Source organism: Streptomyces sp. NPDC001914 (genome assembly GCF_042891215.1).
In the GTDB taxonomy this organism is placed as follows: domain Bacteria; phylum Actinomycetota; class Actinomycetes; order Streptomycetales; family Streptomycetaceae; genus Streptomyces.
This window is the reverse complement of record NZ_JBIASW010000019.1, coordinates 1-57,671: the sequence shown is the minus strand read 5'-3', so window position 1 is coordinate 57,671 and position 57,671 is coordinate 1. Positions and strand designations below refer to the sequence as shown.

The window sequence follows — 57,671 nt, the reverse complement described above, 5'->3', positions numbered from 1 at the left end:
GCCGGCTGCAGCCCTAGCCCCCCGCTGCTTCGGCACACCCTCCTGGCGCTCACCGCCTCGCACCGCTTCGGCGGCACCGTCGTCGTGCCCGGACACACCCGACCCATTCCTTGAGGAAGAGAGACATGCCTCGTACCGCAGAACAGATCCTGGATCTTCCGTTCGACGTCCAGCCCGATCCCGACGAGTTCATCCGCGCCGCCATGGAGTGGCACTTCAATCCCGAGACCGGCTGCAAGTTCTGGCTGGACCGGGCCGCCGGTCTCGGCTTCGATCCGCGAGCCGACGTCAAGACGCACGAGGACCTCCGGCTCTTCCCGAACGTGGCCGCGGAGCTGCGTGACGTCCGTGGTGAGGACCTGGTTCCCCGGGGCTACGGAGACCGGCCCGACGTGGTCGGGTTCTTCGAGAGCGGCGGCACCACCGGCGCCCCGAAGCGGGTCGTTCTGATGCGGGACTGGCTCGACCGCATGGTGGGCTGGAGCAACGCGAACCTCGACCGCCACGGTGTGCCGCGCGGAGGGAACTGGCTGGGAGTCATCCCGACCGGACCGCACGTCGTGGGCACCCTGTTCCGGCAGCACGCCGTGACGCACGGCCGCCACGGCTTCACGATCGACCTCGATCCGCGCTGGGTGAAGCGACTCGTCGCCGAGGGTCAGTTCGGGCAGGTCGACGCCTACGCCCAGCACCTCGTCGACCAGGCCGCCGACGTCCTGCGGACGCAGGAGATCGGCCTGCTCACCATCACGCCGCCGCTGCTGGAACGGCTGGCCAGGGACGAGAAGCTGGTAGCCCTGGTGAACGAGCGGGTGAAGTGCATCAGGTGGGGAGGCACCACGATGGACGCCGACACCCGCCACCTCTTCAAGACCGAGGTGTTCCCCGAGGTCGCGCTGTGCGGCGAGTACGGAAGCACGATGATCATCGGGGTCGCGGGCGAGCGGGCCGGGATCTCCGTCGACGACCCGTGTGTCTTCGACTCCTTCTCCCCCTACGTGACCTTCACGGTCGTCGATCAGAAGAGCCTCGACCCGGTGCCCTACGGAGAGCGCGGCCGGGTGCTGGTCAACCACGTCAGCAAGTCGTTCCTGCTGCCCAGCAACCTCGAACGCGACCTCGCCACCCGGATTCCCCAGGTGAACGGCGCGGTCGGGGACTCGGTCGCCGACATCGGCACGGTCGCGGTGTTCGAGGACGAGAACGTCATCGAGGGGGTCTACTGATGATCGACCTGCCCGCGCTCGGCGCTACGGGCGCCTACCGCTCCAGGAACATACAGACGGTCACCGACGTGGCCGGCGCGGCCGTCGCGGAACTGAGCCTCGTACCGCCGTTGTACGTCAACCGCACCATGGCGGCGCTGCGCCGGGGCGGCGGCCTGCCGGCCGACGAACGGGCCGGCGCGTTGATCCGTGCGGCCGAGCTCTTCGCGACCGCGACGATCGACGGCCTGACCGCCGAGGAGTATCAGCACGCCGTCAGCAGGGTCGGCGGCGTCCCGGTCTCCTCCGTCGTCGCGGCGACCACGTCGGTCGCCGAGCGGGTGGCGAGGGCTCATGCGAGCGTCCAGTACGCGCGCCCTGGCGGGGCGGTCGCCGACTGGCGCGATCCGCTGACCCGGACCGGGCGTTCGGTGTGGACACGGCGCGGAGACGTGTTCGCCGTGCACGCCGCGGGCAACCATCCCGGCACCCACAGCATCTGGCCGGAGGCACTGGCGCTGGGCTACCGCGTCGCCGTCCGCCCGTCGAGCCGCGATCCCTTCACCCCGCACCGGCTGGTGACGGCCCTGCGGAGCGCGGGATTCGCCGACGACCAGGTGGCGCTCCTGCCCACCGACCACGCCGGTGCCGACGCCGTTCTGCGCGGCGCCGACCTGGGGATGGTGTACGGCGGCGAGGAGGTGACCCGCAAGTACGGCGGGGCCGCGACGGTGCTGCCGCAGGGGCCGGGCCGGTCGAAGATCCTCATCACGGCGGACGTGGACTGGCGCGACCACCTGGACGTGATCGTCTCGTCCGTGAGCGGCCACGGCGGCACCGGATGCGTGAACACGACAGCCGTCTTCGTGGAGGGCGACCCGGCTCCGCTCGCCGAGGCCGTCGCCGCGCGGCTGTCCACAGCGGTGCCCCTGCCGCCCGAGGACGACAAGGCCGTACTCCCCGTACAGCCGGTCGCGGTCGCCAGGGCGATCGAGACGTACCTGCTGAAGAAGGCGGCCGGCACCCGGCCCTGGCTCGGCGGCGACGGCGTCGTGGGCGAACTCGGGGACGGGAGCGCCGCGCTGATGCCGGCCGTCTTCCAGCTCGACGATCCGGCCGCTCCGCAGGCAGGTGTGGAACTGCCGTTCCCTTGCGTATGGATCGCGCCCTGGACGCCCGAGGCCGGTACCGAGCCGCTGAAGAACACGCTCGTGCTCAACGCGATGACCCACGACGCACCGCTCATCGACCGCCTGCTCGACGAGCCGACCATCAGCAACGTGTACCTGGGAAGCCGGCCCACCCACTGGATGGACCCCTCCGTACCGCACGACGGCTATCTGGCCGACTTCCTCATGCGGAACAAGGGCGTCATCCGGAACTGATCGCGGTTCCGGCGACGCTCACGTCCTCCCACCGCAACGAGACCGAAAGGGTCCTACCTTGTCCCACTCCGTCGAACCGGCCGACGTCCTGATCGTCGGCGGCGGGTCGGCCGGCGCGGTGCTGGCCGCGCGCCTGAGCGAGAACCCCGCCCGGCGCGTCGTACTGCTCGAGGCAGGGCCGGACTACGGCCCCGCCCGGTTCCCCGACGCGCTGCTCGACGCCAACCGCATAGCGGATCTCGATCACGACTGGGGATACACCTCACGGGGCGGGCGGCTGAGCCCCGAGATCGCCGCCCTGCGCGGCAAGGTGATGGGCGGGAGTTCCGCGGTCAACGCCGGCGCCGCCCTGCGCGCACGCGCCCTCGACTTCGCCCGCTGGGCCGAGAACGGGCTCGACGACTGGAGCTTCACCGACGTCCTGCCCTACTTCCGTGCCCTGGAGAACACTCCCACGGGCGAGGACGAGTTCCACGGGCGGAGCGGGCCGATGCCCGTGCGCCAACTGACCGACTCCGAGCTGACCTCGGCGCACCGTGGCTTCATCGACGCCGCGGTCGCCCACGGCTACAAGCGGATCGCCGACTTCAACGGTGCCGAGCAGGACGGCGTCGGACCCTTCGCGGTCAACGTCCTCGACGGGATCCGGCAGAACACCGCACTGGTCTATCTCACCGCCGAGGTGCGCGCCCGCCCGAATCTCACCGTGTGCGGTGGCGTCACCGTCGACCGTGTCGTGTTCCGCGGCGGCAGCGCCACGGGAGTGGTCACGGCCGACGGGACCGTGTACGACGCCGGTGAGGTGATCCTCTCCGCCGGGACCTACGCGAGCGCGGCGATCCTGCTGCGCTCCGGCATCGGCCCCGCCGGCGAACTGGCGTCCCACGGCATCGAGCCGCTCGCCGACCTGCCCGTCGGACAGCACCTGCAGGACCACCCCTTCTGCCCCGCGGTCTACGCGCTGGCCCCGGGGCGGGGGGAGATGGCTCCGGCCCTCGGCGCGCTGCTGTGGACCGCCTCCAGCGAGGCCGCGGACGGTGAACTCGACCTGAACGTGGTCGCCGTGCATCCCGGCGGGGCTCCGTTCATGCCCGCCGGCGGCGTCATCGCCCTGTCCACGGCTCTCGTGCTCCCCGAGGCGCGCGGCACGGTGCGCCTCGCCGGCCGCGATCCTCTGGTCCAGCCCTTGATCGACCACAACTACCTCGGCACCGAGCGCGACCGCCGGCGCATGCTCGAAGGCGTGCGGATCGCACGGGATCTGGCCCGTGACCCGGCACTCGCGCCGTCGCTCGGCGGGCTTCTGATGCCGCGTGAACTGCCCGACGAGGCCGAGGAACTGACGCGGGTGATCGAATCCGGCCTCGCCATCTACGGTCACCCCACCTCCACCGCCCCGATGGGTGCCGCCGACTCGCCTCAGGCCGTCGTGGACTCCCGCGGAGCCGTGCACGGACTCGCGGCCCTGCGGGTCGTGGACGCCTCGGTCATCCCGTACGTGCCCTCCAGCGTCACCAACCTCACCACGATCATGCTCGCCGAGCGCATCGCCGACCTCGTCTACGGCCACTGACGACTCGGGCCCCCTGGCCGAACTCGGCGGGAGTTCGGCCAGGGGGCCCGGCTCGGGGACGCGGCGAGCGCCGCGCCCGATGAAAGGAGGCTGCGAACCAGCTCAGGCCGAATCGCTGCGCCTGGGGCTGCTGTGCAGGAACGGACTGCAGGTTTTCAGGGTCCGCTGGACGGGACTCGTCTCGAGCACGCGGATGGAGTCCAGCGCGCTGAGCCTGTCGGCCAGGTAGTCGTGCAGTTCACTGGGACTCTTGCACAGGACGAGGGCCACCAGGTTGGTCGGGCCGGTGGTGGAGGCCAGGAAGGCCAGTTCCTTGTGCTGGATCATGGTGCTCGCCACCTGGTTCAGATGCGCGGGGGCGACGGACATCCACAGCAGGGCCTGCGTGGTGATGCCGTACACCTCCGCACTGATCTCGACGTCGAAGGTGAGCATGCCGCTGGCCTGCAGAGCGGCGAGCCGGCGTGTGATGGTCGAGGAGGACTGGCCCGTCTCGGCGGCGAGGTCCGTGTAGCTGATACGGCCGTTGTTCTGCAGCGCGGCCAGCAACTGCCCGTCCGCCGGGGTCAGGGATGCGCGGAGCTTGGGCTCCTCGGCGTCATCCGACGAGTCGCGTGCCCGGCGCAGTTGTTCCTGCTGGTCCTTGGTGAGAGCGGTGGTGTGTCCCTGCCATGCGGTGGGACCGCCTAAGTAGGTGTGCAGCAGGCGGTGCGCCGACACCTCGGCGATGTTGGCCACGCGAGGGATCTCGCGGAACAACAGCGTATGGTGCGCCGCGGAGTTCATGACGAAGCATATTTCGGTTCCCCCGGACACGAGCCGCACCCAGGTGGTGTCGTCCCGGCGAGCCAGGCTGTACGCGACACTCTGGGCGGTGTTCGGGGTGGCCGTGAGCCTCAGAATCCACTTCCCGCCCGACGGCTGCCGCGGGTTCACCACCCCGACGACGCGAAGCGCCAGCTCGCTGCTCAGCCGTCCGTAGCGACGGGCGACTGTTTGCGTGGAGACACCCAGAACCTCGGCGATCCGGCTGAACGGCGCCCGACCGTCAATGCGCAGGGCATGAATGATACAGTGGTCCAATTCATCGACTGTGGGGACCACCGACTCGGAAAAGTCGCCCACCGGCCTTCTAGGCCCATGGACGCTCAGCAAGACTTGCTCAGCAAGGTGTGCGGCACTAGTTTCCCCCGAATGGCCTAGGACAGGACCTCGTCAATGGACTTGGCTGTCGGCGACGGCGTCTTGCATCACCAGAGCCTCGGCGAGTTCCGTTCCATGGTGATGGTCAGCCAGTTCTTGTGATCGCGCACGACCTGGTCACGGTCGAACGATTCGGCGATATCGCATACAGCCGCTGCCACTACACCAGCCCCCCGACCAGCTCCTGAACCACTACGGACCTTGACCATCACCACGAAGTGGATATCGATGGGTCAAGAGGAAATCGCCGGGGTCCTGACTCATCGCCAGGGTTTGGTCGGCGGAATCCACTAGGTCCAGTCTTCGTACGAGTGTACATGTTCCTTCCCTCGGTGGGTACGGCGACCCGCCGCCGGGACCCCTCAACAGGGGCCCGGATAAACAAGTCTTGACCATTCGTCAGCACCGGGAAGCGCCCGTCGTACCGGACTTGAGCGGCGTGTTCTCGCAGCTCAGGCATGAGCGGGGTCAGCGGGACGGGCCGGGACCGTCGGATCGCCCCGTCGATGGAGGCGCCGGGACGGGGACCTGGGCCGGGGCGGGCGCCGGGCCGACGAGGACGTCGCTGTGGGCGGAACGGATCTTGACCGGCGCGGGCCCCGCCGGCCCAGGGGTGTCCGAGGTGTCCGGGGTGTCCGGGTAGAGCAGGAGGTGGCGCCTGCGGGCCTCGGCCGCGGCCTCCGGGCGCGGCACCACGACGTGTTCGGCACGGCCGTCCGCGCCGAGGGTGGTGACCAGGCACAGGCCGTCGAGCAGGCGCGCGGTCCGTACGTACCGGGCCGTGCCCCGGGCGCCGGCCGGCACCGCCAGGCACGCCGCGTCCGCGGTGTCGAACTCGGTGACCGTCAGACCCTCGGCGCGCAGCCGCCCGCCCACCGAGCGGCGTTCGCGTCCGGACCGGAAGGACCACACGTCGCTGTCCTTGTGCACGACGACCGCGGCCGCCGCCGGCCCCGTCCCGACGGCCGTCCCGCCCTCCGGTGCCCCGCTCCAGGGAAAGGGGCGGCACAGCAGCCGCACTCCCGCGCGCTCCGCCCAGTCCACGGCTCCCTCGTGGACGACCCTGGCGCCGTGACGGGACATCCGGCGCACTCCCTCGTAGCTGATCCGGGTCAGGGTGCGCGCCTCAGGGACGAGGTAGGGGTCGGCGGTGCACACGCCCGGCACGTCGGAGAAGAGCTCGCACGTGTCCGCGCCCAGCGTCGCGGCCGTCGCCACCGCCGAGAGGTCCGAGCTGTTGCGCCCCAGCATGACGGTCCGCCCGGCCGCGTCGACGGCCTGCCCGCCGGGGACCACGGCGATGGGGCAGTCGGCCAGGGCCCCGGACAGCGTCTCGGGACTGGCCGAGACCAGTTCCGCCCGGTCACCGGGACCCTCGGCGAGGAGTCCGGTGGCCGCCGCCGGCAGCGGGCAGCCGGGCGCGCCCGCGGCGTCGAGCGCGGCGGCGAGCAGGGCGACGCTCACCGTCTCGCCGGCGGTCAGGAGCATCGCCGCGGCCCGGGCGGGCGGGTCGGCGGCCAGGGCGTCCAGGGTCCGCTGGAGTCTGTCCGTCGTACCGGACATCGCGCTCACCACGACGACCAGCGGGCGTCTCGCCTCGGCCCTGCGGCGCACCGCGTAGCGGGCGACCCGGTGGTAGCCGTCGAGGTCGGCGAAGGCGGAGCCGCCGAACTTCAGCACCAGCGGGCGGCTGTCGGGGGCGTGCCGGGCCGTCATCCCAGCCACCCGTTCTTCGCGGCGAGTTCCACGATCTGCAGCGCGTTCAGGGCGGCGCCCACCCACAGGTTGTCGGCGACCACCCAGAGCGCGAGGGCCCGTTCGTCCTCCGGCCCGACGCGGACGCGGCCGACGTGGACCAGCGCCCGGTCCTCGCGCCGGGCGAAGACGGTACGGGGCATGGGGTACGCGGGGGTGTGGGAGCGGTGGTGGACGCGCAGGCCGGGTGCCGCGGCCAGGGCCTCCTCGACCGCCGCGGCGGTGACGGGCTCACGCAGGGCTACGTGGACGGCCTCGGAGTGGCAGTCGAAGACCGGCACCCGTACCGCGGTCGCGCTCACCCGCAGGTCCGGCAGGCCGAGGATCTTGCGGGGTTCGCGGACGAGTTTGCGTTCCTCGTGCGTGAAGCCGTCCGCGTCCTGGAGCCCGATCTCGGGCACGAGGTTGAAGGCCAGCGGCTGTCCGAAGCGCCCGCCGGGAACGCCCTGCGCGCCGGGGTCGTCCAGGACGGCCCTGGACTCCTCCGTCAGTTCCCGCAGGCCCCGCACCCCACCGCCGGAGGCCGCCTGGTAGGTGGCCACCACGACGCTCTCCAGACCGGCCAGTTCGTGCACCGGGTGCAGGGCGCGTACGAGCTGGATGGTGGAGCAGTTGGGGTTGGCCACGAGGCCGGACGCCGGACGCTCGTCGAGCACGCCGGGGTTGACCTGGGGCACGGCGAGCGGCACGTCCGGCCGCATCCGGAACGCCGAGCTGTTGTCGACGACCAGCACTCCGGCCGAGGCCAGCCGCTCGGCCTCCCGGCCGCTGATCTCCGCGCCCGCGGAGAAGACGGCGACGTCCAGGCCCCGGGGGTCGAGTTCGTCGAGGGTGACCAGATCGGCCAGGGGCAGGGACAGGCCCAGTTCACGGCCCAGGTCCCGGCCGACGCTGCGCGCCGATCCGACGGGAACGACCTGTTCCACGGGCACGATCCCGCCGTCGAGCAGGGCCAGGCACTCCCGGCCCACCGCTCCGGTGGCGCCGACTACCGCGATGCGCAGCATTCCCGTCCTCCTGTCGCCCCGGGCGGGGCTCAGTACGTGGTCGTGTCCGGCGACCGGCCCCGGAAGGCCCGCCGGTACGCGTGGGGGGTGGTGCCGAGGAAGTGCACGAACTGGTAGCGCAGGGCGGCCGCGTTGGCGAAGCCCGTACGGGCGGCCACGGCCTCCATCGTCTCGTCGGTGTTCTCCAGCAGCCGCTGGGCGCTCAGCACCCGCTGGGCCAGCAGCCAGCGGTAGGGCGTGGTCCCGGTCTCCGCACGGAAGCGGCGGGCGAACGTGCGCGGTGACATGCAGGCCCGCGCGGAGAGCAGCTCGACGCTGATCTCCTGGTCCAGGTTCCGCTCGGCCCAGGTCAGCACCTCGCGCACACCGTCCTCCCCGTAGTGCGCCACCGGGCGTTCGATGTACTGGGCCTGGCCGCCCTCGCGGTGCGGGGGCACGACCATGCGCCGGGCGATGGCGTTGGCGACGTCGCTGCCCTGGAGCTTGCGCACGAGGTGGAGGCAGGCGTCGATCCCCGCGGAGGTGCCTGCCGAGGTGAGGATCGGGTCCTCGTCGACGTAGAGCACGCCCGGTTCGACCCGGGCCTTGGGGCAGCGTTCGGCGAGTGCCTCGGCGTACCGCCAGTGCGTGGTGCAGCGCCGGCCGTCGAGCAGTCCCGCCGCGCCCAGGACGAAGGCGCCGACGCAGACGCTGACCACCCGGGCCCCTCGGGCCACCGCCTGGCGCAGGGCCTCCAGCAGGGCGGGCGGAAATTCCCGGGTGTGGTAGTCGTCCCCCACCGGTATGGCGATGAGGTCGGCCTCCTCCAGCCGGTCGAGGCCGTAGGGCGTGCTGATGGTGAATCCCGGCACCGCCCGGACCGAGGGGGATTCCGCGGCGACGAGCGCGAAGTCGTAGGCGGGCAGCCCCTCTTCGCTGCGGTCGATTCCGAATACCTCACACACGACACCCAGCTCGAAGGGATGGACGTTGTCGAGCAGGACCGCGGCTACGTTCTTCAGCATGTTTTCCAATGTGGCAGTAATACATGGTGTTCTGACAGTCCCTCCGCTGTCGCATGGCCGGATCAGCCCTCATACTCACGGCATGGACCCGGAAGCGCGTCGGGATTCACCGGCCGGCGCTCATGGGTGGGACACATCGTCGACGGGCTGGCCGATGGACACGATCCCGCTGCGGATACCCATGACGACGGCTTGCGTGCGATCGGACGCGCCGACCTTCATGAAGACCGCGGACAGATGGTTCTTCACCGTCTTCTCGGATATGCCGAGCGCCTTCGCCACACGCCGATTCGAATTCCCCTGGGAGATGAGGACGAGAATCTGACGTTCGCGGGCCGTCAGCACGGCGAGCGCCTGCCGCGCCCCGGTGCCCTCCGCGGAGGGCGGCGGGGCGGGGACGGCACCGCGGCGGCCGTCGGCCCGCAGGTCCTCGATCAGCTGTTCCTGGGCCTCAAGGGCGTCCTGTGCCTCGCCCAGGGCCTTGTGCACCTTGGCGACGCCTTCGGCCAAGGCCGTCACGGGCTGCGCCGGTGCCCCGCAGACCGCGCAGCACTGGCGAGTCACCGGTTCCTCGACCGACCCGCGCACAACAGGCGACATCAGATGAACTCCCTCCACCGAGGTGAATTGACCGAACCGCTCTTCTCCGTAGGGCCGGAATCGTGCGAAGGAAACCGGGGAACCGGGTCAGGAAGGAAGCTGCGCGTGGATCGCCACCGTTTTGCACCGCGTGTATTCACGCAGCGCCTCCAGCCCCTTCTCCACTCCGATTCCCGAGCGCCGGTAGCCGCCGAACGGCAGCTCCACTCCCCCGGCCGCGCTGTAGTTGTTCACGAACACCTGCCCCACCCGGAGCCGTCCGGCGAGCCAGTGGGCACAGGTCACGTCGGACGTCCACACTCCGGCGGCCAGTCCGTACGTGGTGTGTTCCGCGAGTGCGACCGCCTCCTCCAGCGAGTCGAAGACCGATACGCACAGGACGGGACCGAATATCTCCTCGTTGAACACCCGGTGTTCCGGGGTGACGTGATCGAGGATGGCGGGCTCCACGAAGAAGCCGTCGGCGTACGCCTTCCCCGGGGGGACACCGCCGCCCGTGCGCAGGACGGCGTCGCGCCGGCCCTCGGCCAGGTGGCCGAGCACCCGCTCGCGCTGTCTCGCGGAGATCAGCGGTCCCATGTCGGGATCGGCCGCTCCGGGCCCGATGGTCAGGGCACGGAACCGTTCGACGAGGGCGTCCACCAGCTCGCGGTGGACGGACCGGTGGACGAGCAGCCGGCTGCCGGCCGAGCAGTTCTGCCCGGCGTGCTCGGTGATCGACTCCACGATCTGCGGCACCGCGCGGGCGGCGTCGAAGTCGGGGAGCACGAGGTGCGGGGACTTCCCGCCGAGCTCCAGGGTGACCGGCACGATGGTGCGCGCCGCCGCCGTCATCACGGCCTCGCCGACCTCCCGCGAGCCGGTGAAGGCCAGCCGGTCCAGGCCGGGGTGCGCGGCGAGTGCGGCGCCGGCCTCCGTTCCGTGGCCCGGTACGACGTTCAGGGCGCCCGCCGGAAGTCCCGCCTCCTCGGCGATCTCCGCGAGCATCAGCGAGGTCAGCGGCGCGTCCTCGGCGGGCTTGAGGACGCAGCAGTTCCCGGCCGCGAGGGCGGGTGCCAGGGTCCTGGCGGCGATCTGCAGCGGGTAGTTCCAGGGAATGATGTGCCCGCACACGCCGTACGGTTCGCGCAGGGTGAAGGCCGGCCGGTCCGGACGGTGCTGGATGGTCTCGCCGCCGAGGCCGTCCACGGCGTTGGCGTAGAAGTCGAAGTAGCGGGCGGCGACATCGGCGTCGGCGAGCGACTGGCGCAGCGGCTTCCCGGTGTCGAGCGTCTCCAGCGCGGCGAGTTCCCCGCGCCGGGAGCGCAGGACCTCGGCGATGCGGTGGCAGATCCGGGAGCGCTCGACCGGCGTCGCGAACCGCCAGAGCGTCTCGTGGGTGTGCCGGGCCGCTTCCACGGCCGCCCCGATCTCCGCCGGGCCGCAGCGGGCCACGCGTGCGACGGTGCGGGCGTCCGAGGGGTCGAGGACGTCGATCCACCGGTCCGTTCGAACCTGCTTCCCCGCGATGACGGCCGGGTGTTCCGGTATCGATGCATCACTCACGGGTGCATCCAGCTCCTTGGCGTGGGGGGCGCACTTCTTCGGTGGATCAGTGGGTCATCGAACCGGCGAGGACCCGCTCCAGATCGCGTGCGGCGACGTCACGCGGGCAGCACACCAGCAGCCGCCGTTGTTTGAGGGCGCCCTCGACGAGGGCGGGGAGGTCCTTGGCGGAGTAGCCGAAGTCCCGCAGCCCGGTGGGTCCTCCGGTGTCGGCGACGATGCTCAGGAGCGTGGCCGGAAGCACGTCCGAACCGTTCGCCACCGTCACCCCGTCGAGGTTCGCGCCGAGCAACTCGGCCGCGCGCAGATGGCGTTCGGGAGCGGTCGGGTAGGTGAACTCGAAGGCCGCGGCCGCGGTGGAGACGACGGCCGCCCCGTGCGGCACCATCGCGTGGTCGACCTCGTACCCGTCGGGCCGGTAGTCGCGCACCAGGCCCGCCACGGGGTAGGCGCAGGCGTGCGGGACGTGCGTTCCCGCGTTGCCGAATCCCATCCCGGCGAACGTCGCGGCCCGGCTCATCCCCGTACGGGCCTCCAGGTCGTCGGGGTTGAGGACGGCACGCCGGAGGCAGCGGCCGACCAGCTCCAGGGCCTGTTCCGCCCACACGTCGCTGATGGGGTTGGCGCCGATGTACAGCGGCCGGTCCGCCGGCGTCGGGTAAGGAGGGCGCCGGTCGTAGGCGCGGGCCGTGTACGACTCGCAGGCGTGGGTCAGGACGTCGTAGCCCGAGGAGGCGGTGACGGCCGGGGGCAGCGTCAGGGTGTTGGCCGGGTCGACCAGCGCCAGCGACGGCATCAGCCGCAGGTCGCTGATGCCCGTCTTCACGTTCAGGTCCGTCACCCCGAGGGCGACCATGGCGGTGCACTCGCTGCCGCTGCCGGCTGTGGTGGGCACGGCCACCAGGGGCTTGAGCGGACCGGGGACCGGGGCTCCGGCGCCGATCGGGGCGTTCAGGTAGTCGCGTACCGTGCGGCCGGGGTGGCTGAGCAGCAGGTTCAGCATCTTGGCGGTGTCGATCGAACTGCCGCCGCCGAGACCGACGTAGCCGTCCACGTCGAGGGCTTCCAGTTCACGGGCCGCCTCGGCGACGCTCGTGTCGGTGGGTTCGACCCGGGCCCGGTCGAAGAGCGTGACCGAGATCCCCTCCTGCTCGATCCGCTTGGCGACACGGGCCGGCAGGCCGAGCCCGGCGAGGACGGGATCGGTCACCAGCAGCACCGAGGTGACGCCCGCCCTGCGCAGTTCGTGTCCGAGATCCCCGGTGGCACCGACACCGAATTTCAGTGGTGGGGCCTGCCAGGCGATTAATCGTTCATGCTCCGGCATACCGCCGCCCCGCTCGAACGATTCCACAGTCCGCCCCCGCCTTCATCGACTTGACTCGGAATTCCGGCCGGGAAAATGACATGACGAACGGTGACGCGTACCCGGACGTCTCGGCCGACCCGGCGAATCGACGTCACCTTCACTCGGAATTTCGACCAGGCGTGGGCCACAGTAGCCAGTCGGCCTGGGTCCCGCCATAGGTCCCTTGCCCTATGACAGAAACGGCTCAATCACAACCACCGGCACATATCGGAAGTCAGCGGATCAACACCCCGGTCCGCGCCCCGGCACCGGCCCCGCCGGGCGCCGGCCGCGGGGGTGCCACTGGCAGGAAATCGTGGTTGCGTGTCAGTTCCGCCACTGTCGCCGGAGGTGTCCCGGCCAGCAGAGTTGAGGTCATGAAGTCCACTGGGCGGCGGTACGTGATCGTCGTAGACGGCTACCACATCAGGGACGGCGACGACCGGGGCTTCGCCAGCGCCTTCCGGGCCCGCGGCGTGCTGCCGGTCACCGTCATGAGCACCCCGAAGCCACTGGCGAAATTCGTCAAGAAGAACATCTGGTACCCCGACGACTTCGAAGCCGTGCATTATTACGACGGCGACTTCGAGGCAATGGCAAAGCTCGTGGAATCCTATGATCCGGTGGGGATCGTCACCGGCAACGAGAGCGGTGTCGAATTTGCCGCGCGGCTCGTGGAACGCCTGATGCCGCAGTTCCAGAACGTTCCCGGCAGCGCCAAATGCCAGCGTGACAAAGGGGAGATGGCGCGCGCCCTCGAACGTGCCGGAGTGGCCGGTCCGCGCACCCTGTCGACGGCCGACCCGGCCGAGGCGGCCGCCTGGATCGAGGCGTCCGGTCTCGCCGACCGGCCGATCATCCTGAAGCCGCCGCACAGCGCCGGAACCGACAACGTGCACTTCGTGCCGGCCGGCGGCGCGTGGCGCGGCTACTTCGACCACATCCTCGGCCAGGTCAACGGGTTCGAGCTGCGCAACGACACCGTCATCGTGCAGGAGTTCCTGGAGGGACCCGAGTACATCGTCGACCTGTACTCGGTGGACGGGCGGCACGGCCTGGTCGACACCTGCGTCTACGCCAAGCACGACCGGGGCCCCCGCATCGGCATCTACGACGTCGCCGACTTCCTGGCCCCCGGCCATCCCGACGTGGCGGTCCTCGCCCCGTACGTGATGCGCGCCGCCGACGCCGTCGGCATCCGCAACGGCTCCACGCACGCCGAAGCGATCATGACGCCGGACGGTCCCCGTCTGGTGGAGCTGGCCGCCCGCTACTCGGGGAGCTGCATGATGATCTCCGGGTCGCTGGCCACCGGCGACAACCAGATCGAGCGGACCGTACGGCACGTCCTCGACGGGGAGTTCGTGCCGTCGTTCGAACTCGTCAAGGAGGTCCGCACGCTCTGGCTCTGCTCGGACCTTGCGGGACCGGTGCACAACATGGAGATCCTCCGGGCGATCGCCGACCTGCCCACCACGTACTCCATGTCGATCCCGCCCGAGGGCCGGGACATGCCGCTCACCAACGACGTGACCACCAGCCTGGGCTGGGTCATCCAGGGCGCCGACGACTGGGACGCCATCGAGAAGGACTCGGCCCGCATCCGCGAGCTGGAACGGACGTGGAACGCGGCCCGCGCCGAGGACGCGGCCGGCGAAGGGGGGACCGCCTGACATGCCGGGCCAGTCGTTCGGGGCCCCCGTACCCCACCTCCTGCTCATCTGTCCCCGCCACGACGTCCTGGGCAAGTTCGTCGGCCTGCCGGTCGCGCTCACCGTGGTCCACCGCCCCGGCGGCGACCGGGAGCTGGAGGCCTCCCTCGCCCTCGCGGTCGTCGACGCGGACTTCACCGACCCGGCGGCGCTGCTCGCCGTCGCCCGCGAGGTGCACGCCCGGCGCCCCGTGGACGCGGTGCTCGGGCTCACCGAGCTCTCGCTGCGCCCGGCGAGCATCGTGGCCGAGGCACTGGGCGCCCGCGGCAACTCGCCCACGACGCTCGCCCTGACACAGGACAAGGCGGCCATGCGCGCGCACCTGCGGGACCGCGGCCTCGGCACGGTGGCCCACCGGGTGTGCTCCACCGTCGAAGAGGCCCGCGCGCTGCTGCGCGGCGCCCCGGCCGGGGTCATCCTCAAACCCGTCGAGGGCAACGGCGGAACCGGCGTGCATCTCGTGCGCACGGAGGCCGAGCTGGACCGGGCGTGGGCCTGGACCAGCGGCGCCCGGACCGGCTTCGCCTGGCCGCAGGGCGCGGCCGCGTCCACCGTGCTGGCCGAGGAGTTCCTGACCGGCCGGGAGTTCAGCGTGGAGTCGCTGTCGGCCGCCGGGCACCACCGGGTCCTCGCGGTCACCCGCAAGCACACCTCGGGTGCCCCGCACTTCGTGGAGACCGGTCACGACCTGCCCGCGCCGCTGCCGCCCGACCGGCACCGTATCGTCGTCGACGCGGCGCTGACCGCCCTGGACGCCGTCGGCTACGCCTGGGGCCCCTGCCACACCGAGGTGATGCTCGCCGAGGACGGCGAGCGCGCCACCGTCGTCGAGATCAACGCGCGGCAGGGCGGCGACCAGATCTGGGAGCTCGTCCACCACGTCACCGGCGTCGACATGCTCCAGGGCGCCGTCCTCGCCCTCGCCCACGGCGTCCTGCCGGGACCGGCGACGGGCCACGCGGGCGGTGCCTCGATCCGCTACCTCACCCCCCGGCCCGGCCGGGTCACCGAGGTGACGGGTGTCGCGGAGGCCCTGGCGATGGACGGTGTCATCCGCGTCGGCGAACTCCCCTCGGCGGGAGACGACCTGGTGCCGCTCGGCGACTCCTGGAACCGGGCCGGGCATGTCGTCGCCGCGGGCCCCGACCCCAAGACCGCCGCCGACGCGGCCGACGCGGCGGCCGCCCGGATCGTCGTCCGCACCGACGGGGAGGGAGCCCGGTGACCTCCGAGAAGGGAGACGGGGTGACGCTCGCCGGGAACCACGGGCCGCGGGCCGAGCACACCCCGGGGACACGGGCCGGCCGTTTCCTCGCGGGCCGGGGTCCGGCGTACGTCGTCATCCTCGGCCGCTTCACCACCAACATCGGCTTCTTCATGGTCGTGCCGTTCCTCGCGGTGCACCTGACCAGGGACGAGGGGCTGAGCAGTTTTCAGACCGGTCTGCTCTTCGCGGTCATGGAGTTCACCCGGCGCGGGCTCGGCATCCCGTCCGGCTGGGTCAGCGACCGCTTCGGCTCCGCCCGGATCCTGACCCTCGGGCTCGCGGTCGAGGCGGGCGCGTACGTCGTGTTCACCGTGGCGGGCGGCAGCTTCGCCTTCTGGGGCGCCGCCGTCGCGCTGCTCGGCGTCGGCGGCTCCCTCAACAACAACGGCGCGCGCAGCGTCCTCGCCTCCAGCAGGTCCGGCGGGGTCGCGGCCAACCTCAGCCGCTACTACGTGTCCATCAACGGGGCCGCTCTGATCGGCCCGTTGATCGGCACCGCGCTGATGGCGGCCGGTGCGATGAAGGCCGGGTTCCTCATCGCGGCCGCGCTGCACCTGGGGTTCGCCGTGACCTCCGCGGTGCTGCTGCGCGGGCTGCACGCCACGAACGCCGCGCCCATCAGGCCCGCCGCCATGGCCGAGGCGCTGCGCGACCGGGCACTGATGACCTTCTGCGCGCTCGCGGTCGGCGGCTGGTTCCTCGTCACCCAGTACCGGGTCGCGCTGCCGCTGACCGTCGTCCACCAGAAGCTCTCCTCCGACCTGGTCGGCCTGCTCACCGCGGGCAACGCCGTCGTGGTGATGCTGACCGTGTGGCTGCTCGGCTCGCGCGTCGAGAAGCGCTCCACGATCGGCCGCCTGGACCTGTTCGCGGCGTCCGGGGTGCTGCTCGGCGGCGGCTGGCTGCTGTGCTCGGTCGACGGGATCAGCCCCGTCGTCGCCGCCGTGATCGTCACCTCGATCGGCGAATCGCTGTTCTGCGGGGTGGTCGACGCGGTCGTCGCGGGCCTGGCGACCGAGGGCCGTACGGGTCTCTACCTGGGCTACTCCACGATGGCCTGGGGTGTCGGCGGCATGCTGGGCGGCTTCGTCGGCGGCGGCTTCGACCTGGCCGCGGGACACGGCGCGCTGCCGGTGTTCTGGCTGGTGCTGGCACTTGTGGGTATCGGCTACGGGGCGGGTACCCGCGTGGTGCGCCGCTCGCTCGCCGACGCGGTGGACCGGCGCCGGACCCCCGGGACCGGACCGGCCGGACCGGCCGGCACCCCGTCCCCGTCCGGCTGACCGGCCCGTCCGTCCTTCGTCCGTCCGGGGTCCGGGCGCCTCGGGCGCTCGTGCACGACGACCCGGAACACATCACCAACACCGACCGAGAAGGAGGCCGCATGCCGCCCAAGGCGTTGCGCGCGCAGGTGCGCGAACTGATGGGCCGGGCCGAGGAGGACCTGCGGGACCTGGTCGCGCACCGGTCCGTCGCCGACCCCCGGCAGTATCCGGTGGAGGAGTGCGAGAGCGCCGCCGCCCTGGTCGCACGATTGTTCACCGGCGCCGGAATACCCGGGATGCGGCTGCTGGACACCCCGGACGGCAGCAAGGCGGTGTACGGCCATCTGCCGGCCTCCCCCGGCTTCCCCACCGTCCTCCTCTACAGCCACTACGACGTCCAGCCCCCGCTCGACGAGCCCGCCTGGACCACCCCGGTGTGGACCCTGACCGAGCGCGCCGACGGCCGCTGGTACGGGCGCGGGGCCGCCGACTGCAAGGGCAACATCGTCATGCAGCTCACCGCGCTGCGGGCGCTCGGCGACCTGGGCCGGCTCGGGGTGGGCGTCAAGGTCATATCCGAGGGCGCCGAGGAGCAGAGCACCGGTGGCCTCGCCACCCTGATCCGGGAGAACCCCAAGCTCCTGTACGCCGACACCGTGCTCGTGTGCGACACCGGCAACTGCGAGGCCGGGCTGCCCACCGCCACCACCGACCTGCGGGGCGTGGTGCACGCCACCGTCACCGTCCGCTCGCTGGCGGGGCCGGTCCACTCGGGGTCCTTCGGCGGCCCGGCCCCCGACCCGCTCAACGCGCTGATCGCGATGCTCGCCACCCTGCACGACGCCGACGGCAACACGACCGTCGACGGGCTCGACAACAGCGGGCGCTGGCAGGGCGCGGAGTACCCCGCCGAGCGCTACCGCCACGACATCGGGGTCCGCGAGGGCGTCCGGCTGGTGGGCGACGGCAGTGTGGCCGACATGCTGTGGGCCAGGCCCGCGCTCACCGTCGTCGGCATCGACTGCCCGCCGGTGATCGGTTCGGCCCCCGCCGTGCTCGGCGAGGTCACGGCCAAGCTCAATCTGCGCATTCCCTACGGGACCGAGCCGGACGCCGCCTGGGAGGCGCTGAGGACGCACCTGGAGCGGGCGGCACCCTGGCAGGTCGAGGTGGAGACCGTCCGGATCTCCTCCAGCCGTCCCTTCCGGGCCCGCACCGACGGTCCGGCCTACGCTCAGCTGGTCCGGGCGATGCGGGAGGCGTTCGGACGGGAGCCGACGACGGCCGGGCAGGGCGGTTCGATCCCCACCTGCGACGCGCTGCAGGAGACCTTCCCGGACGCGGAGATCGCGCTGATCGGGGTCGAGGAGCCGCGGTGCCTCATCCACGCGCCCGACGAGAGCGTGGACCCCGAGGAGATCGAACGCATGGCGCTCGCCCTCGCGCTCTTCCTGGAGTCCACGGGAGAGCGGCCGTGACCGGACCGGCGGGACGTCATGTCACTTTCGGCGAGGCGGACATGACGGATCATCTGAACCGGCTCGGCCGGACGGCTCCCGATCTGTACGCGTGCGTCGACCCGGCACGGGCCAGGGCCTGGGCCCGGCTGGCCGAAGCCGGGGACTTCAAGGACGACTTCGGCGCGGACGGGGCCGGCGGCCGGGGTTCCTCGTACATCCGCGCGCAGGGCCGCAACCTCGCCGCACGCGCGCAGGGCATCCACCATCTGCTCTCCCTGGTGCCGGCCCGGACCGACCGCCGGCCCGCCGTCGTCGTGGACGTGCTCGGCGGCGACGGCCTGGTCCGCAGGGTCGCGGACGCCCGCGGTCTGACCGGGCTGTCCGTGCTGACGTGCGACGCCTCGCCCTACATGGTGGGCGCCGCGTGGGCGGCCCACTGTCCGGCGCTGGTGCAGCGCGCCGACCGGCTGCTCCTGCGCGACGGCAGCGTCGACGCGGTCCTCGTCGCCTACGGGTCGCACCACATCGCGGCCGAGGACCGCGCCGAACTCGCCCACGAGGCCTACCGGGTGCTGCGGCCCGGCGGTGTCCTGCTGCTCCACGACTTCCTCGTGGGGTCCCCGATGGAGACCTGGTTCCAGGACGTGGTCGACCCGTACTCGCGGACGGGCCACGCCTTCGACCACTTCAGCCGGGAGGAGATGTGGGGCTACCTGACGAAGGCGGGCTTCGAGTCCGGTGAGGTGACCGAGATGGCCGACCCGTACGTGGCGACGGCGGCCACGGCCGGGGAGGCCGAACTGGAGCTGGGGCGCTACCTGCTGGACATGTACGGCCTCGCCGCGATCAAGCGGAGGCATCCGGCGGACGCGGCACGCCGCACCGTCGAGCTGGCCAAGACGATCTTCCGCGACCGGCGCGCGGACGGCTCCCTGGAGGCGTTCTCGGCCGCGTACGACCCGTCGGCCCGCACATGGACCTGCACCCTGCCGAGAACGGCCGTACTGGCGATCGGCCGGAAGACCTCCTGAGGCGGGACCGTCACGGAACCGGACCGGCGGACGGCGCCGGTCCGGCGCCGTGTGCGCGGTGATGCCGGCGAGGGGACACGGCGTCGGGGGGGCCCCCCGGGGGGGGGGGGGCCCCCGGGGGGGGGGGGGGGGGGGGGGGCCCCCCCCCCCCGGGGGGCCGGGGGGGGGGGGGCCCCCCCCCCTGGGGGGGCCCCTCCCGGCACCGGCCCGGGGGCGGGGCGGGGGGCGGGGGCGGGGGGGGGGGGGGGGCGGGGGGGGGCCCCGGGGGGGGCGCCCCCCCGGGGGGGGGGGCCCCCCGACGGTCGTGCGGGCCGGGTCGCGGACCGGTCAGCCGGGGTCTCCCGGTTTGGCGTCGGCCAGACCGGTGAGGGCCTGGCCGAAGACCTCGCGCGCCCGCTGGAGGACCTGCTCGCGCCAGCGGGCGTCCTCCGCCGGGCAGAACGCGTCGCGGATCAGCCGCTTGAGCCCCGAGCGGACCGCGTCGGCCGGCGGGCGGTCGCGGTGGAGCCAGGCGTCCGCGCACAGCGCCACCAGCACCTCGGGACCCGGCTGGGTGCCGAACTCCAGGGTGATCGCGGTCAGCCGGCCGCCCGGCCCGAGGCCGTCCGCCACCGCGGTCGCCGTGTTGCCGACGATCGGGGTGCAGGAGGACGTGCCCTCCTCCGAGGCGGTGAGCGCGTCGCCGTACCACCGGCGGGCCCGCTGGCGGGCGTCGGCGTCCCGCCCGCCGCGGAAGATGGGCTCGCCGACCCCTCGGTCGCCCAGCCCGGTGTGCAGGTCGATGTAACCGACGTGGCCGGCGCCGGCGATCTGCTCGGCGACCACCGTCTCGAACACGCGCCGGGACCAGACCGGGGCCCGTCCGCCGTAGAACAGCCCGTCGGGGTGGCGGTACTGGCCCCGGGTCACGGCCTCCTGGAGCCGCTGCGGGCCGAGCCGGCCGCGGAGCGCGGTGAGGTCCGCGACCAGGTCGCCGGGCACGAAGGCGGCGGCGTCCGCCGGCACCAGGGTGCGGTGCACGGCGTCGTAGGCGTCGTTGTGCGGCGGGGCGGCGTGGTCGACGAAGTTCCGGTTGAGGTCGACGTTGTCCTCGTTGACGCGCCGCAGGTAGGCGAAGCCGTAGGGGTTGAGGGAGTGGACGAGCAGGACGCCGGTCTCCGGTCCGGCGGCGGCCTCGGCGACGCCTTCCCGCAGCAGCACGCGGGTCTGGCAGGCCGAACCGCAGAAGCCCTCGATGCCATGGGTCCCGGAGACCGTGACCAGGAGCTTCGCCGGGCCCGGCGGCCCCAGAAAGGCGGTGTCGACGCAGAGTTCGCCGCCGTCCGGCCCGCGGTGCCCCGGCAGGGTGAAGGTCCGCAGGCGCGCGCCCGCCTCCTCGGCGGCGCCCAGGAAGGCGGCGCGGGCCCGGGAGTAGTCGAGGGGAAACATGTCTGCTGTGTCCGATGTGACCGCCATGCTGCCTCGCGTTCTGGAGTACCGACATGCCTGGACTGCCCGCGGCGGCGCCCCGGGCGGCGGGCCCGGGGCATCGCCCGGGGCGCCTGACCCGGCCCGCCGGCGGGGCTCAGCTCCGCCCGGAGGGCAACGGCACCCCGAGGGCCGTGAGGATCGCGTGCGCCCCCGCCCGCGTGGGCACGTTCAGCAGGCACAGCACCCGGTCCCCCGGCTCGGTGTGCTCGGCGAAGTACCGGTTGGCCTCGGGCACATGGCTCAGCGGCCGTTCCCGGTAGAGGTCGAGCGGACGGCCGATGCCCGGGATGACCCCGCGCGCCGGGTCGAACGCGGCCCGGGGGGCGAGCGCCGCGGCCACCTCGGCGGCCAGGGCCTCCTGGCTGTCGTCCTTGCCCGCGAGGTCCGGGTACATGGCGATGTCCGGATGGCCGCTGAACGCCGCCATCGCGCAGTGCGCCACGGGGTTGTACGTCTTGAGGGCGATCACCTCGGGGAACGGGCGGCCGTCGGCGAGCAGCCGGGCGAAGTGCAGCGCCCAGCTCTCCTTGAAGACCGTGGCGCCCCGGTACGCGTCCCCCACGAACTGGATCATGATGTGGAGGCAGGGCCGCCCCGAAGGGATCTCGGCCCAGCGGGAGGTGAGCAGCGAGACGACCCGGTCGCGTGCGCGGTCCACCCCGACGACGACGTACTCGGCGTCGGTCAGCATCTCGCGGCGGAGGGTGAAGAGCTGCCGGGTGTGGAGTCCCGGCATGGCGAGGACCAGACCGTCCACGATCCATTTCTCGGTCCGGCTCGGCAGCTCCCGGCCGGGCGGCAGGGCCAGTACCTCGACCCCGGACCGCCCGCCGGGCCGTGTGGCTCGGTCGTCGTCGGCCACCGCTGCCCCGCTCAGACCTCGGAGGCGGTGGGCAGCGGGATCTGGGCGTCACTCTTGCCCAGCACGGTGAGCTGGTGCAGTTCCACGAAGTACAGCTTCCACAGCCAGTAGACGTTGTGGAGGTGCTCGACGACCTTGCGCTCGTCGTCCTCGGAGCGGACCAGGGTGGACAGCACGCGCCACACGAAGTCGTCGTGGTCGTCGTCGAGGTCGGTGTTGACGTGCGCGCGGGCGCCCTTGACGTTCTCCTCGCCGAGGACGTCGCCGAGGTTGTCCAGCCAGTCGGGCTGGGTGCGCGTGGTGACGTACTCGACGAAGTACACGCTGGTGATCAGCGCCATCGGGCTGTCCTCGAACTCCATGCCGAACTGGAGGTATCCGGTGAGGAGTTTGGTGGAGAGCAGGGGTTCCGTGGAGTAGATCTGGTCCTTGGTGACCCCGACCTTGGCGAGGTCGGCGGCGAACAGCCGGTCGTGCAGCATCTCGTCGTCGGTGTAGTGCGCCCAGGCCTTGGCCTGCACGGGGTCCACCTTGGTGAAGTACTTGATGGCCAGCGCGTCGACCGTCCGCTTGCGGCGCAGCCGCAGGATCGTCTCGATGTTGTGCCGCTTGTAGTAGTCGAGGTTCAGCTCGGAGGCGTTCTTCTGGTGCTGGGCGTAGGGGACGGTCTCGTAGAAGTCCTTGATGAAGGTGTCGAGGACCGCGTCGACCTTCTTGCGCAGTTCGGAGTGGGTCGTCATGGCGTGCTTCCTCCTTGGGGTCAGTGGCAGCCGCAGCCCGCGCTGGAGACGCGCTGCATCCGGCCGCGGCGTACCGCCTTGCGGGCGCCGAGGACGGCGGTGCCGTCCGATGTCACCAGCGAGCTGCGGGGGCAGAGGAAGGCCAGGGCGAACCGCGTGGCCGGCGTGATCCCCAGGCCGAGGTTCACGACACCGCCGGTGGCGCCGTACACCTCGTTCGGGCCGCAGTTCGCCGGGATGATCTCCGTGCTGGTGTTGATCCCGAAGCCGAGTTCCCAGATGACGCGGTAGCGCGGATCGTCGGTGAGCAGCTTCTCCAGTTCCACGGCGGCCGGGGTCGCCCCCGGTGTCCGCGGGGTGACGCTCTCGATGCTTCCGGCGGCGACGCGCAGCGTGACGGCGTCGGTGACGAGCGGCGAGAGCGCTTCGAACAGCCGCTGCTGCTCGGCGCCGTCGGCCGGGTCCTGGTGGCGGTGGACGATGGGCCAGCCGCGCAGGGTCAGTTCGCCGTCGAGGCCGAGCAGCCGGGCCTCCGGTTCGAAGGTGGTGATCTCGGCGGCGGTGACGCTCAGTTTCCCCGAGGGGAAGATCTGCTGGTCGCCCGCCTCCAGGACACCCGCCTGCATGTTCCAGACGCAGTCACCGGCCGTGTGGTCGAACCCGGCCTCGGTGCCGGAGACGTCGTCGACGATCGTCAGCCGGTCGCTGTCGCCCACGAGGTCGAAGAACTCCTCGGCCACCCGGGTGTGCCGGGCGACGTCGGTGAGGGCTGCCGTGCGCAGGAAGTAGCGGACGTGTTCGCCGGTCAGTGGTGTGGACCCGGCCGGCAGCACGGCCAGCTTGCGGCCGCCCAGCTCCCGCTCGGTCGGCGAGTCGAGGAACCGCCCGGGGCAGACGGCCAGCACGTGCGCGTCCTCGGGGACGCTCCGCTCGATCAGCTCGCCCAGGCGGGTGCCGGGAGGAAGCGTCAGCGGGAGCACGCGGGAATATCCGCCGCCGGAATGCAGGGAGAAGAGGTCGCCGTACTGTTCGCTCGTGATCAGACAGAATGTCCCGGCCGGCGGGCCGAACTGGTCGAAGTCGCTCGTCGTGATGTCCAGCGGTTGCACGGAGCGCTCCCTGGGAGAGAAATACGGGAATCCCCGATGAGGAAAAGGGGAACCCCGCGGCGGGGCGTGGTGACTGCCCCGCCGCGGGTCGGTACTCAGCCCAGGAGCGTGCCCAGGTAGTTGCGGTTCTTCTGCACCTTGATCTTCTTCATGGGGAGTCACCTCCTGTTGGGTTGATTTCCTTGCGTTCACCCCGTCCGGGCGGTCGCGACCCGCTATGCGAGGGGCGTGACCCTCTCCACGGTGGGGTGGTCCGGGTGGCCGATCACCGCGACGCCGTTACTGGTCAGCACGCGGGTGTCGGGCGAGATGATGTCCAGGTGGTACTGGGTGTACGGGGTGAGTCCGAGGCCGAAGTGCAGGCACCCCTCCGTACCGCCGTACACCTCGTTCATGGCGTGGTTCCCGGGGAGGATGTCGTGCGAGGTGTTCAGGGCGTGGCCGATCTCCCAGACGATCCGGTACCGGGAGTCCACTGCGAACATCTGCTCCAGCATCGCCACGGCCGGCGCCGCTCCCGCGTCCAGCGCCTGGAGGCGCGTGATCCTGCCGTCCTCGACCGTGGCCTTGATCGCGTTGTCGCGCATCGCCCAGAGCTGTGCGTGGATGCGGGCCTGGTCGGTCCGGGAGAAGGAGGGGGTGCCGTTGTGCAGGATCGGGTAGCCGCGCAGCGTGATCTCGCCCTCCAGGGGCAGCTTCAGCGCCTCGTCGAACTCCCTGATCTCGACGGGCAGGACGCTGATCTCGCCGGAGGGGACGATCTGCTGGTCGCCCCAGTCCAGCGGTCCCGCCTGCTGGTTCCAGACCAGGCCCTCGCGCAGATGGTCGAGGGTGGCGCGGGTGCCGTGCACGGGGTCGGCGTACACGAGCTGCTCGGAGTCCTCGGCGAGTTCGAAGAAGGTGTCGCAGAACGCCGCCTGCTCGGCCGCCGAGGTCCGTTCCATCACGCCGAGGAAGTGCCGGATCTCGTCGAGGCCGGTCGGCGTCGAGTTGCACGCCATTCCCATGATCTTCCGCTGCCCGACCAGATCGGGGTCCGGTGATTCGAAGAACCTGTGCGGCGAGACCACGAGGACGTGCGCGGGTTCCGGGATCCTCTTGGCGAGGATTTCCTCGAACCGGTCGCCGGCGTCCAGCGTGATGGTGAGGAATTCCCGATAGGGTGCCGTCCGCACGACTTCGATCCGGTCCACCAGTTCGGAATTCGTGATCAGACAGAAGGTGCTTCCGGTGGCTTCACCGAACTGGCTGAAGCGGCCGGGATCAATTGCTATCTGCGCGGACACGATCACTCCCGTCATGACCTCTGCACGATTTCTCGCCGTGGTCTCCAATTTGACGGTTCACGGTGTCCGAGTGCTATAGGACGATGGTCCCTGCACCCTGTTTCGCGACTGGTACTTCCGCCCGTGTCGGCGACCGGCCGCGGTCCGGTATTTTCTTCGGCCGCCTTCGCGCGCCCGCGGCCCGGCGGCCCGGCCGAACAGGGTGCCGGTCGTGCGTGCGAGCGTGGAGGGGGCCAAGTGCGGGAACCCCAAAGACAGTTGTCCCTCACGGACCGCCCATGGGCAACGGCGGCCGTTCCCCGCGGCCGCCGGGCATCGGTCACCGGGCGACGCCCCGGGTGACCCGTCCCCCTCCCCCCACGCACGGAGGCACCACCCATGCTGCGAGGCATCGACGTCAGCGCCTATCAGCCGTCCGACTACGGCACCGCCGGTCTCTCCTTCGTCTTCGTCAAGGCGACGGAAGGCCGCTCGTACGTCAATCCGAAACTCACCGCGCAGACGGAGACCGCCCGCGACGCGGACTGCGTCGTGGGCTTCTACCACTTCCTGTGGCCCGGCAACATCTCCGCCCAGGCCGCGTACTTCGTGAGCAAGGCACCCGAGCGGGCCGGCGACCTGCTCGCCGTCGACTGGGAGACCACCGGGGAGGGCACGCACGCGAGCAACGCGGAGAAGGACCGCTTCATCCGCCGGTTGAAGGAACTCCGCCCGGACAACCGCGTGGTGCTCTACACGAACCGGAACTTCTGGCTGAACGTCGACACCACCTCGTACGCGGGCGACGGCCTGTGGATCGCCGACTACGTGACCGCCGGTGAACCGCGCATCCAGGCGAAGTGGCGCTTCCACCAGTACACCTCCGAGCCGATGGACCGGGACGTCGCGGACTTCGGGACCAAGGCCGCCCTGCGCGCGTGGGCGGACGGCGCCTAGCCGCCCGCCCACGCGCGTCCGGAAGTCGTCGACTCCGCGCCGTCCAGGCCGCGCCGGGTGGGCCCGCTAGCCGCGGAAGTCCGCCTGGCGCTCCGGGGACGCCTCCGCCAGTGCCTTCGCCACCGCGTCGCGGCCTTCGCGCAGACCGTAGACGGGGGTGCCCGGCTGCTGGCGCCAGGAGTCGTCCAGACCTCCGGCGTCGACGGTGTCGAAGCCGAGCTCGTCGATGAGGCCGCGGACGACCGTCTTCGCCGCCTCGTCGTCGCCCGCCACCGGGAGGGCCATGCGGTCGGGGTCGCCCGCCGGCAGGCCGCGGTCCAGGATGTCCTGGGCGTAGGTGCCGTTGAAGGCCTTGACGACGGTGTGGCCGATCTGCCGGGCGGTCCAGCGGCTCTCGGTGAGGCCGTCGTCCTCGATCCCGGCGATCCTGCCGTCGCGCTGCTGGGGGTAGTAGTTGCCCGTGTCGATGACGGCGACGCCCTCGGCGGCGCCGTCCAGGATGCCCTCCGGCAGGTCCGGTACGGCCTTGAGCGGGACGGTGACGATCACGACGTCGGCGCCCCGAGCCGCCTGGCCGACCGTGACGGGGGTCGCCCCGGTCTCCTCGGCGAGCGCGCCGAGCGTCTGGGGACCGCGCGAGTTGGCGACGGAGACGTCGTGGCCGAGGGCGGTGAGCCGCCGGGTGAGGTTGCCGCCGATGTTGCCCGCGCCGATGATGCCGATCTTCATGACGTGCCCTCCGAAGTCGATGCACATGCATACGTCTGTCGAGGGGCGTCAACTCCGGCCCGGCACGGCCTATTCCGCGGACGCGGCGAACGGGCGAACGGACCGGCGAGCCACCGGGAGACCCGGGCCCGGAACCACCGGAAGACCGGCCCTGGGTGACCGGAAGACCGGCCCGGGGTGACCGGGAGGCCGGGCTCCGGGACCGGCCGCGCAGAACGGCCGCGGGGAACGGCCGTCGCGGAACGGCCGGGACACGCAAAAGGGGGACCCGGTGCCGGGCCCCCCTTTCCGGGTCACTTGTTCAGGTGCGTCCAGAACTCGTCGAACGAGAGGACCTTGTCGCCGTTGAGGTCGCGGCTGGCGATGACGGCCTCCGCCACCGACTCGGTGACGTTCCAGTCGCCGCCCTGGGCGAGAGCGGACTTGAACTCGGCCGCGGTGATGAATCCGTCACCGTCCGAATCGATCCGCTCGAACTGCTTGCGTGCTTCCTCGATGTCGGCCACCGATCCGCCCCTTCGTCGTGCATCACTGCATGCGTTACTGCCTTGTGTACGGAGGTCAGATTAACGGTCCCGGTGAGCGCGCAGTGCGGCGAGTACCCAGGCGAACTCCTCACGGTGCGCCGACAGCGGGTCCACGCCCCGTACCAGGGCGCTCAGCTCCCGGAAGCGGGCCATCTCGGCATGGGCCGCGGATTCCATGCGGGCCAGTACCGAGGCCCGGTCCGCGTCGCCGAGCAGGCCGCTCAGCACCGTGTCCGCCTCCGGGCCCGAGGGGTCGACGCCCCGCTCCAGCGCCTCGCCCGCGAGGTGCACCAGCCGGCTCATGAACCACACGGAGGTGCCCGGCGGCACGTCCGGCCCCCGGTCCGCCGCGTTGAACTCGATCATCTCGCGCATCCGGGCGCGGAAGCCGCGGTCCTGGATCAGCTCGGCCAGCTCCACCCAGGCGTCCACCTGCTCGGGTGTCGGGTCGTCCGGCAGGTCACCGACGTCGAACCGCAGCCGGGTGCGGATGTCGGGGTCGGCGGTGTCCAGACCGCCGAAGGTCTCCTCCATGAAGTCGTCGATGATGCGTCCGCGCTCGGCGGCCGAGAGCCGCGCCAGCTTGTTCATGAGTGTCGTCTCCTGTGCGCTCGAACCACGTCGTGCCACGGTCGACAGCACCGCCCGGGTCACCTTCAGGGACCGGATCTGCGCGTCCAGCGCGGCCACGTGCGCGGCCGCCACCTCCGCCACCGTCCGTTCGCCCGCCAGGACCGCGCGGACGTCGCCGAGCCCCAGTCCGAGTTCGCGCAGGGTCCGGATCAGCTCCAGCCGGGCCACGGATCCGGCGTCGTACAGCCGGTAGCCGCCCGCCGACCTGGCCACGGGCGGCAGCGCGCCCTCGTCCGACCAGTAGCGGATGGTGCGGACGCTCAGGCCGGTGGTCCGGGACAGCTCGCCGATGGTGAGAAGTGCGGTGCCGTCGTCGATCATGTCTGGGAGTGTGGGCCTTCCAGTGGGTGGAGACTCAAGCGGCGGGGGACAGTCATGCCCGGAACTCTGCGCGACATTCTGGACGGCGCGGCCCGGGGGGTCTTCCCGTCGCCCGACGGCGGCACCACCGTCGTACGCCAGCACTCGCCGCGCGACGCCGGCGTCCTCGCCTTCACCGCGCACTCCGTCGTCTTCACCGACGAGGACGAGGGCTGGGTGCGCGCCGCGCTCGGGGCCCTGGACTGCGACGCGCTCGCGGCGGCCATGAACCCGCGGTTCCTCGCCGCGTTCCTGGAGCGGACGGGACGGTCGAACGACACCGTCGACCTGTTGTCGGTCGCCGCCCCGCTCACGGGCCCCGCGGCCCTCGCGCTGAAGGAGATCGACGACCTCGCCCACCCCCGGATCGCGGGGTCCCGCAGACGGCGCGACGACGTGCGGGCGTGGGCCGCCGACGGCGGGGTCCTGGTCCTCGGACGAGGGGTCGGGGGCCGTCTGGAGGTCGCGGTGGAGGTGGACGAGGGCGTACGGCACTGGGGTCTGGGCCGGGCGCTCGCGTCGGCGGCGCGGCATCTGGCCGGGGAACCGGTCTGGGCCCAGGTGGCCGCGGGGAACGCCCGCAGTCTGCGGGCGTTCCAGGCGGCGGGTTACCGGCCGGTGGGCGCCGAGGCGCTGCTTCTGCCCCGCTGAACGGGCGGCGCGCCGGCGTGGATCAGCGGAAGATGCCGGTGTGGCCGAGGGAGTACCGGCCGGGCTGGGGGTAGACGGCGAGCCCGTGCGGGCCGCTGCCGACCTTGATGCGGGCGAGCTGTCGGCCCGTGCCGGTGTCGATCGCGTACACCTCGGAGTTGTACCGGCCGGAGAGCCACAGGACCTTGCCGTCCGCGGAGACACCGCCCATGTCGGGGCTGCCGCCGTCGGGCAGGCGCCACTTCTTGGTCAGCCGGTTCTGGGTGAAGTCGAAGATGGAGATGGTGCCTTCGCCCCGGTTGGAGATGTACATCTCGCGCGAGTCCCGGCTGACGTACAGGCCGTGGGTGCCCTTGCCCGTGTGCAGCAGGGTCGGCTGGGTGAATGTGTCGCCGTCCAGGATCCACACGCCGTCGGCCATCATGTCGGCGATGTAGAACCTCTTGCCGTCCGGGCTGATCTTCACGTCCTGCGGCATCGCTCCCTGGAACGGCAGCCGCTGCTGGCCGATCACCTTCATCCGCTCGGTGTCGACCTTCAGGAGTTCACCGCTGAACTCGCAGGAGACGATGAAGTAGCGGCCGTCCGGGGAGAAGTCGGCGTGGTTGACGCCGTAGCAGGTCACCGGTTCCGTCTTCACGGTCTTCATGGTGTGCGCGTCGCGGAAGACGAGTTCGCGGTCGAGCGAGGCCATGACGATCGCGTACTTGCCGTTGGGCGTGAAGTAGAGGTTGTACGGGTCGTGCACGTCGACCGGCCGGCCCGCCTTGCCGGTCTTCGGGTCGATGGGGGTCAGGGTGTTGCCGCGGTCGTTGTTGACCCACAGGGTCTTCAGGTCCCAGGAGGGCACGACGTGCTGGGGCTGGTTGCCGACCGGGATCGTCTCGATGACCTTGTACGTCTTCGGGTCGATGACCGAGACGGTGTTGGAGTTGGTGTTCGGCACGTAGACGCGGGACGGGAAGTCCTTGACCACCGGGGAGAGCCGGCCCGGGCGGTCGGCGGCGTAGACGTCCGCCGGGTCCAGCAAGGGGGGCATGCCGGGCAGGCCCTGGGGGGCCGGCTTCTTCACCGGGGCGGGCCGGACGGCGGCCTTGGTGGTCGCGTGGGTCTGGCCGGCGTGGTCCGGGGAGGAACCGCCGCAGCCCGCGAGGAGGGCGAGCGAGGTGAGGGCGGCGCCGGCGATCAGCACGCGGCGCGGGGAGGAGGAGGGTGTCGGCATCAGCTCAGCAGCTCCGTGGTGGTGACCGCGCGCAGGCCGCGGCGGTCGAGTTCGTGCAGGAGGGAGGGGAGGGCGGCGACCGTGCCGGCGTATCCGAAGTGCAGGCTCACGACGGAGCCGGGGCGGACCTCGGCCAGCACCTTGCGGGTGACGGCGGTGGCCCCCGGCGAGGTGTAGTCGAGGGAGTCGACGTCGTAGGAGAGCGTGTGCGGGTAGCCCGCGTCGCGGGCGAGGCGCTGGACGAGGGGGGAGGCGCGGGGGCTGCGGGAGGGCCGGAACCAGGTGCCGATCGAGCCGGTGAGCCGCTTGAGGCGGTCCGCGCAGCCCCTGATCTCCGCGGCCGCCTCGGTCGCCGTCATGGCGTTGATGTCGAGGTGGCGCAGGGTGTGGTTGCCGAGGTCGTGACCGCCGTCGAGGATGCGGCGGGCGAGGTCCGGATGCTCGTCGAGCCAGGTGCCGACGGCGAGGACGGTGACCCGGGCGCCGGCCCGCTCCGCCTCGCCGAGAAGCGCCTTCGCCCCGGCGGGGTCGCCCTGCCCGTGGAAGGTGAGCGCCACCGCGGACGGGTGGGTGCGGGGGCCGTGGGTGATCTCGGCGGGCTGCGCGGGATAGCGGCGGGGGGCGGGGGCGGGCGCGGCGGCCGGGCGGGGCGCCGTGGCCGGGGGTGCGCTGGGCGCGGCCGGGGGCGTCGTGAGCTGCTGCGCGTGGGTGGCCCGGGGGGCGGCACAGCCCGCGGTCGCTCCGGCGGCGAGGGTTCCCGCGGTGAGCGCGAGTCCCGTGAGCAGGGCGGCGCGCCGGGGCGGGGCGGGGGCTGCGTGGTCTTCGGCGGGCGTGGTCACCGGACCATTTAAGGATGATTCGGTCGGAAAACCGGCGATTGGTCCGGCCGGGTGGTGGTGCGGGTCGCTTCACCGCACCCGTGTTCGGGCCGTACGGGACCGCCTCACCCCGCGAGCGGAGCCGGCCCCGACCGCGGCGCGGAGCGGAACCCCCTCCTCCGCGGCAGGACTTGCACGGGCCCTCTTTTGGATCAGTGGGCCCGGTCTGCGATAGTCGGCGATGCGACCTCCACCCATTGACCCGGGCCACGGTTGTCGCCGGTGGCGCGGTTCACACCCCAATTCGTTCCGCGGCACCCCGCAAGCCCCGGCTGCCACGCGGCCGGGGCTTTCGCGTGCCCGGGCGGAGCGGTTCAGCGGTCGGCGACGCGGATCTCGAACCAGGTGGTCTTGCCTCGGGGCAGCAGGTCGACACCCCAGCGGTCGGAGAGCTTGTCGACGAGGAAGAGACCCCGCCCGCTCAGGTCCAGTTCCTGGACCGGCATGAGGCAGGGAAGGCCGCGGGAGGGATCGCGGACCTCGATACGGATCCAGCCGCGGCGGCGGCGCATGCGGAGTCCGAAGACGCGGGCGCCGGTGTGCCGTACGGCGTTGCCCACGAGTTCGGAGACGAGTAAGACCGCGTCCTCGGTCATCTTCGGGGACAGGCCCCAGTGCCGCAGGACCACGACCTGGGCGAGACGCCGCGCGGTGGCGGCGGACTCCGGGCGGGACGGCAGCAGCACCTCCGCCTCGGTGGGATTGCCGAACAACTCCAGCGCCTGGAGCGCCCGTTCGTCCTCGACCGCAGGTGTCCAGCGCGCCGCGGTCGCACTTCCGTGCCGCCGCGGCTGTTCCATACCCTCCAGCCCCGCCATGCCCCCCATCATGGCCGCCCGGCGCCCCCCACGGGGCCGTTCCTGAGGATTGGGCCCCCCGGAACGGTACATTCCGCACCATCCGATCGGCATATGCCATTGGCAGTTCGGAGGCGAGGAGAGCCCGCCCGACCTGCAGGAATGGGCCCTTCCAGGGCAATCGCCACCACCGTCCCACAAGGCGCGCTTAAGGCTGCCTTAAGGCTGCGATAAAGCGCCCCATCGAGGGACACCCGCCGGACACCGCGTCAACCGCGGGTGGAGCGGGGGCGACCACGAGGGTGAGAACGGCCGTTCCGGCCCGGGAGGCGGACACCGCGTCCCGGGCCGGAACGGCCTGAGGATCAGAGGAACTTCGCCTTGCCGGGGCCCTCTTCCACGAAGCTCCGCATGCCCCGCTCGCGGTCCTCCGTCGCGAACAGGCCCGCGAACCAGTTCCGCTCGATGGCCAGCCCGGTCTCGATGTCCGTCTCCAGACCCGCGTCGATCGACTCCTTCGCGGCGCGCAGCGCGATGGCCGGACCCTGCGCGAGCCTCGCGGCCCAGGCGTGCGCGGCGGTGTACACCTCGTCGGCGGGGACGACCCGGTCGACCAGACCGAGCGCGAGCGCCTCGTCCGCCTTGACCATGCGGCCGGTGAAGATGAGGTCCTTGGCCTTGGAGGGGCCGATCAGCCGGGAGAGCCGCTGGGTGCCGCCGGCACCGGGGATCAGACCGAGCAGGATCTCGGGCTGGCCCAGCTTGGCGTTGTCCCCGGCGATGCGGTAGTCGGCGCACAGGGCCAGTTCGCAGCCGCCGCCGAGCGCGTATCCGGTGACGGCGGCGACGACGGGCTTGGGGATGCGGGCGACGGCGGTGAAGGAGTCCTGCAGGGCCCGGGACCGCACGACCATCGCGGCGTGGTCCATGGCCTGCATCTCCTTGATGTCCGCGCCCGCCGCGAACACCTTCTCCCCGCCGTACAGGACCACGGCACGGACGTCCGGCCGGCCGGTGGCCTCCTCGGCCAGCTCCTTGAGACGGTCCTGCGTCGCCACGTCCAGGGCGTTCATGGGCGGACGGTCCAGGCGGATGGTGCCCACGCCTTCGGCCACTTCGAGATGCACAGTCATGGAAGCAGGTTAGTGGCCGTTAACGGCACCGGGCCGGGTGTGCTGAGTCACAGCACACCCGGCCCGGTGCGGCGAGATCACTTCGTCCAGTCCGCCCAGGAGATGTTCCAGCCGTTGAGACCGTTGGCCGGGTCGACCGTCGGGTCGGTGGAGTTCTTCACGACCACCACGTCACCGACCATCGAGTGGTTGAAGAACCAGGCGGCCGGCACACCGCTGTCGTAGCCGCCGCGCACGTCCCGCAGGCCGATGCAGCCGTGGCTGGCGTTGTAGTTGCCGAAGGCGCCGCCGCCCCAGTAGTTGCCGTGCACGAAGGTGCCGGAAGCGGTCAGGCGCATGGCGTGCGGGACGTCCTTGATGTCGTACTCGCCGTCGTAGCCGACCGTGTCGCCGTTCATCCGGGTCACGGTGAACTTCTCGCTGATGACCATCTGGCCGTTCCAGGTGGCGTAGCCGGGCTTGCCGGTGGTCACCGGGATGGTCTTGACGACCTTGCCCTCCTGCATGACCTTCATCGTGTGCTTCTTGGCGTCCACGACGGACACCTGGTCGCGGCCGATGGTGAAGGAGACCGTCTTGGCCTGCTTGCCGTAGACGCCCTTGCGGCCCTCGACGCCGTCGAGGTTCAGCTTCACGGTGACCTTGGTGCCGGCCTTCCAGTACTTCTCGGGCCGGAAGTCGAGGCGGTCGTTGCCGAACCAGTGGCCCTGGACGTCGACGGCCGGCTCGGTCGTGATCTTGATGGCCTTCTCGACGTCGTCCGGCTTGGTGATGCCCCGGGTGAAGCGGACCGAGAACGGCATGCCGACGCCGACCTTGGAGCCGTCCTCGGGCGTGAAGTTGCCGGTGAAGGTGTTCTGCGGGCTCAGCGTCGTGAAGGACGAGTCCTCGGCCGCCGTGCGGCCCTCGGAGTCCTTCGCGACCGCGTGCACCTGGTACTTGGTGGACGCCGCGAGGTGTGTGGCGGGCGTCCACCCGCTGCCGTCGGCGGATATCTCGCCGTCGATCTTCGCGCCCTCGTTGTCCTTGACGGTGACCTCGGTCAGTTTGCCCTTGCTGGCCGTGACCTTGAGGGTGCCGCTGGTGTCGACGTCCTTGGCGCCGGCCTTCGGCGCGATCGTGACGACCGCCACCGACTGCTTGCTCTCCGTGGTGGTGGTGCTGCCCTTGCCGTCCTTGTCCTTCCCTCCGGACCCCGAGTCCGTTCCCCCGCCCCCGCCGCAGGCCGTGACGGCCAGCAGCGCACCGCCGACGATCACCGCCCACCGCTTGTTGCGGCCGCGTGAGCGTCCACCCGCCGACGCCCCCGATATCGGTCGCACGTTCACAGTCTTTCTCCCCTCGCAAGGCCCTGATCAGGCCCCCACCCCGGCGCGTCCCACGCGATCACTGGCGCATATTAACCTCACGGTTTTGAGCTCCGTGTCAGGTCAATGTCACCGTTCCGTCGCAACTTGGACCATCGACCGCGAAGATGGTTGCACCGGGGGGCGAGGATCAGTCCACCGCGCTGCCGGTCTTCCACTCCTTCCAGCCCATGTTCCAGCCGCCGAGTCCGTTGTCGGGGGCCACCTGCTTGTCCTTGCTGTGCACGACCTCGATCACGTCCCCGATGAGACTGCGGTCGAAGAACCAGCCCGCCGGGGTGTCGGAGCTGCCGCCCTTCACGTCCCGCAGACCTACGCAGCCGTGGCTCACGTTGGTGTTGCCGAAGGCGTCCGGCGCCCAGTAGTTACCGTGCAGGAAGGTCCCGGAGTCGGTCAGGCGCATCGCGTGCGGGACGTCGGGGATGTCGTACTCGCCGCCGAAGCCGACGGTCCGGCTGTTCATCCGGGTCACCTCCAGCATCTCGGTGACGACCATCTTCCCGTTGTACGTGGTCGTCTTCGGCGCCCCGGCCGTGATCGGCACCGTGGCAAGGAGGTTGCCGTCACGGCGTACCTCCATGGTGTGGGCGCCGGCGTCGACGACGGACCTCTGGTCGCGGCCGACGGTGAACGAGAAGGTACGGGACTGGAGTCCGTACACCCCGGGGGACGCCTCGACGTCGCGCAGCCCGAGCGCCACGGTGACCTTCGTGCCCGGCTTCCAGTACCGCTCGGGACGGAAGTCGACGCGTCCGCCGCCGAACCAGTGCGCGCGGATGTCGACCGCGGGCCGCGCCTCGACGTGGATGGCGCGCTCGACGGCGGCCCGGTTCTCGATCTCCCGGTTGAACTCCAGGGAGACGATCATCCCGGTGCCCACGACGGAGCGGTCCTCCGGTGTCACGTACCCGATGAACCGCTCGTCGGGGACGGCCGTGGTGAACGTGGTGTGCCGTGCCGAACGGTGCCCTCCGCCGTCCAGGGCCACCGCGTCCACGGTGTACTTGGCGGCCAGCGCGAGCCGCGCGTCGTCCGGCTTCCAGGACAGGCCGTCCTCGCTGATGTGCCCGGGTACGGGTGACTCCCGGGCGTCCTGGGACTTGACCACCTTCACGGACTCCAGGCGTCCGCCGGGCACCCGCACCAGCAGCGGCTCCTGCGGTCGTACGCCCTTCGTGCGGTCGTCGGGCGAGACGTGGATGACGTCCTCGGGCGACCGCGGTTTGCCGAACGCCTCCCCGATCCCGCCGGAGATCCCGCCGGAGGTGCAGCCGGAGGCTCCGGCCAGCAGACCGGCCCAGGTCAGTACGGCGGCCAGCGCGGCCCCTGCGCGCCGCGCGCGCGTCTGTACGTGCTTCACAAGGGACCCAACGACGCCGCCCCTCCGGGGAAACGTGAGTGCGAGCCACGCTCTGGGCAGAACAGTGGGGAGGACGACGCGCCAAGGAGCCGCGGCCGGGACGCCGCGCACCCTTTTCCGCTCCGTTCCACGAGCCGTGGGAGGCTGACCGGTGTCGAGCGCACCCGAGCAGGAGGCGGTCCACGAGGGACGCGCCGCGGGCGGCGGCCTGCCCGCGCAGACCGTCACGGATCCGGCGGGGCCGCCCGCCGCCCCACCACCCGCCGCCGTGCCGGCACCCGCGGACCCGGCGGCGGAGCCGGCCGCTCCCGCGCTGAACGGCTCACGGCACCCCGCGGCGCCCGCCGTGGCCGTGTGGCCGGGTGCGCCCACGCCGCTCGGAGCACGCTTCCGGGTCGGCCCCGACGGCACCACGGGCACCAACTTCGCCCTGTGGGCGGGCGGCGCGGAGGCCGTCGACCTGTGCCTCTTCGACGAGGAGGGCGCCGAGACCCGCGTCCCGCTGGCCGAACTCACCCACGAGATCTGGCACGGCTTCGTCCCCGGGGTGCGCCCCGGCCGCCGCTACGGCTTCCGGGTGCACGGCCGCTGGGACCCGTGGACCGGGGCCCGCTGGAACCCGGCGAAGCTGCTCCTCGACCCGTACGCCCGCGCCGTGGACGGCGACTTCACCCTGCCGCCGGAGGTGTACGGGCACGTCCGCGACTGGCCGCAGCAGCAGGTCGCCGACACCGTGCGCGACGACCGCGACTCGGCTCCCCTCGTCCCCAAGGGCGTGGTCGTCCAGGACGACGACGACTGGTCGGACGACCGCCGCCCCAAGACCCCGTGGGCGGACTCGGTCATCTACGAACTGCACGTGCGCGGATTCACCCGTCTGCACCCCTCGATCCCCGAGGAACTGCGCGGCACGTACGCCGGACTGGCGCACCCGGCCGCGATCGAGCACCTGGTGAACCTCGGCGTGACGGCGGTGGAACTGCTGCCGGTGCACCAGTTCGCGCACGAGGACCACCTGCTGCGCCGGGGTCTGAAGAACTACTGGGGCTACAACTCGATCGGCTACTTCGCCCCGCACGCCGCCTACGCGGCCTCCGGCACGAGGGGCCAGCAGGTCGGCGAGTTCAAGCGGATGGTGCGCGCGCTGCACGCGGCGGGGATCGAGGTCATCCTCGACGTCGTCTACAACCACACCGCGGAGGCGGGCGAACTGGGCCCGATGCTGTCGCTGCGCGGCATCGACAACCGGGGGTACTACCGGCTCCAGCCGGACGCCCGCCGCTACGCGGACTACACGGGCTGCGGCAACACCCTGCACGTCGTGCAGCCGCAGGTGCTGCGGCTGATCACGGACTCGCTGCGGTACTGGGTCACCGAGATGGGCGTCGACGGGTTCCGCTTCGACCTGGCGGCGGCGCTGGCCCGGTCCATGCACGACGTCGACATGCTGTCGCCGTTCCTCGCCGTCATCGCCCAGGATCCGGTGCTGCGCCGGGTCAAACTCATCGCCGAGCCGTGGGACGTGGGCTCCGGCGGCTACCAGGTGGGCGCCTTCCCGCCCCTGTGGACGGAGTGGAACGACCGCTACCGCAACGCCGTCCGGGACTTCTGGCGCGGGGCGCTGCCCGACGTACGGGACCTGGGCTACCGGCTGTCGGGGTCGAGCGACCTGTACGCCTGGGGCGGCCGGCGCCCGTACGCGTCCGTCAACTTCGTGACCGCCCACGACGGTTTCACCCTGCGCGACCTCGTGTCGTACGAACGCAAGCACAACGAGGCGAACGGCGAGGGCAACCGCGACGGCACGGACGACAACCGGGCCTGGAACGGCGGGACGGAGGGCGAGAGCGAGGACGCGGACCTGCGGGCGCTGCGGCGGCGCCAGCTGAGGAACCTGCTGACGACGCTGCTGCTGTCGACGGGCGTGCCGATGCTGGTCGCCGGGGACGAGTTCGGGCGCACCCAGCACGGCAACAACAACGCCTACTGCCAGGACAACGAGATCAGCTGGGTCGACTGGTCGCAGCTCGACGACCCCGGCTGGCGGGCGCTGTTCGAGCTGACGTCCCGCCTGATCGCGCTGCGCCACGCCCATCCCGTGCTGCGCCGCCGGGCGTTCTTCTCGGGGCGGGCCCACTCGGCCGACGGGCTGCGGGATCTGGCCTGGTTCACCGCGCGGGGCACCGAGATGACGGAACGGGACTGGTACGCGCCCGCCGCGACCCTCGGCATGTATCTGTCCGGGCGGGACATCCCCGGGCGGGACCAGCGGGGCGCCCCGGTCGTCGACGACAGTTTCCTCGCCGTGCTGCACGCCGGGGACCGGCCGGCCTCCTTCGAACTGCCGGGGTCGCCGTGGGCCGCCGCGTACGAGGTGGTCGTGGACACCTCGCTCGAAGACCAGGCCGCGGCGCCCGCGCTCACCCACCGGGCGGGCACGGCGATCACGGTGCCGGCGCGGTCCGTGCTGCTGCTGAAGGTCCGCTGAAGGCCCGGCCGGCCGCGGATGCCGCCCGTACGCCGTCACCACGGCGGCCGGGCGGTCCCCGGCCGCGGGACGACCGTTCCGAAGGGCTCGGGACGACGCAGACGCGCCGAAAACTCGGTGGGCACTGTCAGTGGTGAAACGTAGGCTCGGTCATGATGACCACCTCCGATGCAGCCGCCCAGGACCACCCCGACCGTTCGACCGTACGCAGCCTGCTGCGCCTGTGGCCCTATGTGCGCCCGGTGCGGGCGAGATGGTTCGCCGCGGCGCTCGTCGCCGTCGTCGCGTCCTGTCTCTCGCTCGTGTTCCCGCTGATCCTGAAGTGGATGGTGGACGGCCCCGTCGCCGGGCACGATCCGGCGGGAGTCTGGCTCGGGGCGCTGTACCTGCTGCTGCTCGGCATCGCCGAGGCCGGTCTGTTCGGGCTGCGCCGCTGGCTGGTGGCCCGCCCGCTGGCCGGGGTCGAGGCCGGTATGCGGGCCGATCTGTACCGCCATCTCCAGCGCCTGCCGGTCGCGTTCCACGACCGCTGGGCGTCGGGCCAGCTCCTGTCCCGGGCGACCACCGATCTGATGCTGGTCCGTATGTTCCTGGCGTTCCCGCTGACCTTCCTGCTGGTCAACGGCGTGACGATCCTCGCGGGCATCGCCATCATGCTGGCCCAGCAGTGGACTCTCGGGCTGGTGCTCCTCGCCCCCGCCGTCCCCGTCATGATCGTCTGCTGGTTCTTCGAGCGGCACTACGCGGAGGTGGCGCGGCGGGCCCAGGACCAGGTCGGCGACCTGACGACGGTGGTCGAGGAGAGCGTGCTCGGCATCCGGATCATCAAGGGGTTCGGACGCCATCGCAGCCAGGCGCGCGCGTTCCGAGAGCTGTCGCGGACGCTGCGCGGCACGGAACTGGTCAAGGCCCGGCTGCTCGCCTCCATCTGGGGCTTCATCGTCACCCTGCCCGAGTTCGCCATCGGCGCCGCCCTCGTCCTCGGCACGGTCCAGGTCGCCGACGGCCGGCTCTCCGCCGGCACGCTGGTGGCGTTCCTGTCGACCGCGCTCGCGCTGCGCTGGCCCGTCGACTCGATCGGCTTCCTCCTGGCGATGAGCCAGGAGGCCGCGACGGCCACCGAGCGGTACTTCGAGGTCATGCGGGCGGCGCCCGAGTCGGACGGCCCGGGTGCTCCGGCCGTCGGGCCCGAGGCCGGCGAAGCGGCAGCCGAGGCCGCCGGTGACGACGCCGCTGACAGTGACATTGACGGTGACGGTGACGGCGGACTGCGGTTCCACGGCGTCGAGTTCCGCTATCCGGACGCCCCCGCGGACACGCCCCCGGTGCTGGCCCGCATCGACCTGCACGTCCGCCCCGGCGAGAGCATGGCGCTCGTCGGCGCCACCGGCAGCGGCAAGACCACCCTCACCGCCCTCGTCCCCCGTCTGCACGAGGTGACCTCCGGCCGGATCACCCTGGACGGCCGGGACATCACGCGGATGCCCCGCGAGGAGCTTCGCGAACTCGTCGCCGTCGCCTTCGAGGAACCCACCCTGTTCTCGGCCACGGTCGGCGAGAACGTCCTGATGGGCGCGCCGGAGACCGCCGGCCGCACGGAGCTGGACCGTGCTCTCGCCGTCGCACAGGCCGACTTCGCGCACACCCTGCCCCAGGGCACCGGGACGCAGGTCGGCGAACAGGGCCTCAGCCTCTCCGGCGGCCAGCGGCAGCGGCTCGCGCTGGCCCGCGCGGTGGTCGGCCGCCCGCGCTTCCTGGTGCTCGACGACCCGCTCTCCGCGCTCGACGTCCACACCGAGGCGGCGGTCGAGGCCGCCCTGCGCCGGGTGCTGGCGGAGACGACCGCGCTGATCGTGGCGCACCGGCCGTCCACGGTCCTGCTGGCCGACCGGGTGGCCCTCGTCTCCGACGGCCGCATCGCGGCGGTCGGCACCCACCACGAACTGCTGCGCACCCACGCCGAATACGCCCACCTGATGTCGGGGGCAGAGGAGGACGACCGATGACGGCGGCGCCCACCACCACCGCACCGGACAAGGAACCGAAGGGCGGGGCGCCCTCGGCGCCCGAAGCCCACCAGGACCCCTTCGACCACGACACCCTGCCCGCTCCCCCGGGCGCGACCGCGACGCTGCTGCGCTCGCTGCTCGCACCACTGCGGGCCCGGGTGGCGCTGACCACCGTTCTGCTGCTGCTCCAGCAGGCGGCCGTGCAGGTGGGCCCGCTGCTGGTGGCGTACGCCATCGACCGGGCCGTGCCGGCCTTCCGGCAGGACGACCACGGGCCGCTGATCGCGGTGGGCACCGCCTATCTGCTGTGCGCGGCGGCCTCCGGCGGACTCCAGTACGCCTTCATCATCGCCTCGGCCCGGGTCAACCAGGACGTGCTGCTCGATCTGCGCGGCCGCATCTTCCGGCACGCCCAGGCGCTCAGCGTCGACTTCCACGAGCGCTACACCTCCGGCCGGCTGATCTCCCGCTCCACGACGGACGTCGAGTCGCTGCGCGAACTGCTCAGCGAGGGGCTCCAGGAACTCGTCACCGTCATCCTGTCCTTCGTCTACATCTCGGCGATGCTGCTGTGGCTGGACATGGGGCTGGGCGCGGTCGCGGTGGCCTCCTTCGTGCCGCTGTACCTGCTCATCCGCCGCTACCAGCGCCGCGCCGGCCAGATCTTCGCCGTCCGTTCGACGACGATCGCCGCGGTGATCGTGAAGTTCGCGGAGACGATGAACGGCATCAGGCCGGTGCGCGCGTTCCGCCGGGAGGCCGCGAACGAGGCCGAGTTCAAGGTGCTCAACCGGCGGCACGAGCGGACGAACGGCGACGCCCTGCTGGAGATGGCGCGCTATGTCGTCGGCTCCCGTCTCGTCGCCAACACGGCGGTCGCGGGCATCGTGCTGTGGGGCGCCTACCGGGTGGCGTCGGGTTCGCTGGCGCTCGGTGTGCTCGCCGCGGCGGTGCTGTACCTGCGCCGGCTCTACGACCCCATCGACCGCCTCGGCATGTTCCTGAACTCCTACCAGTCCGCCGCGGCCTCGCTGGAGAAGATCGCCGGTCTGCTGGCCCAGACGCCGTCCGTGCCGGAGCCCTCCGTGCCCCGGGAGCTTCCGGCCCTCGCCTCCGAACACCCCGGCCGCGCGGTCGTCTTCGACGAGGTCCGCTTCGCCTACCGCACCGGCGGGGAGGTCCTGCCCGCCTTCTCGCTCACCCTGCCCGCCGGACAGACGGTGGCCGTGGTCGGCTCGACCGGCGCGGGCAAGTCGACGCTCGCCAAGCTCCTGGCCCGGTTCTACGACCCCTCCGACGGCCGGGTCCTGCTCGACGGCGTCGATCTGCGCGAGCTGCCGGTGCCCGAACTGCGGCGCGGGGTCGTGATGGTGACGCAGGAGGCGTTCCTGTTCTCCGGCACGGTCGCCGAGAACATCGCCATCGGCCGCCCCGAGGCGTCCCGCGAGGAGATCGAGCGGGCGGCGAAGGCGATCGGCGCGCACGACTTCATCAGCGCTCTTCCCGACGGCTACGACACGGACGTACGCAAGCGCGGCGGCCGGATCTCCGCCGGTCAGCGTCAACTCGTCGCCTTCGCGCGGGCTCTGCTCGCCGACCCGGCCGTCCTGATCCTCGACGAGGCGACCAGCTCCCTGGACATCCCGGGCGAACGGGCCGTGCAGCGCGCCATGTCGACGGTCCTGCGGGGCCGTACGGCGGTGGTCATCGCGCACCGGCTGTCGACGGTGGCGATCGCCGACCGGGTCCTGGTGATGGAACACGGCCGGATCGTCGAGGACGGCACTCCCGCCGAACTCATCGCGGGCACGGGGCGGTTCGCGGACCTGCACAGGGCCTGGCGGGACAGCCTCGTCTAGCGGCGGACGGGCGGTACCGCCGGACGGCGGGCACGACCGCGGGCGCAGGGGCGGACCGGTGGGCGACGGGCGGACGAGGGGGCGGAAGAAGGCTGATGATCGACACGTACGGGGATCCGGGGACACCGGACCGCCGGGGCGGCTGGCGGTTCCTGTGGTGGCTGGTCACCCGGCAGGCGCACCGGTCCGTCACCGGCGCGGTGGTCTCCACCGTGTGGATGGGGCTCACGGCGCTGACGCCGTATCTCCTGTCCCGGGCGATCGACGACGGGCTGGAGCCGGGTGACGGGGCCGCGCTGGCGGGCTGGACGGCCGCCGTGTTCGTCACCGGGGCGTTCAACGCCGGTCTGGGCGTCGTGCGGCACCGCACGATGACCAAGGTCCGGATGGACGCCAACTTCCGCACGGTCAAGCTCGTGGTCGAGCACGCGGCCCGGCTCGGCGCGGCGCTCGCGCGGCAGACCGGCACGGGGGAGATCGTCACCGTCGGCGTCCGCGACGTGAACACGATCAGCAACTCGCTGACGGTCGTCGGCCCCGGTCTGGCCGCGATCGTCACCTACGGCGTGGTGGCCGCGCTCCTGCTACCGGTCTCGGTGCAGCTCTCCGCGGTGATCCTGCTCGGGGTGCCGCTGACGGCCGGGCTCGTCGGGCCGCTCACGGTCCGCCTCCAGTCAACGGAGACGGGATACCGCGAACGGCAGTCCGTCCTGACCGCGCGCGTCGGCGACCTCGCGGGCGGTCTGCGCGTCCTGAACGGCCTCGGCGGCAAGGGGCTGTTCGCGGACGCGTTCCGCCGCGATTCGCGGAAGCTGCGCGAACAGGGCTACCGGGTCGGCGCCGTGACGAGCTGGATCCAGGCCCTGGGCGTGGGCATGCCGACCGTGCTGCTGGCCGCGGTGACCTGGCTCGCGGCCCGCCTTGCGGCGCAGGGAGACATCACCGTCGGCCAGTTGGTGTCCGTGTACGGGTACGTCGCGGTCCTCGTGCTGCCGGTGTACTTCTTCATCGACTGCGGCTACGAACTCTCCCGGGCCGTGGTCGCCGCCCGGCGCGTGGTCCGGTTCCTTTCCCTGGAACCCGACAGGTCTGCGCCGGACGCGCTCGACGCCCCGGGGTCCCCGGCGGTGCTGCACGATCCGGAGTCCGGGGTCCGGGTGGTCCCGGGGAGGCTGACCGTGCTGGCCGGGGCCCGTCCCGAACAGTCCGCGGCCGTGGTCGACCGCCTCGGCCGGTTCGCCGCCTCGGACGTGACCTGGGGCGGTGTACGGCTCGACGCGCTCGCGCTGCCCCAGGTGCGCGAGCGGATCCTGGTCGCCGACAACGAGGCCGACCTGTTCGCCGGCACCCTGCGCGAGTCCGTCCGGGCGCGCCGGGACCCCGACGACGAGACCATCGGCCGGGCCGTGCGCGCGGCCGCCGCCGACGACATCGTCCTCGGGCTACCGGACGGCCTCGACGCGGCCCTCGACGCGCAGGGCCGGAACCTGTCCGGCGGGCAGCGGCAGCGGGTCCGTCTCGTGCGCGCGCTCCTCGCGGATCCCGAGGTGCTGCTCGCCGTCGAACCGACCTCGGCGCTCGACGCCCACACCGAGGCGACGGTCGCGGCCCGGCTGCGCGCCGCCCGCGGGGACCGTACGACCGTCGTGACGAGCACGTCGCCGCTCGTCCTCGACCACGCGGACACCGTCTGCTTCCTCGTCGACGGCAAGGCCGCTGCCACCGGCAGCCACCGCGAACTCCTGCGGACGGAACCGGGATACCGGTCGCTGGTCTCCCGCGACGCGGAGCCGGAGGAGGACGCGGGGACGGACGACGCGGGAGCCGGGGACCAAGTGGCGGACGTGGACGAGGAGGTGACGCCGTGACGGGCGGGCTGCCGGTGGCGGGGCGCGCCGAGGTGCGGCGGGCGGCGATGCGGCTGATCCGTGCGGACAAGCGCGTGTTCGGCGTCGTGCTCGCCCTCAACGCGCTGGCCGCCGGTGCCGGGCTGGCCGGCCCCTGGCTGCTCGGGCGGATGATCGACGACGTGCGCGGGGGCGCCGGTGTCGAGGCGGTGGACGGGCCGGCGCTCGTCATCCTGCTGGCCGCTCTGGTCCAGCTCCTGCTGTCGCGCTGGGCCGGGTACGCGGGCTATCGCTTCGGCGAGCGAACCCTCGCGCGGGTGCGCGAGGAGTTCGTGGAGCGGACGCTGACGCTGCCCGCGTCGGTCGTGGAGCGGGCGGGCACCGGCGATCTGACGGCGCGCGCCACCGCCGACGTCACCGAGGTGGGCACCATCCTGCGCGACTCGGGACCCCAGCTCCTGATCTCCGGCGCGCAGGCGCTGTTCGTCCTCGTCGCCGTCTTCGTCATCGACCCGCTGCTCGGCCTCTGCGGGGTCCTGGGACTGACCGGCATCGGCTTCGCGCTGCGCTGGTACCTGCGCCGGGCGCGCTCCGCCTATCTCGCCCAGGGCGCCGCCGGCTCGGAGGTCGCGGAGATCCTCGCGGCCACCGCGTCCGGTGCCCGCACGGTGGAGGCGTTCGGGCTGCGCGAGCGCCGGACGCGGGCGAGCCGGGACGCGCTGGAGGCGTCCCGGGTCACGCGGATGCGGACGCTGTTCCTGCGCAACGTGTTCTTCCCGGCCGTGGAGATCTCGTACGTCGTGCCGGTCGCGACGGTCCTCCTGGTGGGCGGTGCGCTGCACGCCCGGGGCACGCTGAGTCTCGGCACCGTGGTCGCCGCGACGCTCTATCTGCACCGGCTCGCCGAACCCCTCGACCAGATCCTGGGCCAGGTCGAGCAACTGCAGAGCAGCGGCGCCTCGTTCGCCCGTGTGGAGGGGCTGGCCGCCGCGCCGCGCGCCGTCCCGGCCGGCTCTCCCGTACCGGAGGACGACCGGATCGACGTCACCGGCGTGCGCTACGCGTACGAGCGCGGCGGCGAGGTGCTGCGCGGGGTCGATCTGACGGTGCGGCCCGGGGAGCGGCTGGCCGTCGTGGGCCCCTCCGGGGCGGGGAAGACCACGCTGAGCAGACTGCTGGCGGGTGTCGACGCCCCGGGCAGCGGGTCGGTGACGGTCGGCGGGGTGCCGGTCGTCGACCTCGACCCGGAGCAGCTTCGCCGGCATGTCGTCCTCGTCACCCAGGAGCACCACGTGTTCCTGGGCACGGTCCGCGACAACCTGCTCATCGCCGAACCGGACGCCGACGACGCCGCGTTGTGGGCCGCGCTCGCGGCGGTCGGCGCGGAGGACTGGGCCGGGGACCTCCCGGACGGTCTTGACACCGAACTGGGCCCCCTGGCGGTGCGCGTCGACGGCTCACGGGCCCAGCAGCTCGCGCTGGCCCGGGTGGTGCTCGCCGACCCGCACACCCTGATCCTCGACGAGGCCACGGCGCTCCTGGACCCGACGACCGCCCGGCACACGGAGCGTGCGCTGGCCACCGTGCTGGAGGGCAGGACCGTCATCGCGATCGCCCACCGGCTGCACACCGCCCACGACGCGGACAGGGTGGCGGTGATGGAGGACGGCCGGCTGACCGAACTGGGTACGCACGACGAACTGGTGGCGGCCGGGGGGCCGTACGCGGCGCTGTGGCACTCGTGGCACGGGGACCGGGAGCCCTCCGCCGGCTGAACCGGTCCGCCGCCCCGGGCCGGGCGGCGCCCGGGACCCGCCGCGGACAGGCTACGGGGGACCGTCGTCTTCCGGGGGCTTCTCGCCGGGCTTCCCGGTCGCCTTGCGGAGCAGTTCGGCGAGGGCGGCTTCGAGGTCGTCGTCGGCCTGGCGTTGCAGGGCCTCGGGGTCCGGGGGCGGGGCGGCCGGCTCTCCGGGGGCGGGGGCGGCGGCGGGCGGTTCCCCGCCGAGGAGCCGGTCGTGGATCCACCGGCAGGCGGCGTCCTCGTCGGTGAACCGCTCGAAGACCTGACGGGTCCCCCGCTCGTGGACGCCCACGGCCCAGTCCCCCTCGTGGCCGTCGAGGAAGTAGCGGTCGGCCGCGAGGTGGCGGCCCGGGCAGTCCGCGATCTCGTAGGACGTGGCGGGAACCCGGGCCGCTTCGAGGGCCCGGCACAGCGCGAACCGGTCCATGCGATCGGCCCTTCCGCCGGGGCGGAGCCGGCCCGGTCGTCGCCGGGTCCGGCTTCCGCGCGCGGCCGTGCGCCTCCCTGACGGGGGGCCTGGTCAGTCGTTGGTGCGCACCAGCGTGCCGTTGCTCACGAGGTCCGCCACCGTCGTGCGGGGGATGTCGGGGCAGAACCTGCTGGACGTCACGTACTGGGTGCCGAGGCCGGGCTGCTCGAAGCCGGGGGCGGTCCGGCCCGCGCAGACCGTCACGTCCTTGGCCAGCTTGTACGAGTGGTAGTTGTACGGGTAGCGCGGGTCCGAGGTGTTGAGGCTCGACGGCGGGATGACGCGCTTGCCGTACTTGGTGCCCTTGGGGGCCAGGAAGCGGCCCGCCTCGCTGCCGAAGCGGTCGAGCCGCAGGCCGGCGTGGAGCACGAGCGGGGCGGCGACGACCGTGCCGTTGCGGTGGGTGAAGCCGTCGTCCGGCGGGTAACGCCAGTCGCCCTGGCCCGAGTCGGCGGTGGGGTCCCACCACTTGTCGAGGAACCGCACGGCGGTGAGGCCGCCGAGGCGGTCGTACCGGTCGAGGATGTGGCCGAGGATGCCCCTGGTCGGCAGTCGCCGGGGACCGAGGCGCCAGTCGCCGCAGAAGAAGTAGGGGCGCAGCTCCGGCGGGATGGGGTCCGGTACGAGTCCCCTGCACACGCGGGACGGGGCGGACCCGCCCTGCTGGTCCCCCGGTTTCACGTGTCCGGGGGCCGGCTTCGGCTCCGGGGTGGCGGACAGGGCGTGGACGGCGCCGGCCGTGCGGCCGCCGTCGGGGTGGGCGGGCGCCGCGGACGAGACGGAGGAGCCGGCTACCAGGGAGCCGGCCAGGCCTCCCAGTGCAGCCAGGCTCGCACACCAATGTGACCTTCTCACCAAACCTCCTGCGGGTATACCTGTCCGGATCGCACCGCCTCGCCCGGTCGGGGGCGCCCGGTACGGACCGGAATGCCGTGGATCACTCAAACCGCAGGGGCGCGGGGCGGGCGAGGGGACGTGCCGGAAGGCCCCCGAAAGGGTCTGGGCTTCATTCCGTTGCTGACGGCGGGCCGGTCATCTGGCGGTACACGCGGCCCGCCGGGACTCCCGCCGGCGCGCCCCGGGAGGTTGGCCGAAACACCGTCACCCCGCACGCCGGGACGAACACCCGAAGGCGAATCCGTATATCGAACATGACTAACCGGACAACGAACCGTTTCCGGCCATTTTTGTGACGCGGTCCTGACAGAAAGGGTTATCTCCTGCCACTCTTCCCTCGGCCACTTCACAGTCACCTCACAGCAACTCCGGCTGTGCCGGGCCGAACGACCACCCCATGCACCTGGTTCCGCGTACGCACAGTTCTGCCCGGACGGCTTCGTCCATCGTCCGGTCTCCCCTGGCCGCGCGATCCGCGGCCATGCAGAAGGAGTCAGTGTTGAGCACCAGTTCTCCCCACAGACGCACCTCCCACATCACCCGGCGCCGGGTCACCGGCGTCGCCCTCGTCGGCGTCACCGCCCTGCTGGCGGCGGCCGTCCAGTCGGGCGCCGCGAGCGCCGCCCCCGAACAGGCCCCCCGGGCGGGCAAGGTCAACCCGGGCGCCGTCGCCATGAAGCTCACCGCCTCGCAGCGCGCCGAGCTGATACGCGACGCCGACGCGGCCAAGGCCACGACCGCCCGGGACCTGGGCCTCGGCGCCGGCGAGCGCCTCGTCGCACGTGACGTCATGAAGGACGCCGACGGCACCGTCCACACCCGCTACGAGCGGACGTACGAAGGACTGCCGGTCCTCGGCGGCGACCTGGTCGTCGACACCTCCAAGTCCGGGCGGACCGGGCACGTCTACAAGGCGACGAAGGCGTCCCTGAAGGTCGCCGACCTCAAGCCCGCGGTCGCCCCCGCCACCGCGGAGAAGCAGGCGCTGTCGGCCGCCAGGTCCGCCGGTTCGAAGAACACCGCCGCCGACCGCGCGCCCCGCAAGGTGATCTGGGCCGCCACCGGCAGGCCGACCCTCGCCTACGAGACCGTCGTCGGCGGCCTCCAGGACGACGGCACCCCCAACGAACTGCACGTCATCACCGACGCGGCCACCGGCAAGAAGCTCTACGAGTACCAGGGCATCGAGACCGGCATCGGCAACACCCAGTACAGCGGCCAGGTGACCCTGACGACCACGCAGTCGGGCTCCAACTACACGCTCACCGACGGCGCGCGCGGCGGCCACAAGACGTACAACCTGAACCGGGGTACGTCCGGCACCGGCACGCTGTTCTCGCAGACGAGCGACACCTGGGGCAACGGCACCACGTCGAACGCCGCGACGGCCGGCGCGGACGCCCACTACGGCGCCGCGGAGACGTGGGACTTCTACAAGAACACCTTCGGCCGCAGCGGCATCAAGAACAACGGCGTCGGGGCCTACTCCCGCGTGCACTACGGCAACTCGTACGTGAACGCGTTCTGGGACGACGGCTGCTTCTGCATGACCTACGGCGACGGTTCCGGGAACGCCGACCCGCTCACCGCGATCGACGTGGCCGGCCACGAGATGAGCCACGGCGTCACCTCCAACACCGCGGGCCTCAACTACTCGGGCGAGTCCGGCGGTCTGAACGAGGCGACCTCCGACATCTTCGGCACCGGCGTGGAGTTCTACGCCAACAACTCGACCGACGTCGGCGACTACCTCATCGGCGAGAAGATCGACATCAACGGCGACGGCACCCCGCTGCGCTACATGGACAAGCCGAGCAAGGACGGCGCCTCCAAGGACTCCTGGTACTCCGGGGTCGGCAACGTGGACGTGCACTACTCGTCGGGTGTCGCCAACCACTTCTTCTACCTGCTGAGCGAGGGCAGCGGCGCCAAGGTCATCAACGGCGTCAGCTACAACTCGCCCACCTCCGACGGGCTTCCGGTCACCGGCATCGGCCGCGACAAGGCGCTGCAGATCTGGTACCGCGCGCTCACCACCAAGTTCACCTCGACCACCAACTACGCGTCGGCCCGTACCGGCACGCTCGCGGCGGCCGGTGAGCTGTACGGGACGACGAGCGCCGAGTACACGGCGGTGCAGAACGCCTGGGCCGCCGTGAACGTCGGTTCGCGGCCCGGGGGTGGCGGCGGTGGCGGCACGTCGTTCGAGAACACGGCCGACGTATCGATTCCGGACAACGGAGCGGCGGTCACCTCCTCGATCACGGTCAGCGGCCGTACCGGCAACGCCCCGTCGAACCTGGCGGTCGCGGTCGACATCGTGCACACCTGGCGGGGCGACCTCCAGATCGACCTGGTCGCCCCCGACGGCTCGACCTACCGCCTGAAGAGCACCAGCTCGTCCGACTCGGCGGACAACGTGAACGCGACCTACACGGTCAACGCGTCCTCCGAAGTCGCCAACGGCACCTGGAAACTGAAGGTCCAGGACAAGGCGGCCCAGGACACCGGCTACATCAACAGCTGGAAGCTCACCTTCCCGTAGACCGCGGCGCAAGGCCGCACGCGAGCGGTGTGCCAGGGCGCCGCCCCGGAGGTTCGACTCCCCGGGGCGGCGCCCTCCTTTACCGGAAAGGGAGTTTGCGCCGACCCGCTCTTGGCCCGGGCCGGCGCACGCCCCGGTGCCCCAACTGTTCACCTGGTAGACGATTTTCGGCCAAGGTCTTTATGGGCTCCTGACATGTACGCGGCCGGGATGGCACGCTTCACCCGCACGGCTCACCCGCACCGCAACTTCCCAACCGTCCATCCGGCCCCCACGCCGTTCGGACGTCCCCACACGAAGGAGCTTGCGTGACCCCCCTCTACGCGCGTCACAAGCGCACCACTCTGGCCATCGCCACCGCTGTCGCTGCCGGAGCCCTGCTCACCACCGGTCTGACCACCGGTGCCTCTGCCCAGACCGAGGCGTCCCCCACCGGCCGGGTCACCCCCCTCGCCGCGTCCCCGGTCCAGCTCTCCGCCTCCGCCCGCACCGCGCTCATCCAGAAGGCCGACGCCGCGAAGGGGGAGACGGCCCAGCGGATAGGCCTCGGCGCCAAGGAGAAGCTCGTCGTCAGAGACGTCGTCAAGGACGCCGACGGCACGGTCCACACCCGTTACGAGCGCACGTACAACGGGCTTCCGGTCCTCGGCGGCGATCTCGTCGTCCACGAGAAGGCCGGCAAGACCGAGGGCGTGACGAAGGCGACGAAGACGGCCATCAAGGTCGCCTCGCTCAAGCCGCTGGTCACCACCGCCAAGGCCGAGAAGCAGGCGCTGACCGCCGCCAAGGACGCCGGCTCGGCCAAGACCGCCGCCGACCAGGCCCCCCGCAAGGTGATCTGGGCCGCCGCCGGCAAGCCGACCCTCGCCTACGAGACCGTCGTCGGCGGCCTCCAGGACGACGGCACCCCCAACGAACTGCACGTCATCACCGACGCGGCCACCGGCAAGAAGCTCTACGAGTACCAGGGCATCGAGACCGGCACCGGCAAGACGCTCTACTCGGGCACGGTCACGCTCAACTCGACCCTGTCGGGCTCCACGTACAGCCTGACCGACGGCACCCGCGGCGGCCACAAGACGTACAACAAGTCGCACGGCACCAGCTCCTCCGCCGGCACGCTGTTCACCGACGCGGACGACGTCTGGGGCACCGGCGCGGCCTCCAGCTCCACCACCGACCAGACGGCGGCCGCCGACGCCGCCTACGGCGCGCAGGTGACCTGGGACTTCTACAAGAACACCTTCGGCCGCAGCGGCATCAAGAACAACGGCGTGGGAGCGTACTCGCGCGTCCACTACGGCAACGCGTACGTCAACGCGTTCTGGGACGACAGCTGCTTCTGCATGACGTACGGCGACGGCTCGGGCAACACGCACCCGCTGACCTCGCTCGACGTCGCCGGCCACGAGATGAGCCACGGCGTCACCGCCAACACCGCCGGCCTGAACTACTCCGGCGAGTCCGGCGGCCTCAACGAGGCCACCTCGGACATCTTCGGCACCGGTGTCGAGTTCTACGCGGCGAACTCCTCCGACGTGGGCGACTACCTCATCGGCGAGAAGATCAACATCAACGGCGACGGCACCCCGCTGCGCTACATGGACAAGCCCAGCAAGGACGGCGGCTCCGCGGACTACTGGTCCTCCACCGTCGGCAACAAGGACGTGCACTACTCGTCCGGCGTCGCGAACCACTTCTTCTACCTCCTCTCGGAGGGCAGCGGCGCGAAGACGATCAACGGTGTCAGCTACAACTCCCCGACCTACAGCGGCTCGACGGTCACCGGCATCGGCCGGGCCAAGGCCCTGCAGATCTGGTACAAGGCGCTGACGACCTACATGACCTCGTCGACGAACTACAAGGGCGCCCGTACGGCCACCCTGTCGGCGGCGTCCGCGCTGTACGGCTCCAGCAGCACCGAGTACGCGGCGGTGGCGGCGGCCTGGACCGCGGTCAACGTCAGCTAGCGCGAACGTAATCGAACCGAGGCGGCACCCGGCACGGAACCGTGCCGGGTGCCGCCTTACCCTTGCCCCCATGCCCTACACGTACGAGGACGTGGGCGCGACCCGCGAGGACCGCTGCCCCCCGGGCTTCCACCGGCTGCACGTGCGCTCCCGCATAGGCGAGGGCGAGGCCGTCTTCCGGCGCGCGTCCGAAGCCCTGATGACCTGGGAGATGCACCGGGCCATGGGGATCCGCATGGACTCCGAGGCCGGCAAGGCGGCACCGGGCGTCGACGTGACGGTCGGCATCGGCCTGATCAAGGCCCCCTGCCGCGTCGTCTGGACCGCCGAGGAGTACCGGCGCACCGCCTGGGCCTACGGAACCCTTTCCGGCCATCCCGAGTGCGGCGAGGAGGCCTTCGTCGTCTCCCGCACCGGCGACGGCACCGTCTGGCTGACGATCACGGCCTTCAGCCGCGCGGCCAAGTGGTACGCCCGCGCGGGCGGCGCCGTCACCCGCAGCCTGCAGCGCGCCTACGCACAGCGCTGCGGCACGGTGATGCGACGCCTGTGCGCGGGGCTCGACGACTGAACCGGCCCCCGGACGCGCGACCGGCGCGACCGGGACGAGCCGTCACCCACGGCTCACCCCTGCCGCGCCGGCCGCGCGTCCTTCGTATCAGCGCATCAGCAGGCCCGCGCCCTCTCCCGTCTCCTCCGAGGGCACCGCCAGCAGTCCCATCTCCGCGCCCGACGCCAGCAGGCGGTGCGACGGCAGGATCCGGACCGTGTAGCCGAAGGAGCCCGTGCGGTCCAGGGACAGCGGACCCTCGTACGCCCAACGGCCCTCCAGGTCGGGCCCGTTGGTCGGCTTCAGCGGGACACACACCGCGTCCGCGATGCGGTCGTCCCCGTCGACCCGGCCCGCTACCGCCTGGACCTCCACGTCGTCCGGGACGAGATCGCCGAGCCCGACGCGGACCCGCAGCGACAGCGTGGTGCCCAGCTCGGCGGTCGTGGTGGCCGAGGACGCCTCGACGTGATCGACCGTGATCCGCGGCCAGGCGGCCCGGACCCGCGACTTCCAGGCGGCCAGCTCACGGGCCGTCTCGGGGGTGAGCGACCGGTGGGCCTGGGCCGCCGGGGCGTACAGGCGCTCCACGTACTCGCGCACCATCCGGCCCGCCAGGACCTTCGGGCCGAGGTGGGTGAGCGTCCGGCGGACCATCTCGATCCACCGGTCGGGCAGGCCCTCCTGGCCCCGCTCGTAGAAGCGGGGGGCCACCCGCTGCTCCAGCAGCTCGTACAGCGCCGCGGCCTCCAGCTCGTCCCGGCGGTCGTCGTCGGTCGCGGTGCCGTCCGCGGTCGGGATCGCCCAGCCGAAGTCGGGCTGGAACCACTCGTCCCACCAGCCGTCCAGGACCGAGAGGTTGAGACAGCCGTTGAGCGCGGCCTTCATCCCGCTCGTGCCGCACGCCTCCAGCGGACGCAGCGGGTTGTTGAGCCAGATGTCGCAGCCCGGATAGAGCTTCTGCGCCATCGCCATGCCGTAGTCGGGCAGGAAGACGATCCGGTGGCGCACCCGGGGGTCGTCGGCGAACCGGACGAGTTCCTGGATCAGCCGCTTGCCGCCGTCGTCGGCGGGGTGCGCCTTGCCCGCGACGACGATCTGGACCGGCCGCTCGGAGTGCAGCAGCAGATCCATGAGCCGGTCACGGTCCCGCAGCATGAGCGTCAGCCGCTTGTACGAGGGGACGCGGCGCGCGAAGCCGATGGTGAGGACGTCGGGGTCGAGGACGCCGTCGATCCAGCCGAGTTCGGCGGTGCCGGCGCCGCGCTGCCGCCAGGAGGCCCGCAGCCGGTCCCGTACCTCCGTCACGAGCTGTTCCCGCAGCACCCTGCGCAGGTCCCAGATCTCCTGGTCGGCGATCTCGGCCACCGCGTCCCAGCGGTCGGAGCCGCCGACGGTCAGCGCGTCCTCGGTGCGCTGCGCGCCGACCTGCCGGGCGCCGAGACGGAAGACCTCGGGGGCCACCCAGGTGGGCGCGTGGACGCCGTTGGTGACCGAGGTGATCGGCACCTCCTCGGGGTCGAAGCCCGGCCAGAGCCCGGAGAACATCTCCCGGCTGACCTGGCCGTGCAGCAGGGACACCCCGTTCGCCCGCTGCCCCAGACGCAGGCCCATCACGGCCATGTTGAAGAGGTTCGGCTCGCCTCCCGGATAGGTCTCCATCCCGAGGGCGAGGACGCGTTCGACGTCGATGCGCGGGAGTTCGGCGTCGGCGCCGAAGTGACGGGCGACCACCTCCCGGTCGAAGCGGTCGATGCCGGCGGGCACCGGGGTGTGGGTGGTGAAGACCGTTCCGGCCCTGACCGCCTCCAGCGCGGAGTCGAAGTCCATTCCCCGGTCGCCGAGTTCGGCGATCCGCTCCAGGCCGAGGAAGCCCGCGTGCCCCTCGTTCGTGTGGAACACCTCGGGCTCCGGGTGCCCGGTCAGCCGGCAGTACGTCCTGACCGCCCGCACCCCTCCTATGCCGAGCAGCATCTCCTGGAGGAGCCGGTGTTCGCTGCCGCCGCCGTAGAGCCGGTCGGTGACCCCGCGTTCGCCGGCGCCGTTCTCCTCGACGTCGGAGTCGAGCATGAGCAGCGGGACGCGGCCGACCTGGGCGAGCCAGATCCGGGCGTGCAGCGCGCGGCCGCCGGGCAGCGCGAGCGACACCTGGGCGGGTGTGCCGTCGTCCTCGCTCAGCGGCACCACGGGCAGTTCGTTCGGGTCGAGGACCGGATAGTGCTCCTGCTGCCAGCCCTCGCGGGACAGGGACTGGCGGAAGTAGCCGTGCCGGTAGAGCAGGCCCACGCCGATCAGCGGGGCGCCCAGGTCGCTGGCGGCCTTGAGATGGTCGCCGGCGAGGATGCCGAGGCCCCCGGAGTACTGCGGCAGGGCGGCGGTGATGCCGAACTCGGGCGAGAAGTAGGCGATGGCGGCGGGCAGGTCGCCGGTCTGCGTCTGGTACCAGCGGTCGCCGCCCATGTACTCGCGCAGGTCGTCACGGACCGCGGCGAGACGGCCCAGGAAACGGCTGTCCTCCGCGAGCTCCGCGAGCCGTCCGGCCGGCACACTGCCGAGCAGTCGTACGGGGTCGTCGCCGCACGCGGCCCAGCGCTCGGGGTCGACGGACCGGAAGAGGTCGCGGGTCTCGGCGTGCCAGGACCAGCGGAGGTTGCGGGCCAGGTCACTGAGCGGGTGAAGGGCTTCGGGGAGAACGGGTCGGACGGTGAATCTGCGGATCGCCTTCACGAATTCCACCTTCACGGAGGACGTACGCGGCTGAGGGACGCACGGCGTTGTGCGGCCTTCGTCTCCCACGACGTTAGCGGCGAGGGTGCCTTCGCGACACGGCGCATCGCGGCACTGCCCCCGATCGGGGCCGACCGTGTGACATCGGCGTGAAATCGACGCAACCCTCACGGAGGCCTCGGGGACGCCTCACTGACGGCATGGCCGATTCCACCCGCATAGGCGGTCTTGTGATGCTTCGCACCGCACGAGAGGCTCACCGGGTGACGTGCGGCCGGTGCCTGCCCCCGACGGCCGGACCCGGCCTCGCCACGTCGCGTCGAGGAGGGGAACTCAGGTCATGGCACGGACGAGGAAGTGGCGTCTGCGCTGGGCGGCGGGTCTCACGGCGGTCACCACGGCCGCGGTGCTTTCGGCCAACGCCCCGCCCGCGCAGGCGGCCCGGCCGGGCCGGACGTCCGGCACGGGGGAGCCGGGCTCCGTCAGCGGCAGCTACATCGTGACGCTCAACAGCGGTACGCGGGCTCGTTCTCCGGCCGGCGCGAGCGTCGCCGGGCGGTACGGAGCGAGAATCAGCCACACCTACGGCACGGTGCTCAACGGCTTCGCCGTACGGGCCGACGCGAGAGCCGCCCGGCGGCTCGCCGCGGATCCCCGCGTGACCTCCGTCGTCCGGGACGGCCGCGTGGCGCTGGACCGGGTCCTGACCACCGGCGCGACGGCAGCGCGGGACCGGGCCGCGGGAACGACGGCCGCGCGGGACCGGACGACGGGGACGCGCGACGGGCGGGTCCGGAGCGGCCCGCCGTCGTGGGGGCTGGACCGGATCGACCAGACGGGCCGGGCGCTCGACCGGCGGTACACGGCTCCCGGGTCGGCGGGTTCGGGGGTGACCGTCTACGTCATCGACACCGGTGTCCGCGTCACGCACCGGGACTTCGGCGGCCGGGCGAGCTACGGCTGGGACTTCGTCGACGGCGACGCGACGGCCCAGGACGGCAACGGCCACGGCACCCATGTCGCCGGAACGGTCGCCGGCGCCCGCTACGGCGTGGCCGGGAAAGCCAGGATCGTCGCCGTCCGCGTCCTCGACGACCAGGGCGCCGGCTCCACCGCCCAGGTCATCGCGGGCATCGACTGGGTCACCCGGCACGCGAGGAAGCCGGCCGTGGCCAATCTCAGTCTCGGCGGGTACGCCGACGCCCAGCTCGACGCGGCCGTCCGCAACTCGATCGCCTCCGGTGTGACCTACACGGTCGCGGCGGGCAACTCCGGGCTGCCGGCCTCGCTCTGCTCCCCGGCCCGGGTCGCCGAGGCGCTCACGGTCGGCGCGACCGACCGGACCGACGCGCGGGCGCGCTTCTCGAACACCGGGCCCGCGCTCGACCTCTTCGCGCCGGGGGTGGACATCACGTCGACTTCGTACACCGGCGACACGGCGAAAGCCGTCGCCTCCGGAACGTCGATGGCGAGCCCGCACGCCGCGGGGGCGGCCGCGCTGTATCTGGCGGACCATCCCCGGGCGGCGCCCGCGCAGGTGGCGAAGGCGCTGGTGGGACGGGCGGTCCCGGGAAAGGTGTCGGGCGCGGGACCGGGTTCGCCGGACAGACTGCTGCACGTCGGCTGACCCCGGGGCGGCTCCGGCACAACCAGGGTGATTCGGCCACACCGCACCGGCCTCGCCTGCCCGGGACGAGGCCGGTCTTGTGTGTAGACATACGCGTGAGTAGTTAACAAAGTGCCGGAATGCCCACCCGCATAGGGTGGGAAGGCTCCTCCGGTACGCCCGCAGGCCCCACCTCCCCACACCCCATCCGCCCACCCACGTTGACGCGGACAGGAGCGGTCATGCCCGCCACGCACCACACGTCGCCACCCCCGACGACCACCCCCGAGACGCCCAGAACACGCACGGCCGAGGCCGGGCCCCGGACATCTGCCTCACCCTCCGCACCCGGAAAACCGTCGGCGGCCGCCGGCACCTCCGCCCCCGACGCCTCCAGCTCCGGCGCGTCCGGCGCCCGCTCCGGCGCGTCCGGCTCCGACGAGCGCCCGGCGAGCGCCGGTTCCACCTCCGGCGGCACCGACGGGGGCTCCGGCACCTCCGCCGCCGTCCCCGGGGCTCCGTCCGCCGGCGCGTCCGCTCCGGAGGCGTCCGCCCCTCGCGGCACCACCCCGCGGTCCAAGACGGCCAAGTCCGCCGCCAAGAAGGCCAAGTCGTCCGCTCCGAAGACGGTCAAGGCATCCGGCCCCAAGGCGGACAAGCCCTCCGCTCCGAAGACGGTCAAAGCCTCCGGCTCCAAGCCGGACAAGGCGTCCACCCCCAAGACGGGCAAGCCGTCCGTCCCCAAGGCCGACAAGTCCGCGCCGAAGGAAGTCAAGCCCGCTCCGAAGGCGGTCAAGGCCGCGCCGAAGGCAGTCAGGGCCGCCGTCCCCGCCACCCGCGCCCCCGAGACGCCCCTCGCCGTCCTCGCTCCGGCGACGGCCGTCGGACGCATCCCCGTCCTCGACGTCCGCCCGGTCGTGCAGCACGGGCGGCGTCCCGCCAAGGCGGTGGTGGGCGAGGAGTTCGAGGTGTCGGCCACCGTCTTCCGCGAGGGCCATGACGCCGTCGCCGCGAACGTCGTCCTGCGCGACCCGGACGGACGCCCCGGCCCCTGGGCACCGATGCGCGAGCTGGCCCCCGGCACCGACCGCTGGGGTGCCAGGGTGAGCGCGGCCGCGGAAGGCCGCTGGACGTACACGGTGGAGGCGTGGGGGGACCCGGTCACCACCTGGAGGCATCACGCGGGGATCAAGATCCCGGCCGGTCTCGACACCGAACTGGTACTGGAGGAGGGCGCCCTGCTGTACGAGCGGGCGGCCGCCGGCCTGCCGAAGGGGACCCGGGGCGGGAAGGACAGGGACACGCTTCTCGGGGCCGTGGACGCGCTGCGCGACACCGGGCGTCCCGTGGCCGCCCGCCTGGCCGCCGCGCTCACCCCGCAGGTGGACGCCGTCCTCGCGGAGCATCCGCTGCGTGAACTCCTCACGTCCTCTGAGCCGTTGCCGTTGCTGGTGGAGCGGGAGCGGGCGCTGTACGGGGCGTG

The 57,671-nt window shown here is 72.1% G+C and carries 45 protein-coding genes (1 of these 45 running past the window's edge); 21 read left to right on the top strand and 24 right to left on the bottom strand.

The genetic code is table 11. From position 1 onward, the window contains the following. From phzG to ACFYYF_RS35750, 4 genes are all read left to right on the top strand, one after another. Positions 1 to 17, top strand: partial view of a phenazine biosynthesis FMN-dependent oxidase PhzG gene (phzG, locus tag ACFYYF_RS35765; RefSeq protein WP_388782336.1) — the end only. It extends 631 nt beyond the left edge of the window; only the last 17 of its 648 coding nucleotides appear in the window; the start codon falls outside the window, past its left edge; the stop codon is at positions 15 to 17. A gap of 108 nt (positions 18 to 125) precedes the next feature. Beyond that, positions 126 to 1,226 (top strand): phenazine antibiotic biosynthesis protein, encoded by a 1,101-nt coding sequence (locus ACFYYF_RS35760; protein WP_388782333.1) that lies wholly within the window; start codon positions 126 to 128, stop codon positions 1,224 to 1,226. Next, positions 1,226 to 2,590: an aldehyde dehydrogenase family protein gene (locus ACFYYF_RS35755; protein WP_388782331.1), complete on the top strand. Its 1,365-nt coding sequence runs from the start codon at positions 1,226 to 1,228 to the stop codon at positions 2,588 to 2,590. Before ACFYYF_RS35760 ends, ACFYYF_RS35755 begins: the two co-directional genes overlap by 1 nt. 58 nt (positions 2,591 to 2,648) lie before the next feature. Next, a complete protein-coding gene (locus ACFYYF_RS35750) occupies positions 2,649 to 4,163 on the top strand; it encodes a GMC family oxidoreductase (RefSeq protein WP_388782328.1) in 1,515 nt (504 codons plus the stop codon). Positions 4,164 to 4,265: 102 nt separating this feature from the next. On the opposite strand, the gene ACFYYF_RS35745 is transcribed toward ACFYYF_RS35750, so the two are convergent. The 7 genes from ACFYYF_RS35745 to ACFYYF_RS35715 all read right to left on the bottom strand — a co-directional run bounded on the left by ACFYYF_RS35745 (position 4,266) and on the right by ACFYYF_RS35715 (position 12,604). After that, positions 4,266 to 5,246 (bottom strand): Lrp/AsnC family transcriptional regulator, encoded by a 981-nt coding sequence (locus ACFYYF_RS35745; RefSeq protein ID WP_388782325.1) that lies wholly within the window; start codon positions 5,244 to 5,246, stop codon positions 4,266 to 4,268. A 588-nt stretch (positions 5,247 to 5,834) separates the two neighbouring features. After that, complete coding sequence (locus tag ACFYYF_RS35740; RefSeq protein ID WP_388782322.1) at positions 5,835 to 7,082, bottom strand: hypothetical protein; 1,248 nt, start codon at positions 7,080 to 7,082, stop codon at positions 5,835 to 5,837. Next, positions 7,079 to 8,128 (bottom strand): aspartate-semialdehyde dehydrogenase, encoded by a 1,050-nt coding sequence (locus ACFYYF_RS35735; RefSeq protein ID WP_388782319.1) that lies wholly within the window; start codon positions 8,126 to 8,128, stop codon positions 7,079 to 7,081. The genes ACFYYF_RS35740 and ACFYYF_RS35735 overlap by 4 nt, the downstream gene beginning before the upstream one ends. A gap of 29 nt (positions 8,129 to 8,157) precedes the next feature. After that, a complete protein-coding gene (locus ACFYYF_RS35730) occupies positions 8,158 to 9,132 on the bottom strand; it encodes a helix-turn-helix domain-containing protein (protein WP_365493355.1) in 975 nt (324 codons plus the stop codon). A 120-nt stretch (positions 9,133 to 9,252) separates the two neighbouring features. Beyond that, positions 9,253 to 9,732 (bottom strand): response regulator transcription factor, encoded by a 480-nt coding sequence (locus ACFYYF_RS35725; RefSeq protein ID WP_365493358.1) that lies wholly within the window; start codon positions 9,730 to 9,732, stop codon positions 9,253 to 9,255. An 87-nt stretch (positions 9,733 to 9,819) separates the two neighbouring features. Then, positions 9,820 to 11,277, bottom strand: a complete 1,458-nt coding sequence (locus tag ACFYYF_RS35720; RefSeq protein WP_388782315.1) for an aldehyde dehydrogenase family protein — start codon at positions 11,275 to 11,277, stop codon at positions 9,820 to 9,822. Positions 11,278 to 11,323: 46 nt separating this feature from the next. After that, the gene (locus ACFYYF_RS35715; protein ID WP_388782313.1) at positions 11,324 to 12,604 is read right to left on the bottom strand and encodes a hydroxyacid-oxoacid transhydrogenase; all 1,281 of its coding nucleotides are present in this window, start codon (positions 12,602 to 12,604) and stop codon (positions 11,324 to 11,326) included. Between the two features lie 398 nt (positions 12,605 to 13,002). On the opposite strand from ACFYYF_RS35715, the gene ACFYYF_RS35710 reads away from it, so the two are divergent. The 5 genes from ACFYYF_RS35710 (at position 13,003) to ACFYYF_RS35690 (ending at position 19,360) form a co-directional block, all read left to right on the top strand. Beyond that, positions 13,003 to 14,298, top strand: a complete 1,296-nt coding sequence (locus ACFYYF_RS35710; protein WP_388782310.1) for an ATP-grasp domain-containing protein — start codon at positions 13,003 to 13,005, stop codon at positions 14,296 to 14,298. Position 14,299: 1 nt separating this feature from the next. Then, positions 14,300 to 15,562, top strand: coding sequence for an ATP-grasp domain-containing protein (locus tag ACFYYF_RS35705; protein ID WP_388782308.1), 1,263 nt, complete (start codon positions 14,300 to 14,302; stop codon positions 15,560 to 15,562). Continuing rightward, positions 15,559 to 16,887, top strand: a complete 1,329-nt coding sequence (locus ACFYYF_RS35700) for an MFS transporter (protein WP_388782305.1) — start codon at positions 15,559 to 15,561, stop codon at positions 16,885 to 16,887. The genes ACFYYF_RS35705 and ACFYYF_RS35700 overlap by 4 nt, the downstream gene beginning before the upstream one ends. A gap of 101 nt (positions 16,888 to 16,988) precedes the next feature. Beyond that, on the top strand, positions 16,989 to 18,347 hold the full coding sequence (locus ACFYYF_RS35695; protein ID WP_388782302.1) for a dipeptidase: 1,359 nt from the start codon (positions 16,989 to 16,991) through the stop codon (positions 18,345 to 18,347). Positions 18,348 to 18,388: 41 nt separating this feature from the next. After that, a complete protein-coding gene (locus tag ACFYYF_RS35690; protein WP_388782299.1) occupies positions 18,389 to 19,360 on the top strand; it encodes a class I SAM-dependent methyltransferase in 972 nt (323 codons plus the stop codon). Between the two features lie 327 nt (positions 19,361 to 19,687). Here ACFYYF_RS35690 and ACFYYF_RS35685 read toward each other — a convergent pair whose 3' ends face one another. The 5 genes from ACFYYF_RS35685 to ACFYYF_RS35665 form a co-directional block, all read right to left on the bottom strand. Further along, positions 19,688 to 20,815, bottom strand: coding sequence for a M14 family metallopeptidase (locus tag ACFYYF_RS35685; protein ID WP_388782297.1), 1,128 nt, complete (start codon positions 20,813 to 20,815; stop codon positions 19,688 to 19,690). A 109-nt stretch (positions 20,816 to 20,924) separates the two neighbouring features. Next, positions 20,925 to 21,692 carry a hypothetical protein gene (locus ACFYYF_RS35680; protein WP_388782295.1) on the bottom strand — a complete coding sequence of 256 codons (768 nt, stop codon included), beginning with the start codon at positions 21,690 to 21,692 and terminating at the stop codon, positions 20,925 to 20,927. Between the two features lie 11 nt (positions 21,693 to 21,703). After that, a complete protein-coding gene (locus tag ACFYYF_RS35675) occupies positions 21,704 to 22,432 on the bottom strand; it encodes a hypothetical protein (protein WP_361691565.1) in 729 nt (242 codons plus the stop codon). A gap of 20 nt (positions 22,433 to 22,452) precedes the next feature. Continuing rightward, positions 22,453 to 23,541 carry a hypothetical protein gene (locus ACFYYF_RS35670; RefSeq protein ID WP_388782292.1) on the bottom strand — a complete coding sequence of 363 codons (1,089 nt, stop codon included), beginning with the start codon at positions 23,539 to 23,541 and terminating at the stop codon, positions 22,453 to 22,455. Between the two features lie 215 nt (positions 23,542 to 23,756). Next, positions 23,757 to 24,842, bottom strand: a complete 1,086-nt coding sequence (locus ACFYYF_RS35665) for a hypothetical protein (RefSeq protein ID WP_388782290.1) — start codon at positions 24,840 to 24,842, stop codon at positions 23,757 to 23,759. Positions 24,843 to 25,205: 363 nt separating this feature from the next. Between ACFYYF_RS35665 and ACFYYF_RS35660 the strand changes: the two genes are divergently transcribed. Then, positions 25,206 to 25,763, top strand: coding sequence for a glycoside hydrolase family 25 protein (locus tag ACFYYF_RS35660; protein WP_388782288.1), 558 nt, complete (start codon positions 25,206 to 25,208; stop codon positions 25,761 to 25,763). 66 nt (positions 25,764 to 25,829) lie between these two features. Here ACFYYF_RS35660 and ACFYYF_RS35655 read toward each other — a convergent pair whose 3' ends face one another. From ACFYYF_RS35655 to ACFYYF_RS35645, 3 genes are all read right to left on the bottom strand, one after another. Then, the gene (locus ACFYYF_RS35655; RefSeq protein WP_388782530.1) at positions 25,830 to 26,492 is read right to left on the bottom strand and encodes an NADPH-dependent F420 reductase; all 663 of its coding nucleotides are present in this window, start codon (positions 26,490 to 26,492) and stop codon (positions 25,830 to 25,832) included. 293 nt (positions 26,493 to 26,785) lie between these two features. Beyond that, positions 26,786 to 26,998: an EF-hand domain-containing protein gene (locus tag ACFYYF_RS35650; RefSeq protein WP_103553197.1), complete on the bottom strand. Its 213-nt coding sequence runs from the start codon at positions 26,996 to 26,998 to the stop codon at positions 26,786 to 26,788. Positions 26,999 to 27,058: 60 nt separating this feature from the next. Continuing rightward, on the bottom strand, positions 27,059 to 27,973 hold the full coding sequence (locus ACFYYF_RS35645) for a MerR family transcriptional regulator (RefSeq protein ID WP_388782285.1): 915 nt from the start codon (positions 27,971 to 27,973) through the stop codon (positions 27,059 to 27,061). Positions 27,974 to 28,027: 54 nt separating this feature from the next. Between ACFYYF_RS35645 and ACFYYF_RS35640 the strand changes: the two genes are divergently transcribed. Continuing rightward, entirely contained in the window at positions 28,028 to 28,663 is a 636-nt protein-coding gene (locus ACFYYF_RS35640; RefSeq protein WP_388782282.1) for a GNAT family N-acetyltransferase, read from the top strand. A gap of 22 nt (positions 28,664 to 28,685) precedes the next feature. Here the strand turns inward: ACFYYF_RS35640 and ACFYYF_RS35635 are convergent, their stop codons facing one another. The 6 genes from ACFYYF_RS35635 to ACFYYF_RS35610 form a co-directional block, all read right to left on the bottom strand. Beyond that, positions 28,686 to 29,885, bottom strand: a complete 1,200-nt coding sequence (locus tag ACFYYF_RS35635) for a YncE family protein (RefSeq protein ID WP_388782279.1) — start codon at positions 29,883 to 29,885, stop codon at positions 28,686 to 28,688. Next, positions 29,885 to 30,670 carry a polysaccharide deacetylase family protein gene (locus ACFYYF_RS35630; RefSeq protein ID WP_388782527.1) on the bottom strand — a complete coding sequence of 262 codons (786 nt, stop codon included), beginning with the start codon at positions 30,668 to 30,670 and terminating at the stop codon, positions 29,885 to 29,887. The genes ACFYYF_RS35635 and ACFYYF_RS35630 overlap by 1 nt, the downstream gene beginning before the upstream one ends. Positions 30,671 to 31,077: 407 nt before the next feature. Beyond that, complete coding sequence (locus ACFYYF_RS35625; RefSeq protein ID WP_361691587.1) at positions 31,078 to 31,581, bottom strand: ATP-binding protein; 504 nt, start codon at positions 31,579 to 31,581, stop codon at positions 31,078 to 31,080. A 344-nt stretch (positions 31,582 to 31,925) separates the two neighbouring features. Continuing rightward, complete coding sequence (locus tag ACFYYF_RS35620) at positions 31,926 to 32,693, bottom strand: enoyl-CoA hydratase-related protein (protein WP_361691590.1); 768 nt, start codon at positions 32,691 to 32,693, stop codon at positions 31,926 to 31,928. Between the two features lie 77 nt (positions 32,694 to 32,770). Beyond that, the gene (locus ACFYYF_RS35615) at positions 32,771 to 34,021 is read right to left on the bottom strand and encodes an Ig-like domain-containing protein (RefSeq protein ID WP_388782275.1); all 1,251 of its coding nucleotides are present in this window, start codon (positions 34,019 to 34,021) and stop codon (positions 32,771 to 32,773) included. 169 nt (positions 34,022 to 34,190) lie between these two features. Further along, the gene (locus ACFYYF_RS35610) at positions 34,191 to 35,420 is read right to left on the bottom strand and encodes an Ig-like domain-containing protein (RefSeq protein ID WP_388782272.1); all 1,230 of its coding nucleotides are present in this window, start codon (positions 35,418 to 35,420) and stop codon (positions 34,191 to 34,193) included. A gap of 151 nt (positions 35,421 to 35,571) precedes the next feature. Here ACFYYF_RS35610 and glgX point away from each other — a divergent pair, with 151 nt between their 5' ends. From glgX to ACFYYF_RS35585, 5 genes are all read left to right on the top strand, one after another. After that, the gene (glgX, locus tag ACFYYF_RS35605; protein ID WP_388782269.1) at positions 35,572 to 37,908 is read left to right on the top strand and encodes a glycogen debranching protein GlgX; all 2,337 of its coding nucleotides are present in this window, start codon (positions 35,572 to 35,574) and stop codon (positions 37,906 to 37,908) included. Between the two features lie 155 nt (positions 37,909 to 38,063). Next, entirely contained in the window at positions 38,064 to 39,914 is a 1,851-nt protein-coding gene (locus tag ACFYYF_RS35600) for an ABC transporter ATP-binding protein (protein ID WP_388782267.1), read from the top strand. Next, on the top strand, positions 39,911 to 41,776 hold the full coding sequence (locus ACFYYF_RS35595; protein ID WP_388782264.1) for an ABC transporter ATP-binding protein: 1,866 nt from the start codon (positions 39,911 to 39,913) through the stop codon (positions 41,774 to 41,776). The genes ACFYYF_RS35600 and ACFYYF_RS35595 overlap by 4 nt, the downstream gene beginning before the upstream one ends. 95 nt (positions 41,777 to 41,871) lie before the next feature. Continuing rightward, positions 41,872 to 43,644, top strand: coding sequence for an ABC transporter transmembrane domain-containing protein (locus tag ACFYYF_RS35590; protein ID WP_388782260.1), 1,773 nt, complete (start codon positions 41,872 to 41,874; stop codon positions 43,642 to 43,644). Between the two features lie 47 nt (positions 43,645 to 43,691). Continuing rightward, a complete protein-coding gene (locus tag ACFYYF_RS35585) occupies positions 43,692 to 45,398 on the top strand; it encodes an ABC transporter ATP-binding protein (RefSeq protein WP_388782524.1) in 1,707 nt (568 codons plus the stop codon). Between the two features lie 51 nt (positions 45,399 to 45,449). On the opposite strand, the gene ACFYYF_RS35580 is transcribed toward ACFYYF_RS35585, so the two are convergent. Then, a complete protein-coding gene (locus tag ACFYYF_RS35580; protein ID WP_388782257.1) occupies positions 45,450 to 45,851 on the bottom strand; it encodes a hypothetical protein in 402 nt (133 codons plus the stop codon). A gap of 93 nt (positions 45,852 to 45,944) precedes the next feature. Then, on the bottom strand, positions 45,945 to 46,748 hold the full coding sequence (locus ACFYYF_RS35575) for a TNT domain-containing protein (RefSeq protein WP_388782254.1): 804 nt from the start codon (positions 46,746 to 46,748) through the stop codon (positions 45,945 to 45,947). Between the two features lie 523 nt (positions 46,749 to 47,271). On the opposite strand from ACFYYF_RS35575, the gene ACFYYF_RS35570 reads away from it, so the two are divergent. The 3 genes from ACFYYF_RS35570 to ACFYYF_RS35560 all read left to right on the top strand — a co-directional run bounded on the left by ACFYYF_RS35570 (position 47,272) and on the right by ACFYYF_RS35560 (position 51,876). After that, the gene (locus ACFYYF_RS35570) at positions 47,272 to 49,335 is read left to right on the top strand and encodes a M4 family metallopeptidase (RefSeq protein WP_388782251.1); all 2,064 of its coding nucleotides are present in this window, start codon (positions 47,272 to 47,274) and stop codon (positions 49,333 to 49,335) included. Between the two features lie 308 nt (positions 49,336 to 49,643). Beyond that, entirely contained in the window at positions 49,644 to 51,305 is a 1,662-nt protein-coding gene (locus ACFYYF_RS35565) for a M4 family metallopeptidase (protein ID WP_388782249.1), read from the top strand. Between the two features lie 70 nt (positions 51,306 to 51,375). Continuing rightward, the gene (locus ACFYYF_RS35560) at positions 51,376 to 51,876 is read left to right on the top strand and encodes a DUF1990 domain-containing protein (RefSeq protein WP_361691618.1); all 501 of its coding nucleotides are present in this window, start codon (positions 51,376 to 51,378) and stop codon (positions 51,874 to 51,876) included. 87 nt (positions 51,877 to 51,963) lie between these two features. Here ACFYYF_RS35560 and ACFYYF_RS35555 read toward each other — a convergent pair whose 3' ends face one another. Further along, positions 51,964 to 54,582, bottom strand: coding sequence for a glycosyltransferase family 1 protein (locus tag ACFYYF_RS35555; protein ID WP_388782246.1), 2,619 nt, complete (start codon positions 54,580 to 54,582; stop codon positions 51,964 to 51,966). A 340-nt stretch (positions 54,583 to 54,922) separates the two neighbouring features. On the opposite strand from ACFYYF_RS35555, the gene ACFYYF_RS35550 reads away from it, so the two are divergent. Next, positions 54,923 to 56,209 carry a S8 family peptidase gene (locus ACFYYF_RS35550; protein ID WP_388782244.1) on the top strand — a complete coding sequence of 429 codons (1,287 nt, stop codon included), beginning with the start codon at positions 54,923 to 54,925 and terminating at the stop codon, positions 56,207 to 56,209. A 221-nt stretch (positions 56,210 to 56,430) separates the two neighbouring features. Further along, positions 56,431 to 57,671 (top strand): maltotransferase domain-containing protein (locus tag ACFYYF_RS35545; RefSeq protein WP_388782241.1); only part of this gene is annotated, 1,241 nt, incomplete at its 3' end.

Excerpts from the sequence above, each read along its gene's own strand:
- ACFYYF_RS35740 (WP_388782322.1), bottom strand. The coding sequence starts at position 7,082 with ATGACGGCCCGGCACGCCCCCGACAGCCGCCCGCTGGTGCTGAAGTTC.
- ACFYYF_RS35690 (WP_388782299.1), top strand. The coding sequence starts at position 18,389 with ATGACGGATCATCTGAACCGGCTCGGCCGGACGGCTCCCGATCTGTAC.
- ACFYYF_RS35560 (WP_361691618.1), top strand. The coding sequence starts at position 51,376 with ATGCCCTACACGTACGAGGACGTGGGCGCGACCCGCGAGGACCGCTGC.
- ACFYYF_RS35755 (WP_388782331.1), top strand. The coding sequence starts at position 1,226 with ATGATCGACCTGCCCGCGCTCGGCGCTACGGGCGCCTACCGCTCCAGG.
- ACFYYF_RS35675 (WP_361691565.1), bottom strand. The coding sequence starts at position 22,432 with ATGACGACCCACTCCGAACTGCGCAAGAAGGTCGACGCGGTCCTCGAC.
- ACFYYF_RS35710 (WP_388782310.1), top strand. The coding sequence starts at position 13,003 with ATGAAGTCCACTGGGCGGCGGTACGTGATCGTCGTAGACGGCTACCAC.
- ACFYYF_RS35595 (WP_388782264.1), top strand. The coding sequence starts at position 39,911 with ATGACGGCGGCGCCCACCACCACCGCACCGGACAAGGAACCGAAGGGC.
- ACFYYF_RS35665 (WP_388782290.1), bottom strand. The coding sequence starts at position 24,842 with ATGACGGGAGTGATCGTGTCCGCGCAGATAGCAATTGATCCCGGCCGC.
- ACFYYF_RS35715 (WP_388782313.1), bottom strand. The coding sequence starts at position 12,604 with ATGCCGGAGCATGAACGATTAATCGCCTGGCAGGCCCCACCACTGAAA.
- ACFYYF_RS35655 (WP_388782530.1), bottom strand. The coding sequence starts at position 26,492 with ATGAAGATCGGCATCATCGGCGCGGGCAACATCGGCGGCAACCTCACC.
- ACFYYF_RS35730 (WP_365493355.1), bottom strand. The coding sequence starts at position 9,132 with ATGCTGAAGAACGTAGCCGCGGTCCTGCTCGACAACGTCCATCCCTTC.
- ACFYYF_RS35570 (WP_388782251.1), top strand. The coding sequence starts at position 47,272 with ATGCAGAAGGAGTCAGTGTTGAGCACCAGTTCTCCCCACAGACGCACC.
- ACFYYF_RS35640 (WP_388782282.1), top strand. The coding sequence starts at position 28,028 with ATGCCCGGAACTCTGCGCGACATTCTGGACGGCGCGGCCCGGGGGGTC.
- ACFYYF_RS35585 (WP_388782524.1), top strand. The coding sequence starts at position 43,692 with ATGCGGCTGATCCGTGCGGACAAGCGCGTGTTCGGCGTCGTGCTCGCC.
- ACFYYF_RS35590 (WP_388782260.1), top strand. The coding sequence starts at position 41,872 with ATGATCGACACGTACGGGGATCCGGGGACACCGGACCGCCGGGGCGGC.
- ACFYYF_RS35725 (WP_365493358.1), bottom strand. The coding sequence starts at position 9,732 with ATGTCGCCTGTTGTGCGCGGGTCGGTCGAGGAACCGGTGACTCGCCAG.
- ACFYYF_RS35760 (WP_388782333.1), top strand. The coding sequence starts at position 126 with ATGCCTCGTACCGCAGAACAGATCCTGGATCTTCCGTTCGACGTCCAG.
- ACFYYF_RS35580 (WP_388782257.1), bottom strand. The coding sequence starts at position 45,851 with ATGGACCGGTTCGCGCTGTGCCGGGCCCTCGAAGCGGCCCGGGTTCCC.
- ACFYYF_RS35625 (WP_361691587.1), bottom strand. The coding sequence starts at position 31,581 with ATGGCGGGGCTGGAGGGTATGGAACAGCCGCGGCGGCACGGAAGTGCG.
- ACFYYF_RS35635 (WP_388782279.1), bottom strand. The coding sequence starts at position 29,885 with ATGCCGACACCCTCCTCCTCCCCGCGCCGCGTGCTGATCGCCGGCGCC.
- ACFYYF_RS35685 (WP_388782297.1), bottom strand. The coding sequence starts at position 20,815 with ATGGCGGTCACATCGGACACAGCAGACATGTTTCCCCTCGACTACTCC.
- ACFYYF_RS35660 (WP_388782288.1), top strand. The coding sequence starts at position 25,206 with ATGCTGCGAGGCATCGACGTCAGCGCCTATCAGCCGTCCGACTACGGC.
- ACFYYF_RS35735 (WP_388782319.1), bottom strand. The coding sequence starts at position 8,128 with ATGCTGCGCATCGCGGTAGTCGGCGCCACCGGAGCGGTGGGCCGGGAG.
- ACFYYF_RS35600 (WP_388782267.1), top strand. The coding sequence starts at position 38,064 with ATGACCACCTCCGATGCAGCCGCCCAGGACCACCCCGACCGTTCGACC.
- ACFYYF_RS35705 (WP_388782308.1), top strand. The coding sequence starts at position 14,300 with ATGCCGGGCCAGTCGTTCGGGGCCCCCGTACCCCACCTCCTGCTCATC.
- ACFYYF_RS35620 (WP_361691590.1), bottom strand. The coding sequence starts at position 32,693 with ATGACTGTGCATCTCGAAGTGGCCGAAGGCGTGGGCACCATCCGCCTG.
- ACFYYF_RS35695 (WP_388782302.1), top strand. The coding sequence starts at position 16,989 with ATGCCGCCCAAGGCGTTGCGCGCGCAGGTGCGCGAACTGATGGGCCGG.
- ACFYYF_RS35550 (WP_388782244.1), top strand. The coding sequence starts at position 54,923 with ATGGCACGGACGAGGAAGTGGCGTCTGCGCTGGGCGGCGGGTCTCACG.
- ACFYYF_RS35645 (WP_388782285.1), bottom strand. The coding sequence starts at position 27,973 with ATGATCGACGACGGCACCGCACTTCTCACCATCGGCGAGCTGTCCCGG.